Annotated in this window: 76 protein-coding genes and 1 pseudogene (2 of these 77 cut by a window edge); 49 read left to right on the top strand and 28 right to left on the bottom strand. The window is 57.8% G+C overall.

Annotated elements, in window-relative coordinates:
- From BLL42_RS02195 to BLL42_RS02130, 14 genes are all read right to left on the bottom strand, one after another.
- Positions 1-295 carry the start of a YqaJ viral recombinase family protein gene (locus tag BLL42_RS02195; protein WP_071550590.1) on the bottom strand. It extends 1,337 nt beyond the left edge of the window, so the window shows 295 of its 1,632 coding nt (coding positions 1-295); it begins with the start codon at positions 293-295; its stop codon lies beyond the left edge, outside the window.
- Positions 292-1,182 carry a recombinase RecT gene (gene recT, locus BLL42_RS02190; RefSeq protein ID WP_071550589.1) on the bottom strand — a complete coding sequence of 297 codons (891 nt, stop codon included), beginning with the start codon at positions 1,180-1,182 and terminating at the stop codon, positions 292-294. The genes BLL42_RS02195 and recT overlap by 4 nt, the downstream gene beginning before the upstream one ends.
- A 165-nt stretch (positions 1,183-1,347) precedes the next feature.
- A complete protein-coding gene (locus BLL42_RS30170; RefSeq protein ID WP_167368523.1) occupies positions 1,348-1,524 on the bottom strand; it encodes a hypothetical protein in 177 nt (58 codons plus the stop codon).
- Positions 1,521-1,970, bottom strand: a complete 450-nt coding sequence (locus BLL42_RS02185; protein ID WP_071550588.1) for a hypothetical protein — start codon at positions 1,968-1,970, stop codon at positions 1,521-1,523. Before BLL42_RS02185 ends, BLL42_RS30170 begins: the two co-directional genes overlap by 4 nt.
- A 3-nt stretch (positions 1,971-1,973) precedes the next feature.
- Positions 1,974-2,222 (bottom strand): hypothetical protein, encoded by a 249-nt coding sequence (locus tag BLL42_RS02180; RefSeq protein ID WP_071550587.1) that lies wholly within the window; start codon positions 2,220-2,222, stop codon positions 1,974-1,976.
- A 472-nt stretch (positions 2,223-2,694) separates the two neighbouring features.
- On the bottom strand, positions 2,695-3,090 hold the full coding sequence (locus tag BLL42_RS02170; protein WP_071550585.1) for a hypothetical protein: 396 nt from the start codon (positions 3,088-3,090) through the stop codon (positions 2,695-2,697).
- 69 nt (positions 3,091-3,159) lie between these two features.
- The gene (locus BLL42_RS02165) at positions 3,160-3,543 is read right to left on the bottom strand and encodes a response regulator transcription factor (protein WP_071555677.1); all 384 of its coding nucleotides are present in this window, start codon (positions 3,541-3,543) and stop codon (positions 3,160-3,162) included.
- A gap of 555 nt (positions 3,544-4,098) precedes the next feature.
- A complete protein-coding gene (locus BLL42_RS02160; protein WP_071550584.1) occupies positions 4,099-4,350 on the bottom strand; it encodes a DUF1654 domain-containing protein in 252 nt (83 codons plus the stop codon).
- A 168-nt stretch (positions 4,351-4,518) separates the two neighbouring features.
- Positions 4,519-4,734, bottom strand: coding sequence for a hypothetical protein (locus BLL42_RS02155; RefSeq protein WP_071550583.1), 216 nt, complete (start codon positions 4,732-4,734; stop codon positions 4,519-4,521).
- Between the two features lie 343 nt (positions 4,735-5,077).
- Complete coding sequence (locus tag BLL42_RS02150) at positions 5,078-5,281, bottom strand: hypothetical protein (RefSeq protein ID WP_071550582.1); 204 nt, start codon at positions 5,279-5,281, stop codon at positions 5,078-5,080.
- Between the two features lie 89 nt (positions 5,282-5,370).
- Complete coding sequence (locus tag BLL42_RS02145) at positions 5,371-5,598, bottom strand: hypothetical protein (RefSeq protein ID WP_071550581.1); 228 nt, start codon at positions 5,596-5,598, stop codon at positions 5,371-5,373.
- A 33-nt stretch (positions 5,599-5,631) separates the two neighbouring features.
- Positions 5,632-5,889: a hypothetical protein gene (locus BLL42_RS02140; RefSeq protein ID WP_071550580.1), complete on the bottom strand. Its 258-nt coding sequence runs from the start codon at positions 5,887-5,889 to the stop codon at positions 5,632-5,634.
- Positions 5,890-5,984: 95 nt separating this feature from the next.
- Positions 5,985-6,485, bottom strand: a complete 501-nt coding sequence (locus tag BLL42_RS02135; protein ID WP_071550579.1) for a hypothetical protein — start codon at positions 6,483-6,485, stop codon at positions 5,985-5,987.
- A 104-nt stretch (positions 6,486-6,589) separates the two neighbouring features.
- Positions 6,590-7,312 carry a LexA family transcriptional regulator gene (locus BLL42_RS02130; RefSeq protein WP_071550578.1) on the bottom strand — a complete coding sequence of 241 codons (723 nt, stop codon included), beginning with the start codon at positions 7,310-7,312 and terminating at the stop codon, positions 6,590-6,592.
- Positions 7,313-7,419: 107 nt separating this feature from the next.
- On the opposite strand from BLL42_RS02130, the gene BLL42_RS02125 reads away from it, so the two are divergent.
- The 12 genes from BLL42_RS02125 (at position 7,420) to BLL42_RS02070 (ending at position 14,763) form a co-directional block, all read left to right on the top strand.
- Entirely contained in the window at positions 7,420-7,620 is a 201-nt protein-coding gene (locus BLL42_RS02125) for a Cro/CI family transcriptional regulator (RefSeq protein ID WP_071550577.1), read from the top strand.
- 161 nt (positions 7,621-7,781) lie between these two features.
- Positions 7,782-8,642 carry a Rha family transcriptional regulator gene (locus BLL42_RS02120; protein WP_081427276.1) on the top strand — a complete coding sequence of 287 codons (861 nt, stop codon included), beginning with the start codon at positions 7,782-7,784 and terminating at the stop codon, positions 8,640-8,642.
- Between the two features lies 1 nt (position 8,643).
- On the top strand, positions 8,644-9,627 hold the full coding sequence (locus tag BLL42_RS02115) for a phage replication protein (protein ID WP_071550576.1): 984 nt from the start codon (positions 8,644-8,646) through the stop codon (positions 9,625-9,627).
- Complete coding sequence (locus tag BLL42_RS02110) at positions 9,614-10,408, top strand: hypothetical protein (RefSeq protein ID WP_071550575.1); 795 nt, start codon at positions 9,614-9,616, stop codon at positions 10,406-10,408. Before BLL42_RS02115 ends, BLL42_RS02110 begins: the two co-directional genes overlap by 14 nt.
- Complete coding sequence (locus BLL42_RS02105; protein WP_236721957.1) at positions 10,408-10,914, top strand: hypothetical protein; 507 nt, start codon at positions 10,408-10,410, stop codon at positions 10,912-10,914. The genes BLL42_RS02110 and BLL42_RS02105 overlap by 1 nt, the downstream gene beginning before the upstream one ends.
- A 10-nt stretch (positions 10,915-10,924) precedes the next feature.
- Positions 10,925-11,512 carry a DUF1367 family protein gene (locus BLL42_RS02100; protein WP_071550574.1) on the top strand — a complete coding sequence of 196 codons (588 nt, stop codon included), beginning with the start codon at positions 10,925-10,927 and terminating at the stop codon, positions 11,510-11,512.
- On the top strand, positions 11,509-12,090 hold the full coding sequence (locus BLL42_RS02095; RefSeq protein ID WP_071550573.1) for a recombination protein NinG: 582 nt from the start codon (positions 11,509-11,511) through the stop codon (positions 12,088-12,090). Before BLL42_RS02100 ends, BLL42_RS02095 begins: the two co-directional genes overlap by 4 nt.
- Positions 12,087-12,782, top strand: a complete 696-nt coding sequence (locus tag BLL42_RS02090) for a hypothetical protein (RefSeq protein ID WP_071550572.1) — start codon at positions 12,087-12,089, stop codon at positions 12,780-12,782. Before BLL42_RS02095 ends, BLL42_RS02090 begins: the two co-directional genes overlap by 4 nt.
- Positions 12,783-12,974: 192 nt before the next feature.
- Positions 12,975-13,163, top strand: coding sequence for a Com family DNA-binding transcriptional regulator (locus BLL42_RS02085; protein WP_071550571.1), 189 nt, complete (start codon positions 12,975-12,977; stop codon positions 13,161-13,163).
- A gap of 9 nt (positions 13,164-13,172) precedes the next feature.
- Positions 13,173-14,048, top strand: a complete 876-nt coding sequence (locus tag BLL42_RS02080; RefSeq protein ID WP_071550570.1) for a putidacin L1 family lectin-like bacteriocin — start codon at positions 13,173-13,175, stop codon at positions 14,046-14,048.
- Positions 14,049-14,188: 140 nt separating this feature from the next.
- Positions 14,189-14,500 carry a peptidase M48, Ste24p gene (locus BLL42_RS02075; protein WP_071550569.1) on the top strand — a complete coding sequence of 104 codons (312 nt, stop codon included), beginning with the start codon at positions 14,189-14,191 and terminating at the stop codon, positions 14,498-14,500.
- A gap of 2 nt (positions 14,501-14,502) precedes the next feature.
- Positions 14,503-14,763: a hypothetical protein gene (locus BLL42_RS02070; RefSeq protein WP_071550568.1), complete on the top strand. Its 261-nt coding sequence runs from the start codon at positions 14,503-14,505 to the stop codon at positions 14,761-14,763.
- Positions 14,764-15,034: 271 nt separating this feature from the next.
- On the opposite strand, the gene BLL42_RS02065 is transcribed toward BLL42_RS02070, so the two are convergent.
- Entirely contained in the window at positions 15,035-15,475 is a 441-nt protein-coding gene (locus BLL42_RS02065) for a hypothetical protein (protein ID WP_071550567.1), read from the bottom strand.
- Between the two features lie 86 nt (positions 15,476-15,561).
- Here BLL42_RS02065 and BLL42_RS02060 point away from each other — a divergent pair, with 86 nt between their 5' ends.
- The 6 genes and pseudogenes from BLL42_RS02060 to BLL42_RS02035 form a co-directional block, all read left to right on the top strand.
- Complete coding sequence (locus BLL42_RS02060) at positions 15,562-16,086, top strand: hypothetical protein (RefSeq protein ID WP_071550566.1); 525 nt, start codon at positions 15,562-15,564, stop codon at positions 16,084-16,086.
- Position 16,087: 1 nt separating this feature from the next.
- The gene (locus tag BLL42_RS02055) at positions 16,088-17,575 is read left to right on the top strand and encodes a terminase large subunit (RefSeq protein WP_071550565.1); all 1,488 of its coding nucleotides are present in this window, start codon (positions 16,088-16,090) and stop codon (positions 17,573-17,575) included.
- Positions 17,572-18,987: a DUF4055 domain-containing protein gene (locus tag BLL42_RS02050; RefSeq protein ID WP_071550564.1), complete on the top strand. Its 1,416-nt coding sequence runs from the start codon at positions 17,572-17,574 to the stop codon at positions 18,985-18,987. The genes BLL42_RS02055 and BLL42_RS02050 overlap by 4 nt, the downstream gene beginning before the upstream one ends.
- On the top strand, positions 18,962-20,047 hold the full coding sequence (locus tag BLL42_RS02045) for a minor capsid protein (protein ID WP_071550563.1): 1,086 nt from the start codon (positions 18,962-18,964) through the stop codon (positions 20,045-20,047). Before BLL42_RS02050 ends, BLL42_RS02045 begins: the two co-directional genes overlap by 26 nt.
- Positions 20,048-20,079: 32 nt before the next feature.
- The gene (locus BLL42_RS02040) at positions 20,080-20,544 is read left to right on the top strand and encodes a DUF6998 domain-containing protein (protein ID WP_071550562.1); all 465 of its coding nucleotides are present in this window, start codon (positions 20,080-20,082) and stop codon (positions 20,542-20,544) included.
- 79 nt (positions 20,545-20,623) lie between these two features.
- Positions 20,624-21,283, top strand: a pseudogene (locus tag BLL42_RS02035) (hypothetical protein); the annotation flags it as partial.
- 184 nt (positions 21,284-21,467) lie between these two features.
- Here BLL42_RS02035 and BLL42_RS02030 read toward each other — a convergent pair.
- The 12 genes from BLL42_RS02030 to BLL42_RS01975 are packed head-to-tail and all read right to left on the bottom strand — an operon-like array spanning position 21,468 to position 29,035.
- Entirely contained in the window at positions 21,468-21,821 is a 354-nt protein-coding gene (locus BLL42_RS02030) for a Mor transcription activator family protein (RefSeq protein ID WP_071550561.1), read from the bottom strand.
- A complete protein-coding gene (locus BLL42_RS02025) occupies positions 21,818-22,258 on the bottom strand; it encodes a gp16 family protein (RefSeq protein WP_071550560.1) in 441 nt (146 codons plus the stop codon). The genes BLL42_RS02030 and BLL42_RS02025 overlap by 4 nt, the downstream gene beginning before the upstream one ends.
- Positions 22,259-22,292: 34 nt before the next feature.
- Positions 22,293-22,511 (bottom strand): hypothetical protein, encoded by a 219-nt coding sequence (locus BLL42_RS02020; RefSeq protein WP_071550559.1) that lies wholly within the window; start codon positions 22,509-22,511, stop codon positions 22,293-22,295.
- Position 22,512: 1 nt separating this feature from the next.
- Positions 22,513-23,202: a DUF2786 domain-containing protein gene (locus tag BLL42_RS02015; RefSeq protein ID WP_071550558.1), complete on the bottom strand. Its 690-nt coding sequence runs from the start codon at positions 23,200-23,202 to the stop codon at positions 22,513-22,515.
- A 1-nt stretch (position 23,203) separates the two neighbouring features.
- The gene (locus BLL42_RS02010) at positions 23,204-23,821 is read right to left on the bottom strand and encodes a DUF3164 family protein (RefSeq protein WP_071550557.1); all 618 of its coding nucleotides are present in this window, start codon (positions 23,819-23,821) and stop codon (positions 23,204-23,206) included.
- Positions 23,814-24,293, bottom strand: coding sequence for a hypothetical protein (locus BLL42_RS02005; RefSeq protein WP_071550556.1), 480 nt, complete (start codon positions 24,291-24,293; stop codon positions 23,814-23,816). Before BLL42_RS02005 ends, BLL42_RS02010 begins: the two co-directional genes overlap by 8 nt.
- Entirely contained in the window at positions 24,290-24,607 is a 318-nt protein-coding gene (locus BLL42_RS02000) for a hypothetical protein (RefSeq protein ID WP_071550555.1), read from the bottom strand. Before BLL42_RS02000 ends, BLL42_RS02005 begins: the two co-directional genes overlap by 4 nt.
- A 1-nt stretch (position 24,608) precedes the next feature.
- Positions 24,609-25,790 (bottom strand): ExeA family protein, encoded by a 1,182-nt coding sequence (locus BLL42_RS01995; RefSeq protein WP_071550554.1) that lies wholly within the window; start codon positions 25,788-25,790, stop codon positions 24,609-24,611.
- Positions 25,790-27,562 carry a DDE-type integrase/transposase/recombinase gene (locus BLL42_RS01990; protein WP_071550553.1) on the bottom strand — a complete coding sequence of 591 codons (1,773 nt, stop codon included), beginning with the start codon at positions 27,560-27,562 and terminating at the stop codon, positions 25,790-25,792. Before BLL42_RS01990 ends, BLL42_RS01995 begins: the two co-directional genes overlap by 1 nt.
- Before the next feature lie 2 nt (positions 27,563-27,564).
- Positions 27,565-28,452, bottom strand: coding sequence for a DUF3102 domain-containing protein (locus tag BLL42_RS01985; protein WP_071550552.1), 888 nt, complete (start codon positions 28,450-28,452; stop codon positions 27,565-27,567).
- A gap of 13 nt (positions 28,453-28,465) precedes the next feature.
- Complete coding sequence (locus BLL42_RS01980) at positions 28,466-28,768, bottom strand: helix-turn-helix domain-containing protein (protein WP_071550551.1); 303 nt, start codon at positions 28,766-28,768, stop codon at positions 28,466-28,468.
- A 12-nt stretch (positions 28,769-28,780) separates the two neighbouring features.
- Entirely contained in the window at positions 28,781-29,035 is a 255-nt protein-coding gene (locus tag BLL42_RS01975) for a DNA-binding protein (RefSeq protein WP_071550550.1), read from the bottom strand.
- 143 nt (positions 29,036-29,178) lie between these two features.
- Here BLL42_RS01975 and BLL42_RS01970 point away from each other — a divergent pair, with 143 nt between their 5' ends.
- The 31 genes from BLL42_RS01970 (at position 29,179) to BLL42_RS01820 (ending at position 50,767) form a co-directional block, all read left to right on the top strand.
- Positions 29,179-29,544 (top strand): hypothetical protein, encoded by a 366-nt coding sequence (locus tag BLL42_RS01970; protein WP_071550549.1) that lies wholly within the window; start codon positions 29,179-29,181, stop codon positions 29,542-29,544.
- A gap of 2 nt (positions 29,545-29,546) precedes the next feature.
- Positions 29,547-30,146 (top strand): hypothetical protein, encoded by a 600-nt coding sequence (locus BLL42_RS01965; protein ID WP_071550548.1) that lies wholly within the window; start codon positions 29,547-29,549, stop codon positions 30,144-30,146.
- 112 nt (positions 30,147-30,258) lie between these two features.
- A complete protein-coding gene (locus BLL42_RS01960; RefSeq protein WP_071550547.1) occupies positions 30,259-30,675 on the top strand; it encodes a hypothetical protein in 417 nt (138 codons plus the stop codon).
- 13 nt (positions 30,676-30,688) lie between these two features.
- Entirely contained in the window at positions 30,689-30,871 is a 183-nt protein-coding gene (locus tag BLL42_RS01955) for a hypothetical protein (RefSeq protein ID WP_071550546.1), read from the top strand.
- A gap of 105 nt (positions 30,872-30,976) precedes the next feature.
- Positions 30,977-31,471: a structural protein gene (locus BLL42_RS01950; protein ID WP_071550545.1), complete on the top strand. Its 495-nt coding sequence runs from the start codon at positions 30,977-30,979 to the stop codon at positions 31,469-31,471.
- Positions 31,468-31,689 (top strand): DUF7940 domain-containing protein, encoded by a 222-nt coding sequence (locus BLL42_RS01945; protein ID WP_071550544.1) that lies wholly within the window; start codon positions 31,468-31,470, stop codon positions 31,687-31,689. The genes BLL42_RS01950 and BLL42_RS01945 overlap by 4 nt, the downstream gene beginning before the upstream one ends.
- A 195-nt stretch (positions 31,690-31,884) precedes the next feature.
- Positions 31,885-32,499 carry a lysis protein gene (locus BLL42_RS01940; RefSeq protein WP_071550543.1) on the top strand — a complete coding sequence of 205 codons (615 nt, stop codon included), beginning with the start codon at positions 31,885-31,887 and terminating at the stop codon, positions 32,497-32,499.
- 6 nt (positions 32,500-32,505) lie between these two features.
- On the top strand, positions 32,506-32,727 hold the full coding sequence (locus tag BLL42_RS01935; protein WP_071550542.1) for a TraR/DksA C4-type zinc finger protein: 222 nt from the start codon (positions 32,506-32,508) through the stop codon (positions 32,725-32,727).
- On the top strand, positions 32,724-33,029 hold the full coding sequence (locus tag BLL42_RS01930; protein WP_060765883.1) for a DUF2730 family protein: 306 nt from the start codon (positions 32,724-32,726) through the stop codon (positions 33,027-33,029). Before BLL42_RS01935 ends, BLL42_RS01930 begins: the two co-directional genes overlap by 4 nt.
- Positions 33,026-33,322 carry a VpaChn25_0724 family phage protein gene (locus BLL42_RS01925; protein ID WP_071550541.1) on the top strand — a complete coding sequence of 99 codons (297 nt, stop codon included), beginning with the start codon at positions 33,026-33,028 and terminating at the stop codon, positions 33,320-33,322. The genes BLL42_RS01930 and BLL42_RS01925 overlap by 4 nt, the downstream gene beginning before the upstream one ends.
- 2 nt (positions 33,323-33,324) lie before the next feature.
- On the top strand, positions 33,325-33,876 hold the full coding sequence (locus tag BLL42_RS01920; RefSeq protein WP_071550540.1) for a phage protein Gp27 family protein: 552 nt from the start codon (positions 33,325-33,327) through the stop codon (positions 33,874-33,876).
- The gene (locus BLL42_RS01915; protein ID WP_071550539.1) at positions 33,873-35,477 is read left to right on the top strand and encodes a hypothetical protein; all 1,605 of its coding nucleotides are present in this window, start codon (positions 33,873-33,875) and stop codon (positions 35,475-35,477) included. Before BLL42_RS01920 ends, BLL42_RS01915 begins: the two co-directional genes overlap by 4 nt.
- On the top strand, positions 35,474-36,970 hold the full coding sequence (locus BLL42_RS01910) for a phage portal protein family protein (protein ID WP_071550538.1): 1,497 nt from the start codon (positions 35,474-35,476) through the stop codon (positions 36,968-36,970). The genes BLL42_RS01915 and BLL42_RS01910 overlap by 4 nt, the downstream gene beginning before the upstream one ends.
- Position 36,971: 1 nt before the next feature.
- Entirely contained in the window at positions 36,972-37,802 is an 831-nt protein-coding gene (locus BLL42_RS01905) for a phage head morphogenesis protein (RefSeq protein ID WP_071550537.1), read from the top strand.
- A 13-nt stretch (positions 37,803-37,815) separates the two neighbouring features.
- Positions 37,816-38,292 carry a phage virion morphogenesis protein gene (locus BLL42_RS01900; RefSeq protein ID WP_071550536.1) on the top strand — a complete coding sequence of 159 codons (477 nt, stop codon included), beginning with the start codon at positions 37,816-37,818 and terminating at the stop codon, positions 38,290-38,292.
- A gap of 233 nt (positions 38,293-38,525) precedes the next feature.
- A complete protein-coding gene (locus BLL42_RS01895) occupies positions 38,526-39,632 on the top strand; it encodes a peptidase (protein ID WP_071550535.1) in 1,107 nt (368 codons plus the stop codon).
- Positions 39,633-39,644: 12 nt separating this feature from the next.
- Positions 39,645-40,568 (top strand): major capsid protein, encoded by a 924-nt coding sequence (locus BLL42_RS01890; protein ID WP_071550534.1) that lies wholly within the window; start codon positions 39,645-39,647, stop codon positions 40,566-40,568.
- Between the two features lie 8 nt (positions 40,569-40,576).
- A complete protein-coding gene (locus BLL42_RS01885; RefSeq protein ID WP_071550533.1) occupies positions 40,577-40,921 on the top strand; it encodes a hypothetical protein in 345 nt (114 codons plus the stop codon).
- Positions 40,918-41,250, top strand: coding sequence for a DUF2190 family protein (locus tag BLL42_RS01880; protein ID WP_161492337.1), 333 nt, complete (start codon positions 40,918-40,920; stop codon positions 41,248-41,250). The genes BLL42_RS01885 and BLL42_RS01880 overlap by 4 nt, the downstream gene beginning before the upstream one ends.
- A gap of 7 nt (positions 41,251-41,257) precedes the next feature.
- Positions 41,258-41,692, top strand: coding sequence for a gp436 family protein (locus BLL42_RS01875; protein ID WP_071550532.1), 435 nt, complete (start codon positions 41,258-41,260; stop codon positions 41,690-41,692).
- Positions 41,689-42,177, top strand: a complete 489-nt coding sequence (locus BLL42_RS01870; RefSeq protein WP_071550531.1) for a Gp37 family protein — start codon at positions 41,689-41,691, stop codon at positions 42,175-42,177. The genes BLL42_RS01875 and BLL42_RS01870 overlap by 4 nt, the downstream gene beginning before the upstream one ends.
- Positions 42,174-42,449: a hypothetical protein gene (locus tag BLL42_RS01865; protein ID WP_081427275.1), complete on the top strand. Its 276-nt coding sequence runs from the start codon at positions 42,174-42,176 to the stop codon at positions 42,447-42,449. Before BLL42_RS01870 ends, BLL42_RS01865 begins: the two co-directional genes overlap by 4 nt.
- Positions 42,439-43,863 carry a phage tail sheath subtilisin-like domain-containing protein gene (locus tag BLL42_RS01860; RefSeq protein WP_071550530.1) on the top strand — a complete coding sequence of 475 codons (1,425 nt, stop codon included), beginning with the start codon at positions 42,439-42,441 and terminating at the stop codon, positions 43,861-43,863. Before BLL42_RS01865 ends, BLL42_RS01860 begins: the two co-directional genes overlap by 11 nt.
- Positions 43,864-44,388, top strand: coding sequence for a phage major tail tube protein (locus tag BLL42_RS01855; RefSeq protein ID WP_071550529.1), 525 nt, complete (start codon positions 43,864-43,866; stop codon positions 44,386-44,388).
- A 30-nt stretch (positions 44,389-44,418) separates the two neighbouring features.
- Positions 44,419-44,655, top strand: a complete 237-nt coding sequence (locus tag BLL42_RS01850; RefSeq protein WP_071550528.1) for a hypothetical protein — start codon at positions 44,419-44,421, stop codon at positions 44,653-44,655.
- A 176-nt stretch (positions 44,656-44,831) separates the two neighbouring features.
- The gene (locus BLL42_RS01845; RefSeq protein WP_071550527.1) at positions 44,832-45,161 is read left to right on the top strand and encodes a phage tail assembly protein; all 330 of its coding nucleotides are present in this window, start codon (positions 44,832-44,834) and stop codon (positions 45,159-45,161) included.
- 161 nt (positions 45,162-45,322) lie between these two features.
- Positions 45,323-48,031 (top strand): phage tail tape measure protein, encoded by a 2,709-nt coding sequence (locus BLL42_RS01840; RefSeq protein ID WP_071550526.1) that lies wholly within the window; start codon positions 45,323-45,325, stop codon positions 48,029-48,031.
- Positions 48,031-48,909, top strand: coding sequence for a phage tail protein (locus BLL42_RS01835; RefSeq protein WP_071550525.1), 879 nt, complete (start codon positions 48,031-48,033; stop codon positions 48,907-48,909). The genes BLL42_RS01840 and BLL42_RS01835 overlap by 1 nt, the downstream gene beginning before the upstream one ends.
- Complete coding sequence (locus BLL42_RS01830; RefSeq protein WP_129586924.1) at positions 48,909-49,115, top strand: tail protein X; 207 nt, start codon at positions 48,909-48,911, stop codon at positions 49,113-49,115. Before BLL42_RS01835 ends, BLL42_RS01830 begins: the two co-directional genes overlap by 1 nt.
- Positions 49,103-50,215 (top strand): phage late control D family protein, encoded by a 1,113-nt coding sequence (locus BLL42_RS01825; protein WP_071550523.1) that lies wholly within the window; start codon positions 49,103-49,105, stop codon positions 50,213-50,215. The genes BLL42_RS01830 and BLL42_RS01825 overlap by 13 nt, the downstream gene beginning before the upstream one ends.
- Before the next feature lie 18 nt (positions 50,216-50,233).
- Positions 50,234-50,767, top strand: coding sequence for a phage baseplate assembly protein V (locus tag BLL42_RS01820; RefSeq protein WP_071550522.1), 534 nt, complete (start codon positions 50,234-50,236; stop codon positions 50,765-50,767).
- 329 nt (positions 50,768-51,096) lie between these two features.
- On the opposite strand, the gene BLL42_RS01815 is transcribed toward BLL42_RS01820, so the two are convergent.
- Positions 51,097-51,547, bottom strand: the 3' portion of a protein-coding gene (locus BLL42_RS01815) for a DUF6338 family protein (protein WP_071550521.1). Its footprint extends 167 nt past the window's final position; only the last 451 of its 618 coding nucleotides appear in the window; its start codon lies beyond the right edge, outside the window; its stop codon occupies positions 51,097-51,099.

Here is a 51,547-nt window from a genome sequence, read left to right as displayed (position 1 = left end):
CGAGCGAGGCGAGCAGGTCGCCCTCGGTACCGACAACAGGGAACAGGTCTTCGCCGATTCGTGCTTCCAGAATCGGCCGTGCCAGGGCTTCAGCTTCGTGACCTTTATCGAACAGGTATTTCTGCACCCACCACGATACGTCGCGGTCGAGACCGGTCTTCTTGGTGTGGAGCAGTTCGGTACGCTTCATCTGCTTCGAAGCGCCCATCATGGCTGGCGCCTCGGAGGCGGTGAAGTAGTTGGCGCGGAGCGCGTGCCAGGCTTCGGAGCCCTGAGCGACGTTATGGATTTTCATTCTTGCTCTCCTTCAATCGGTGCGAGGGCGTTGATCTTTTCGATCTGCTCTTCACTCAAGGTGAATTTGCTGCTGACGGTTGCGATCAGGTGGCCAGGGGATGACTTGCCAGCGTCGACCGCGATCTGCCATTTCGGCAGGTTCTCGGTGAGCTTTTCTTCGGGGTAGGGCGGAAGCTCAGTCGTGCCCCGGGCCTTCGTTGGCGAAACGTCGCGGATGATCGGCGCGGCTTCCTCGAGTTCGTCAGGGCTGTACACGCCAAGGATCACGTCGGGGCAATAGAGGCGGGACCAGCGCTTGGTGGCGAGGTAGGCCAACTGTTGGCGGGGATCATCGGCCCAGAGCGTGCTGTTGCGTGTGCGGGCCTGTGCCAGCAGCAACTCCAGCACGCGGGGCTCATCCTCACCGCGGAACGTGGCCCAGACCTTCACGCCCAAGCCTTCCTCGTCCTCCAGCTTCCAACCTGGTTGGCGATACTGTTTGCCGTCGCTGTTGGTCTTGATTTCGAACTGGCCGATCACCTTTTCCCATGCGCCGTACCACTCGTAGTGCAGGCGATCGAGCACGGGCGCGCAGGTGGTGATCACCGCATTGACCAACTGGGCCTCGTAGCCGAGGACGCCGTTCACCAGGTGCGTTTTCTGGGCGACTGCAAAGGGGTTCATCTTCCATTGCATGGACTGCATCACCACGGCGAGACAGTCAGCCGAGTTGCCGTTGAAGTGCTTGGGCACTGTGGCGCGGCCGGTGGCCATGACATCGGCCAGACGCATCATCTTGTCGAGGCTGTCGCCGTCGAGCACCAGGGCGCTGGTGCTGGTCGCGGCATGAGGAAGAACGTGCAGAGTTTGTTCGTGCGCCACCGGCGCCACGCTTTGAGCAGACATGAGTGTCTCCCGCGCCATCCTTGCGGGGCGCTGTGAAATTGGATTCGAGTTACTTCGGTGTGATCAGATCGGCCAGGGCTATCAGTGTCAGCCAGCCGGACCAGCCATGAAGAGAGGTTGCGGTGCCGTGCCAGATGAAGTGGCGAAGGACACGCTGGCGGGTCGTCATGCAGACTCAACCAGCGACAGAAGGCGCTCGCCCAGCTTGATCTTGGCGGCGACTTGCTCGCGAGTGACGCCGGCGATCTGAGCGACCTCAGTCAGTGGCAGGCCTTCACGTCGAAGCTTCGCGCAGCGCTTGGCCAGGTGCTGGCCGCGTAGATGTGCGCCATGGCCGCTCATGCTGCATCCTCCCTCAATTGTTCGGCGCGATCGGCAGCACGGTCGGCGGCAAGCTCATCTGCGCGTGCCCGGCCATACTCGTTGGCCCATGGCCGGATCAGCGCCTCGGCAATATCGTGCAATGCCGTGGGGTGCTGTTTGTTCTTCGGCTGGCCCAGCGCTTCAATCGCCAGGTCGTACGCCTTGCGATGAATCCGGCGACCGTCGGCGACGATCTCGCACAGTAGGTGCTCAATCGGATACTCACGGTTGTCGGTGAGCAGTGGGGCGATGTGCTCCTGGGCGCCGAGATGTTCGGCCAGCGCTTCCCACAACGATTGCGGAGTGACCAAGGCAACCAACTTGCCGTTCGCCCGCGGTGCAGTGACGTTCTCACCGCAGATAAGCTTGTTGATTGCATCGTGTAGCCAGTCAGGCCCTTCCGGTGTTTCGAGGAAATTCAGCATGACCTACTCCTTTTGTTCAAGCTGGCGCGCCAGAGCGCACGCTTCATTGTGATTGCGGCGAAAGCCCCGGACCTTGCCGGTGCGACTGTCCACCACATGGAAGAAAGCTTTACCCGCCATCCTCACTACGAAGCGCGGCGGTGCGCCAGGCACCGGTTGGCCGATCAACTCGTAGAAGTCGGCGATCGCGATATGTGAGCGTTGACGCAGTGCCTTGCGAACATCGTTTGCGAGCTGAATGGCTGGATGCATGGCAATCTCCGCTTGGTGTATTGGTTCAAAAAACACTCGGCTGCACTCATCCGTTCCGCTGGTTGCCGTTGGGCGCGGAGGGGAGTGCATGCGGGTGGTATCGGAGGGGGGAGGGCTGTATCGCTGCTATATTTCAGCGAGTTCTTCGGTGAAATCGAGGTCAAAATGAGCTGGGATGAGCGCAGGTACAAAGCGACCTGCGGCGATTGTGGGCATGAAGGTGTACAGGTCTGGCGTTCAGATGATTGGGGTAGAACAGAGGAGCTCTGGGAAGGCTTTAACATCGTCCCTGCAAACGACTACGAGTTTTATCGTAAACGCTCCGAAGCAATGATCCCCGTGTGCAAATGCGGAAGCCGGAATGTGATCACCAGCAACATACCGCTGACTTGAGGTAGGTGGCCGGCGCTGGGCCGGCGTGTTCTCCTCCGCATCGGGCAGTTATCGTCAGGTTGACGTGGCGCTGGTTGATTCAGGCGGCCTGCTTGGTGAAGGTTCGAACCGTCACAACCTTCTCTTCCTCGACGCAATCCAGTTCGTAGGCCTCACTCATCCAGTCGATTGCCTCCGGTTCGGCGTGCTTGCCTCCGCCGTAGTAATAAGTCCAGCCAACCCATGACCCATCTGGTAGCCGTGCAGCTACCGACTTGGCTTCGTAGTGGCGGCCGCCATCGCACGGGATACTTGTCTCGACGTCGCCGCAGCGGGTCTCATTGCGGCTGTCCCAGTGTTCGCCGGCTTCTACCAGTGCGGCATAACCTGTGTCCGCATCGGTGCCGGTCATCGCGGCGTAGTTCGGGGCTTCCTTTTTTTGCCAGCGCGCATCGAGCGCCAGGATCAGGAATTTCACTTTCTGCTCAGGTGTCATTGATCTACCCTCGGTTGATTTCCCGTCTGGCCCTGTCGCCAAGGCCAGCCAGTGAAATCTGTGTTTTGGTCATACGGCCAAGACAGGGCACTCGGCCCTCCGCACCATCCGGACTTGAGCTGTACGACGATCAGGCACTCGGCGATCACGACGCATCGATTCGTCATCAAGCATTGAATGGATGGCGACCAACGCCGCCAGGACAAAACACATCGGCGTGATGATCTGCCGCTTCATAGCCTCGGCCACCAAAGCGGTGCGCCGTGTGACGCCCAGCTTGAACATCGCATTGGTGAGGCGCTTTTTGACGGTGCCGGCTTCAATGCCTGCCTCTCTGGCGATCTCTTTCGAGGTGAATCCTTGGGCAATCCAGAGAAGGAACTGAAGCTCTCGCGGCGCAAGGCCGCGACCGAGGTGGCCCTTCCATGCGCCGTTGATGATTGTTGCTTCCATCGTCGTGACTCCCGGTTGGTTTCCCGCTGCCACCGTCTCCAGTGGCAGTAGTGAAAATTTCCGCAGCAACCCGCTACTGGCGTCGGTCACTGGCTTGAATCGAATGTCGTTGCTCACCGTTGCGTCGGCACGCCGGGCGCCGCAGTGAATATTTCGGTATTGCCGTCTCGCTACGCATATCTGGGTCATTCGCCAGTTCGGTATCCCTCGTCCGCCGCAGGTTCTCCCTGCGTTTCTTTCCTGCACCCCAGTCACTCCCGAGGCGGTAGGTCGGATCGGATCGCCGGTCTCCAGTAGAGGCGTAGCGGCCAATCGTTAGGTTTTGTTGAGAGCCTTTGCATCGACCCTCCCTGTCCTTGCCGGACAGGAGGCCCCGCTGTTATTTCCGCAGCGGGATCGTGTTTTGAGTTTTTAAAGAGCGGCGCGGCTTTCGCTGCTGGGCCGGTGATGCGTTGGCTTGGGATATAAATTACTAGCGATAATATTAATCGTCAAGACCGCAGGTAATAAAAAATACACCAGATAATAAAAAGCCCGCTCAAAGGCGGGCTCTCTTTAGGCTTCGCAGTACTCTCGCCAGCCAATTCTGACGGAGCCGCTCTCCAGACGGTCTATGCGAACGCCACTGATCTCTTCGATTTCCAGAAGGACCTGCTGCCACGCTTCAGCGCTTTCGTCTTCCTGCTTAGAAACGGTAACCACCTGAACCTTCTGAACATTGGGGGTGGCGATCAGGCGTTGAATGCGCCGACCAACAAGCTCGTAACAATTTCTGGCTTGTGGCGTGGCTAGTGCTATTTGTGGCATTTGGTGCTCCTTGCTTTACTGTATGCATGTACAGTATTTATTTTGTCATATTTCGACAGATTGGAGTGCGAATTCGGCTGGTGTATGAGTGAGAGTTACGCGGCGACTGTTGAGCAAGCGTAAAAAAGCCCGCGCTTGGCGGGCTACGGGCGAGTCTCTTGGATCTGCCTATTGCTGCTGGGTGACCTTCAGCCTGGCCAGTCCTTGCTTGATGTGCCCAGCATTCTCGCCAATGGCGTGCAGTGCTCCTCGGACGTTCTCGCCGACCTCTGCCGATCCGCGCTGCTCAACCCATAAAGTGAGCTCCATGAGGGCTGCCTCCAGGGCGAGCTGGTTCTCGTACATTCTTTCGAGGATGTCGGGGAGGGCGTATTGATCAGACATGAGGTCGACTCCGTTCGAGGAATCGAAAGCGTAGCAGCTGGGGGAGGGCGGACAACAAAAAAGCCCGCAGGTGGCAGGCTCTCTGTCGAAGGGGCGCTGATCCGTCAGCTGATCTCAGTGTAGGTCAGGATGGTGGCGGTCAAAGAGGATGGTGACAAAATTTTGTATGAAAAGCCCGCGCATGGCGGGCTCTCTTCTGTAGACGGGGCCAAATCCTTTTGGCTGACCGCATTGTGCTTGGTGGATGTGACGAAGGTATGACGGGGCGGAGCGAAAAAGCCCGGCGCTGGAGCCGGGCTTCTCTACTCATATACACCCAGCCTTCAGCTGGGATGTGTACGTTTCAATGAAGAACCCTGCGGCTCTCCCCAATCCTGATCCGATCGAGCGCCCGGTTTAATGCATCCAGAGCATCGAGGAGGGCTTTCGCCTCAGCTTCTCGGCCATCACCCCAAAGGCGTTCTGCCATTTTGTTCAGGGCCTGGATAGAGCGCTCAATTTCAGCAGCAGTCACTGCTGATTTACTTTTCGACTGTTTGTTGGGCATTCAGTAACCCTTCTGCAGGGCATTGCTCTGTTTTTCAATTGTTAGCGCGAATACATCGCCCATCAGAATACGCGCCCCAAGATCGCGATCTATTCCGGCTTGGCCCTTACAATTCTTCCCGCCTTTACCTCATCAGCATACGCAGTCAGCCGATCAGCTTGCTCATGCAGCTTTTCGATCGTCTCCATTGCCTCCAGAAGCTCTGTATCCCCGCGTTGCTTTGCCAGCCTGAACATTTCCAGAGCGGCCTCCTCGAGGGCGAACGCGGCGGCTTTCAAGTCGCGGCGCAGCTCTTGGTTGGGTTTGTTGAGTGCCATGGTGACCTCCTGCAAATCTCGTCGTGCCAGATTTCAACCGCCGGAAAACCATTTTTTGAGTACTGAAAAAAGGGTAGTGCGGACAGGCTTGCGATCGCTCGTCAGGGCATCAAGTGCACACGTGGCTTTCAGGGTTCGCTCCCTTAGAACGCTAAGCCGAGTATGCAGGTCTTTCTTCAGGCGTTTTTGTTCGCTGGCTGGAGATAGCTCTATAAGCTTACCGGCCATGAAAAAATTCAGTTCCATTTGCTGATCTAGCGCTTCGGTGATTTCCCTGATCGCGTCGTTCATGCCTGATTCCAAATCAATTCAAGTGAGCCCACGCCAGATCACTACAGCTTCTGCAGCGCTCTGACTACAACACTGATGATACGACTGTTTTCGGACTACCTCGTAACCGAACGCCAGGCCAACATCCCGTCCAATGCATGATTCGACTTCAAGTAACCGAGGACGTTTTGCGCTTCGCCTTTGTCTTCAAAGGGACCAACGATTGCAACCGGGCTCTCATCGAGGATCGTCGGGAGATCAATTTCAGCCAGCTTAGCGGCGAGGTGATCAAACTCTTCATCTGTTATGCAGGTGAAGCGAGCAATCCAGCCACTCCGATCTTTCACGTCGATGGGTAAAACATCCTCACCGCATTGTTTGCAGTTTGCAGAGGCTGCCTGGATGGCTTCGCTACAGTTGGGGCAGGCACGCAGGTCTTCATGTGCAAGGGCGTCGACGCCTGTCTTGGGGAGCGCTCGCATAGCCAGGACCGCGATCAAGCCGATCCCTGGGAAGAAGATCCCAATAGCAAGCCATCTTGGCACCGAGCGGCCACGAGAGCTGGCCGCTAGTGCTGTCAGAACAGCAAGCGTGATCCATAGGAATGTAATACTCATTTGCGCGTCCTTGCTAAATTTCAGGCTTCAGAACAACCGATCAAGTTCGATGACTCAGCGCACGAACATCCCCAATCAGGACAAATGGCCGAAGAACAGGCTATCTACAGCTTCTGCAGCGCCCTGACCACTACGCCGACGATCCGGCAGTTTTCCGCACACATCTCAATAGGGTAGGCCGGGTTCAGCGGCTTCAAGAAGCGCCGTCCGCCGTCGTCTACAAGCTTTTTGAATGTGGCCTGGTCACTGTCAGCCAGTTTCGCGACCACGAGCTTCCCTGACTGTGCATCGGCTTCGGTGTCGACCAAGATCAACGTTCCCTCAGTTATGCTCATCCCAACTGGTGATGTCATCGAATCACCTTTGACTTCAAGCCAGAAGGCGGGACCTTTTGAGTTGTAGTCCGATAGCTCGTATCGGTCTGAGAACCCAGGTGGGAAGGGCTCGACAGCTTCGGCCCAGGCGCCGGCGGCAACCCAGCTGATCACCGGGTAGCGGAATGATTCGATGGGTTGGCGAGTTGCTTCGACATTGGACGGCTCAGAGCTTGAAAGCATGTCGATATCTTTGGCCAGGCGCTCGCTAAAGGCCGAAACAGGGACTTTCAAATAGCGCGCAAAGACAGAGGCCGCCTCAATATTTAAGGCATTTCGCCCGGTCAAGTAATGACTCGCGGCACTCTGGCTATTGGCCTTGAGACCCTCGATAGCGATTTTTTCCTGGCTCAGTCCAAGCTCTTTTTTCTTCGCCTTATAGAGCGTGTTCAAAGCCGCGCATTCTCGCTGCTCGACGTCGCTCAAGGGGCGTTTCTTCAGAGGTTTATTCATTGGGCAACTGTATTACGTCAGGTAATATCAATCCAAGACCGCCGATATTGACTTAATAAAGACCGCAGGTAATACTTTGATTTATGCATCGTGAAGGAGGACCCCGCATGCAGCGCACACCCCTAAAAGATTTTGTGACGAAGGTTGGTCAGCTAAAAGCAGCGACAGCTCTTCGAATGAGTCAGGGCGGCATCAGTAAAGCATTGAAGGCGGACCGAGAGGTTTATGTAACTGAGCTCGATGACGGCAGCTTTGAAGCGGAAGAGGTGAAGCCCTTTCCCGCTCAAACCCAACGCCTCGCCGGCTAACCAAAATCCCTGTCCGTCGATCCATTGAAGCCAGTATCGGCCCTGTCGGTCTGCACAGATAGAAACCCGAAGTCGCTGTTGATCCATCCAGTACTCAAATCCCAGACAGAAAAAAGCCGACGGAGAGGTCGGCTGATTCGCAAAACTAGAGAGGGCCGATTATGCAGAGCCAACCCATTTCAAGCAATACCCCGACCAATGTCGCGACACGTTTTCAGTATTCGCAAAGCGTGTCGCGTACAGCCTTCATCGGCATCGTATCGGTGATTGATGGCGAAGCTGTCACCACCACACTCGCAATCGCGAAGGGTTGCAAGGTCGACCACGCCAGCGTCATCAAGCTGGTCCGGACTTATCAGGCCGATCTGGAGGAGTTTGGACTTCTGGATTTCAAATCTGAAAGTACAGGAGGGCGTCCCACCGAGTTTGCGTTGCTCAACGAGCAGCAGTCCACGTTGATCATGACGTACATGCGCAACGGCCCCGTCGTTCGCGAATTCAAGAAGACTCTCGTCAAAGCATTCTGGAGCCTTGTTCGCGGGCAGGGCTTTTCAGTTCCTCAGACCCGAGCTGACGCATTGCGCCTTGCTGCCGACCTGGAAGAGCAGAATGCAGCGCTGGCCATCCAAAACCACCAGCAGGCCGAGAAGATCGCCAGCCTTGAGTCGATCTTTCAGGTCGGTATGACCCCTACGCAATTCTGCAAGCGCCTGAACGGCGTGAACTGCCAGCAGATCAACAACGCGTTACTGGCACGCAACTGGATCTACAACGCCGAGCGTGATTCGAAGCGTTCCGTGAAGTACCGGGTTGGATGCCAGGCGCGCGACAGGTACCTCACCGAGCGCGTCACCACCATCGAGCAGGAAGGCAAAGAGCCATTCCTAAAGTACACCCCAGTGCTGCTGAAGGATGGCGCCAAGCGCCTGCACGAGCTGTACATGAAGCAAAAGCTGCCGATGAAGGCCGCCTGGAATGGTGAGTTCTGCCATATCAAGGTCACGCTGGAGGCGGCTGCCTGACATGCAGTACACGATAACCGTCAATCAGCCGAAGGCGCTGGAGTGGGGCTTGAACGCACAGCAAGCCCTGCTGTTTGCCTTTGTCTATGAGTGCCCGAGCTGGGCTAATCCAATCAAGACGGATACCGGGATTTACTTCGCCCTGAGTAAGAGCAAGATCGTTGATGAACTACCACTGCTCACCGATAAGCCGGACACCGCGTATCGCCTTCTGAAAGCACTGAAAGACTCGGGCCTGATCGAGCTTTCCAGCACGTCCAGCATCACCCTGATTCGTCTGACCGAGAAAGCAAAAGAGTGGAACCGCAAATTGGATGGGTCGGAAAAATATCCGACCTCCGATGCACTCGATGGTCGGAAAAAAATCCGATCTACCTCGGATAAATCTCCGAGCAAGGTCGGAAAAAAATCCGAGCCAGGGTCGGAAAAATCTCCGACAAATCAGGGTACCAATAATCAGGGTACCAATCAGGAAACCAGTAATCAGGATTTGCAGGACAGCGGCTCGGACAAGCCGACCCGGTCCGGTGGGTTGGTGTTGGTGGTTGATCGCGCCGAAGCGCCACGGGTTGAAATCCCGGCCGACATGCCAGGGCCGAAAGACCAGACCTGCAAAACCTTCAAGGCCTGGGCCAACTACGCCATGGCCTACCGCAAGCGCTACAGCACCTGGCCGGTGTGGAACGCCAAGATCGGTGGTCAGCTCGGCCAGTTGGTCGACCGTCTCGGTGCGGACGTTGCTCACCACGTCGCGGCCCACTACCTAAAAACCGGCGATGCCGCCGTTCTGCGCAAGTGCCATAGCCTCAACGAGCTGCTCGCCAACGCCGAGAGTTATCACACCCAGTGGGTCACTGGTCAGCGCATCAATGGGACCACCGCCCGCCAAATGGAACGCACCGAGGCCAACCTGTCCGCCGCCGAGCAAGCGGCTCAATTGGTCTTGGCCAAACGCCAGGCAGGAGAGCGCAATGAGTACCTTTGAGATGAACGACGCCCAGGTCGCCGGCCTGGCCGCTGCCATTTGCGCTACAGCAGAGGCGATGGGCCAGGAAATGAGCCCTGGCACCGCGGCGATGATGGCTGAAGACCTGGCTGTCTACCCGGTCGCCATCGTCCGTGATGCGCTCAAGTCCTGCCGGAACGAGGTGAAGGGCAAGTTGGCGATGGCTGACATCCTGTCGCGCGTCCAACTCAAGGATGGTCGACCAGGCAAGGACGAAGCGTGGTCGATCGCTCTGACCGGCAACGACGAATCAGAAACAGTCGTCATGACCTCCGAGATCCAGCAAGCCATGGTCGCCGCTCGGCCGGTACTCAATCTGGGCGACAAGGTCGGTGCCCGCATGGCGTTCATGAATGCCTACGAACGTTTGGTGTCCAGCGCCCGAGCCGAAGCCGTGCCGGCCATCTGGAGCGTTTCCCTTGGCTTCGACCCAGCTCGGCGAGTGATGGCGGTTGAGCAGGCAGTTCAGATGAAGCGCCTGTCGCTTGAATACGCCAATGATCAGCTGTTGCGCCTCAATCTTGAACCAATCACTGAGGATGGCCAGGCCATTGCCGGGCTGCTCACCGGTTCTACCGCGGAACCGTCGCCACACCTGCGCGAAAAGTTGGCCGAAGTGCGCCAGATCGTCGATGCGGCGAAGGCGCGCCAACAACGGGAGCGACTCAAAAAGGCTCAGGCAGATCGGGTCGACACGTATCTGCGCAAGCGGAAGGTCCGAATGGCCATCGCTGCCGCGCAACGCAAGGAGAGTTTCTGATGGCTATGAATGAATCCCGGCAAGCCCAAATCCTAGCCGGCCAGTCTTCGATCGCCCAAAAGGTCTTTGGCTACGTGCCAATCCAAGCGAGCTGGAGCGCTCGCGACATCCACAGCGCGGTCCTGGCTGCCAACGCAACTGGCGCATCGACTTATGCCATCCGCCGCGCCTTGGGCGAACTCAAAGACGCTGGGCTTATCCGTGAGCCGGTAGGTGGAAAATTTCAGCGTGATGCAGCAACCCCAAAACCCAAGAAGGAGCAAGTCATGACCCAGGCGGCCAAGCAGACCGTAGTAGCAATCAACAAGTCAGAGTCTGGCGCCCTCGACGTCCTGGCTGCGCTGTCCGGTGAGGTAATCAGTCTTTCTGATGAGGTCAGCCAGCGCATGAAGAAATTGGCCGCACGCATCGAAGAGGTAGCGCTTTCGGTCGAGGCTGAGCGTGAAGGCAATGCTGAAGCGGTCGGAAAGCTCAAGCAGTTGCAATCCCTTCTGAAAAGTCTTTAAGGGGCGCGTTATGGCTGAGCTCGCATTGATCCGTACCGCCCAGGGCCTTGTGCCGGCCACCGAAGCGGACCGTGAAACCGTCCAGAAGTGGAAGGCTGGCCAGGTCATCCACGGCAAGTTCACCCGCATGCGCAACGGCAAGTTCCACGGCAAGTTCTTCTCGATGCTCGATTTGGCGTGGGAGTACTGGGAGCCGGTCGGCGGCCTGATCCCGCGACAGGAGATGCGCGGCATTCATGGGTTGGCCAAGTTCTTCGAGGCGCAGAGCGGAAAGCCGGGGCAGCTTTCGAATGCGGTCGCCGCGTACATCACCGGGTTGGAGCAGGCTCGCGCGGAACGCTTCCCGGCAGTCGACAAGAGCCGCGAAGCCTTCCGTGAGTGGGTGACGATCGAGGCCGGCCATTACCACCTGGTGCACACGCCCGAAGGGATTCGTAAAGAGGCCAAGTCGATCAGTTGGGCAAACATGGATGACACCGCTTTCGAACCACTTTATCGCGACGTCTTCAACGCCTGCTGGCGGTTGGTACTGTCTGCGATTTTTGAATCCGAACAAGAGGCCCTGGCGGCCGCCGACCAGATTGGGAGCTTTGCATGAGAGTCGCCCTCAAGGAGCTCCGCAAGAAGAAGTGCTGCAACGCTGCGTGCCGGGCCGAGTTCGTTCCAGCTCGCTCCATGCAGGTGGTGTGCAGCCCCCTGTGCGGTCTGGCGGTTGCCAAGGCCAAGCGCGAGAAGGATCGGAAGTCCATCGATCAGTGCGAGCGCCGGGAGATCCGTGTAGCAAAAGAGCGCATCAAGCCAAAGGCGGACCACGTGCGCGAGGCTCAGCAGGCGTTCAACGAGTTCATCCGCCTACGCGACAAGGACCTGCCGTGTGTGAGCTGCGGCCGGCACCACGAAGGCCAGTATCACGCCGGGCACTACCGCACTGTGGGTGCGAACCCCGAGCTGCGCTTCGAGCCGCTCAACGTGTGGAAGCAGTGCGCACCGTGCAATAACCACAAGTCCGGCGACATCGTGAATTACCGCATCGAGTTGGTGAAGCGCATCGGCGCTGAGCGTGTTGAATGGCTGGAAGGACCGCATGAGCCGAAGCGTTATACCATTGAAAACCTGAAGGCCATGAAGGCGGATTACCGGGAAAAAATCAAAGAATTGAAGAGGGCAGCAGCATGATCTATCCAAGCGTATTGAACGCAGTTGTTTCGGCCCTCGCTGCCGAAGCCATCGACAACACCAGCAAGCAGGCTTGGCAGAAGCTGTACAACTCGGAAGACGAAGAGGAGGGCGGCGATCTGGCGACGCTGGTTCGCTCGTGGGGTGCTGACACAATCGACCGAACGCAAGTCGATTGCTGGGTGTCGGCTAGGTTGCACCACGGCCTAGAGCCGAAACACTGGGATGCCCTGGTAGCCAAGTACAGCACCCACAGGGCACGTAAGGTGCAATCGCTGGGAGCACTGCAAGCACACGTCGGTACGCCAGCGCCAAAGCTGTTCCTGTACAAGGCGCTGACTGCCTGGGCGATTCCTCAACTGAAGGGCGCGCGGCCCAAGGTCGTTAATTCGGTGTCGGTTGAGATACCGCTGGATGCTCCGGAATGGCGTCGCGACTCGATGGTTAAGGCGGCCCTGACTGCGGGCCAGGCCAAAGTTAAGAGGGATGAGTCGCGGTCGTCGGGGATGATCGTGCTCAAAGACAGCTTTTACGACATGAATACCTGGGACAATGATGGCACGCCGGAGTCGACTCGCCGCCGCTGGAGGCAGTCGATTCAGAAGGCGGCAGATGGTTTGGTGAACGAGGCATTGGCCCATGCAGAGGACATTTTGGGGATGGAAGGCCTGCTGATTGAAAAGGCCGCGTAATTGCCTGTTGACATCAGTGAGCGGATGAGCGAAATTAATCCCATCCTGTCATTCCTGCGTGTGTAGGAGTGAAGCAAAAAGCCCGGCCACTGAGTCGGGTTTTTTATGCCTGCCAGAAATGCAAAAAGCCCCGACAAGTTCGGGGCTTTTTTGTAGCCACTCAAGAAATCAATTTGCAAAAGGAATTTGCAGATGTTGAAAGAATGCAGATGCGGTAATTGCAAACGACTTCTCGCCCGCGTGGGCGAGTTTACCGAGCTCCAGATCAAATGTTCCCGATGCGGGACGTTGAATCATGTGAAGGCCACGAGCCTCGAGCAATCGCCTGTGAGCGACATGAGTGCAGCCAAGGCTGCGCAAACAAATCATTCGACTCTATAGGTGAACAATATGTCTTACACCATGATTCCTTTTACTGCTAATGGCGGCGCTATTCTGCCTCCGCGAAACGTCATGAGCGTTGGTCAGTTTCTGCAATCCCCAAATAAGCGGTTCCGGCTGATTTTTCAGGATGACAATAATTGTGTCTTGTACGATGGCGGCGCAGCAGTTTGGGTCGCAGATGCAAGCAGTGCTTACGCGGGGCAGCTTATTTACAAATGGAAAGCTGTAGAAGGTCCCTCGGTGTCTATGAACTACCAAATGGTTGTTCAAGATTTTAAAAACCAACGCATCTGGCAAACGCAAAATACGGATGTACTCGGCGGTGATAAGTACCAAGCCGACGCTGCGGTACGTACTCATCTGCAACTGCAAGATGATGGCAATCTGGTCATCATCCAGGCAAACCCGATTTTTACGAGTAATTCGGCCATCCCAAGTGCCCCTGAGCAGCCTGCGATCCTCATTCCGCCAGGCACTGATTTTGTAGTAGATCAGCGCTATGTAGTTGGCGGCACAACCATGGTTTTCCAGTCGGATGGCAATTTCGTTGTGTCGAATGGTCCACTGGGTGTGCTTTGGGCTACCTGGACCCAAAACAAAGGCGCGACACGCGCTGTAATGCAGGGTGATGGCAACTTCGTTATCTACGATGCCAGCATGAAGCCCCTCTGGAACTCAGGTACTGCTGGTCATCCGGAGGCATATCTGCGTCTCCAGGCAAACGGTAGTTTCTCTGTAATCTCCGATAGGGTTTGCTGGGCTCGATTTGGCTTCACGCCATCGATTCGGGGGCGAAAAGTCTACTACCCAAATAATGCTGATCCCGTGCACACAGGCACAGCACCATATCCAACCTATGGTCACATTGGTTGGGAGTTCTAAACGCTAAATGTGTCATTAAAGACAGCACATGCTCTCTGCTCACCAGCGGGGAGCTTTTTTGCTGTAGACGGCGGGAAAGACCGCAACCCTATTTCAAGGTCTCGGCATCTGCCGGGGCTTTTTCGTATCTGGAGTATCAAATGGCTGAACCAGCATCTACAGCTGCAGCTGCGCTTGTTGCGAAGTACGGCGTAGCTGTGGCTGGTTTCGCAGGCGCCTGCGTATCGCTGACCCTATTGCAGGGGCTGACACGCAAGCAAGCATTCTGGGCGGTGGCCACCGGCTTCCTGTCTGCAATTTTCACCACGCCCCTGGCTGTTCACCAGTTCGGGCTTCCGCCAGATAGCGACACACAAAACGGTGTTGCCTTTCTGATTGGGCTGCTGGCGATGAACATCATCCCTGGCCTCAAGGCGCTGGCAGGAAAGTTCGGCGCAACCGGGAGTGCCTGATCATGAATCCTATCTTGGGAGTCGTAGACGCATTCCTGTGCGTACTGGTGGTGATTGCTGCGATCGACTATCTGCGCCGCGTACGCCCGATCGAGCAACCGATGCTCAGCGTCTCGTTTTACCTGGTGGCCATCGGCGCCTTTGGTGATTTCGCCGCGGCGATCCAGGGGCACTACGTGAGCCCGTTCACCGTGATGATCCATGCCGGAGTGGTGGCTTACGCCTGGGCTCGACGTGGGCATGTGTTTGAGGTGGCGGGGTAGGTCGCGACACGTTTCGCGAATCAGCAAATTGTGTCGCGACACTGGAGTCAGCATGACCAACGTAACCCGCCTGCACCACGCGTTGCCATTAGCAAGAACATCAACAAGGCGCTGATCGATCTGGATAGCGCCATCGACGCTGCCAGGGCTGACACATAGTTGGGCTGGCAGTGCTAATCAGGCAGATGACAAGGCTTATGAGGCCTCAATACAGCCTTGCCGTAGTTGATTGAGATTTAAGCGCTATTGCGGCTGAGGCGGTATCGAGATCTCAGAATGGCCGCCGGTTCTTCACGATATGAATCAACTGCTGTAGGGCCTCCGAGTACTTTGTTGCCTTGACTCCTTCGGTAGGTGAACCGCCCATTGAGCTCGGTCCATGAGTGAAGTTGTTTAGCGTAGTGTTAATTTCTCCCTCCGCTCCGCCGGCACCGGGGGTGTACCAAAGATCGACGTTGCCATTAATTCGCACCACTGTTTCAAATAGAAGGGCAATTAGGTCTCCAGGGTTTTCGTGGCTGAATCCATCATCATCCGTCAAAGTTAGCTGCTCAATCGCCGGTAACGTAGCGCGATAGCGGGTCTGGGCAACGGATCGAACCACACCAAGCATTTTCGCAATGTCAGCTTGGCTCCCTGATTGAAGGTTGTAAAACCGAAGAAGTTGATCGTCTTTGAGCAGTTCTAAAGCGTGGTCTAGTACTTTTTTCATTATGTGAATCTCTGGATTGGATCCATACCAATACCGGCACCGAGCCACTATTTCAATCCCGCCTTTAGGCTTACCTGGGACAAAATATGACAACCAAGCAGCCCGACTGGGAGGCGATCGAACGGGCCTACCGGGCTGGATTGCTGTCCCTGCGCGCAATCGCTGATAAGTACGATACAAACGAAGGCACGATACGCAGCAGAGCCAAGAAGCATGGTTGGTTGCGAGACTTGACTGATCAGGTGCGAGCAGCCACCAACGGCAAGCTTTCACGCACAGCTTCACGCACTGACGTCACGCAGCGCGCAGTGCGTGAAGATGAGCAAATTATTGATGAGGCATCCGACGAAGCTGCTTCAGTAGTGCTGGCTCACCGGGCCGATCTTGCTCAGTGGCGTGGCATTGCGAACAAGCTTTGCGATGCGTTCTCCGGTATGGACGTGGATAAGGACAACATCGGCGACTTCGCCCGATCCCTGAACGCTGGTGTTGACGCACAGCTCAAGGTCATCAAGGGGGAGCGCCAGGCTTACAACCTCGACACGGAGACAGGTGACAAGACAGTCAGCGACCTGGCCGCAATGATGGACGAACTATCGAAGGATGCCTGACATGAAGCCCGAGCACTTAAAGCTGCTCCGGGATAAGCGTTGGCGGATCAACAATCTCTACTTCATCACCGACAAGCAGGGCAAGAAAGTCCGCTTCCGGATGACGGACGAGCAGATTGAATACTTCGATGGGATGCATACCCGGAACATCATCCTGAAGGCTCGGCAGCTTGGCTTCACCACTGAGTGCTGCATCATTCAGCTCGACGCGGCGCTGTTCGAGTCGGCCAAGTGCGCACTGATCGCTCATACCCTGAACGACGCCAAGCGCCTGTTCCGCGAGAAGGTGAAGTACGCCTACGACAACCTGCCGGCCGAGATCCGCGCCGCCAATCCCGCTAGCAACGATTCAGCCGGCGAGCTGGTATTCAGCAAGGGCGGCTCGGTCTACGTGTCCACGTCCTTCCGAGGCGGCACGCTGCGTTACCTGCATGTGTCGGAGTTCGGGAAGATCTGCGCCAAGTTCCCGCACAAGGCCCGAGAGATCGTCACCGGTGCCTTTGAGGCTGTGGCCACTGACTGTTTCGTCACGATTGAATCGACGGCGGAAGGCCGGGCCGGCTACTTTTTCGATTACTCGCAGAGTGCTGAACGCCAGCAACTGGCTGGTGTGCCCTTGGGCCTGCTGGACTGGAAGTTCTTCTTTTTCAGCTGGTGGAAGAACAAGGCCTACTGGCTTGACCCGACAGACGTGGTCATCCCGCAGCGCCTGACCGACTACTTCAACGAGCTGCACGCCAAGCACGGGATCGTCACGAACGACGGTCAGCGCGCCTGGTACGCGGCCAAGGAGAAGACACTCGGCGACGACATGAAGCGGGAATACCCGTCGATCCCTGTCGAAGCCTTCCAGCAGTCGGTCGAGGGTGCCTATTACGCACAGCAACTAACCAAGCTTTACGCCCAACAGCGTATTGGCGCGATACCGAACAACAGCCATCTGCCGGTGATGACCTTCTGGGACATCGGCGTAAGCGACTCCACGGCCATCTGGTTCGTGCGACAGGTCGGCACCGAATACCACGTCATCGACTACTACGAGAACTCGGGCGAAGGCCTGCGGCATTACATGAAGGTGCTCAAGGACAAGGGTTACACCTATTCCGAGCACTGGGGGCCGCACGACATCGACAACCGCGAGTTCGGTAGCGATGCCAAGACCCGTCGTGAGCTCGCCCAAGAGGGCTACGAGATCGACGGGCAGAAGTACCAAATGACGTTTCAGGTGGTCCCGAAGATCGGCATCAACGACGGCATCGAGCAGGTCCGGGAAATCCTCCCACTCTGCGTATTCGATGAGTCGAAGTGCGAAGAGGGCATCAACTGCATCGAGAACTACCGCAAGGAATGGGACGACAAGCGCGGCTGCTGGAAAGATCGGCCGCTGCATGACTGGACCTCTCACGGTTCCGACGGTTTCCGGTACTTCGCTGTAGCGAAGAGCGCCAGGAAGCCGGCCACTTCTATCAAAATGGGATACGCCCGATGAGCAACGACGCCTCCTTCAAGAGGGCGGACTACACGGAAGTGCTGGACCGCTGGGCGACTGTGCGTGATGTCTGCGCCGGTCAGCACCGAGTTGTGTCGCGACTTCCCTGCATCAACTCACACGACAAGTCGCCAGAGAATGCCGACCGCAACAAGGCATACCGCGAGCGTGCGGTGTTCAAGAACGCCACCGGCCACACTCGCAATGGATTGCTCGGCCTGGCATTCCACAAAGACCCAACACTCACTGTGCCGAAGAAGCTGGAGTACTTGCAGGACAACGCCAACGGCTCCGGCGTGAGTATCTATCAGCAGTCGCAGGGCGTGCTCGAAAAGGTACTTGAGGCAGGGCGTCACGGCTTGTACGTCGATTATCACCAGGACGACGGCGCCGGTGGCCACTCAGTGATCCTGACTTACTGCGCCGAGGACATCATCAACTGGCGCACCGGCATGGTGAATGGTCACTACGTTCTGACTCTGGTCGTGCTCCGTGAGACCCCAGAAGTCGAAGACGGATTCGGTTTCAAGACGATTGAGCAGTACCGCGAACTGGCATTGGAAACTGAAGGTTTCGTCTGCCGAGTTTGGCGCCGATCCGGACCGGAGAATGGCGGCCCGCTTGCCGTTGTGGAGGAGCATTTCCCGACTGGCGTGAAAGGTCGTTTGAAAGAAATCCCGTTCACCTTCGTCGGTGCGCAGAACAACGACCCGAGCATCGATGAATCGCCGCTCTACGATATCGCCATGATCAACCTCGGTCATTACCGAAACAGCGCGGACTATGAAGACAGCGTGTTCTGGTGTGGCCAGGCTCAGCCCTGGATTTCCGGCTTGACTGAGTCATGGGTGAAGTTGTTGGAGGAAAAGGGTGTTTACGTCGGTTCCCGGGCGCCAATGCTGCTTCCGGTCAACGGGGCTTTCGGCTACGCACAGCCGTTGCCGAACACGCTCGTCAAAGAGGCGATGGCCGACAAGAACCAGATGATGATCGAGCTGGGCGCCCGTATGGTTGTGGCTTCATTGTCGTCCAAGACGGCGACCGAGGCCCGCGGCGATCAATCGGCATCGACTTCGGTGCTGGCCGGCTGTGTAGCGAACATCAGCGAGGCATACACCAGGGCAATCATGTGGTGCGGCCAATACATGGGCGTTACTGACAAGGTCGCCTATCAGGTCAATCAGGAGTTCGTTGAGCTGACGGCTGATCCGCAGATGATCACGGCCTTGGTTGGCCTGTGGCAGAACGGCGGCTTCGCGAAAGCAGACCTGCGTGCGTATCTGCGCAAACTGGGGCTGATTGCTCCGGAACGCACAGACCTGCAGATCGACGGCGAGCTGTCGGAGCAGACTGACGGCCTCGGCCTGGATGACGTGGGGGTGAATAGTGGCGGTCAACCAGGCAATCCTTGATGCCACGATCCGGCATGCTGTCTTTCTCGAGCAACTGAAGGCGGGCGAGGTCGGTAAGTTCGCTCCGTTCCTCAAGGAGATTGACCGCTCGATTCGAGATCGACTTACCCAGTCGGACCTGACCGAGTACAACGTCAAGCGGCTGGAGGCGCTGCTGAAAGAGGTCGACAGCCTGTTGCTGGGCATCTTTGATCGCTACAGCGTGCAACTGAATCTCGATCTGATCGACATTGCCAACTACGAAGCTGAGTTCGAGGCGACGAGCCTGGCCAGGTCTGCGCCGGTTGGTGTGTCGCTGGACGTTGCGGCGCCGACGGCGGCAGCCATCAGGGCGGCGGTGCTGACGAACCCGCTCAGCGTGCGCGGCACTGGCGGCGGAAAGCTGCTGAAATCGTTCATCAAGGGCTGGACCACTGCCGAACGGGAACGCGTCACCAGCACTATTCGGCAGGGGTTCTTCGAAGGGCAGACGAACTTCCAGGTCATCCGCAATATTCGCGGCACCAAGGCGGCGGGGTACAAAGACGGCGTTCTGGCAACGACCAATCGCAATGCAAGCACGGTCGTCCATACCGCGATTCAGCATGTGTCGTCACAGGCGCGCATGGAAGTGGCCAAGGCCAACACGGACATCGTGGTCGAAATTGAAATGGTCGCCACACTGGATAGCAAGACCAGCCAGCAATGTCGCTCGATGGATAAGCGACGGTTCCCGGTTGATTCCGGGCCCAGGCCACCGTTCCACCCGAACTGCCGCACCACGTTCATTTTGCTGACCAAGCTCAGCGAGATGTTCGCGAAGGGCGCTACACGGGCTTCGGTGGGCGACGATGGGCCGCAGCAGGTCAGTGCCAGTCTCGACTATTACCACTGGCTCCAGCAGCAGCCGGCCTCCTTTCAGGATGCAGCTATAGGCCCGAAGCGGGCGAAGCTGTTTCGGGAGGGCGGTTTGAGCCTGGAGCGGTTCGCCGAACTGCAGCTTGATCGAAACTTCTCACCGCTGACCCTGGTGCAGATGAAAGCGCTGGAGCCACTGGCGTTCGAACTCGCAGGGATCTGAGCTAGGATGGTGGAAATTACTAAGGAGCCATCATGGATCAAGCAATCCAGGGAAAGATTGAAGAGGCATTGAAGGGGCTGTTCACGGCTGTCTCTATGCTCCAGGACGCTTATCCTGGCAAACCATTTACACCAGACGGTCGTCTAGTTGGTGATATTGGTGAGGTTGTTGCCAGCTTGGCCTATGAATTGACGCTGAACGAAGGGCTAACCAAGCACCATGATGCGGTGACGGATGATGGCCGTAACGTTCAGATTAAGACCACTTTTGGCACCAGTCTCACATTCCCGGTGCATCATGTTCCCGATTACTACCTTGGCATTCGTATGAATCGAGACGGTTCGTTCGAGGAGATTTACAACGGACCAGGTCACCTGATTCAGGCGCAGCTATCAGGGCGAAAGGCGACAAAGACAGGCTTGCATGGAGGATTGATGGCAATGCTGAAGCGCATCAACCAGCAAGTTCCAGACTCTGAGCGAATACCCAAACGCTAAGACTCAAACCGAACCCGGCCATGTGCCGGGTTTTTTTATGCCTGCAAAGCGGGAAAACCATACCCAAGGGGTGCATCAAGTGGCAGAAGAAAACGAAATCGACCTGGAAAACCCGGCAATCAAGGCCGCTATCGCGACTGCTGTTGAAGCCTCCGTTACCGGGCTGAAAACCAAGAACTCCGAGCTGATCGGCAAGCTCAAGGACACAAGCGGCAAGCTGACTCAGTTCGAAACCCAGTTCGAAGGCATCGACATTGATGCGGTGAAAGGGCTGCTGGCCAAAGCGGGTCAGGATGAAGAAACCAAGCTGCTGACCGAGGGAAAGATCGACGAAGTCTTTGGAAAGCGTACTGAGCGTCTGCGTGGTGAGTTCGAAAAGCAGCTGGCCGGCGAAAGAACTCGAGCTGAAAAGTCCGAAGCGTTCGCCAACAAGTTCCGAGACAAGGTACTCGGCGACTCGATTCGCGCTGCTGCAATCAAGGCGGGTGCGCTGCCTGAAGCGACGGACGATCTGATCCTTCGTGCCAGAGGGCAGTTCACGCTGAACGAAGAGGGCGATGCTGTCGCAGTTGATAAGGAAGGCCAAGCCATCCTCGGCAAAGACGGCAAAACACCTCTGACCCCGCTCGAATGGGCGGAATCTCTGCGCGAAAGCGCGCCTCACCTGTGGCCAAGGGCTCAGGGAACAAATGCCCCGGGCGGGGGTGGCGGCCAGGCTGCATTCAAGCGCTCCGAAATTGTTTAGGACTGAGATAAATACCAGAGGGGGTGTGAGGTAAACCCGAGATACTCCGGGACATGGTGGTCCATAGTGAGCGGAGTTCTGCAATAGAGTTGCAACCAGTGCAATTTGAAAAGACCCCGATCAATCGTCCTTGACCGGGGCTCAGCATACCTCTGACGAGGCGCCGTTGTCCTGCTCCTTACTCCTCATCTGGAACAAAGAGGTCGCGCTGATTACGAGCGATGATTGCCAGGCGCATACGTTTGACCACTCGATAAACCTGCTGAACGGAAACGCCATGTTTGGTCGCAACCTCGTGGTGGTTACGACCGGTAAAGTCATCGTAGATTTTCTGGTGCAGCCTGGACGCTTGAATGCAAACGCCTTTGGGAACATAGACCACCTGACCGCCCCACAGATGCGCAAACAGCGTGGTGATTTCCACGCTGGTCGCTTCGGCCAGATCGGCGCTGACCCCCAGGCTTTCCTGGATCACCTTCGCCATAGGTTCGATGGTTTCGCTTAAGAGGTCACTGCCTCGAATGGTGCTCATGATTGGATTCTCCCCATCCACTGTTTCAGGTTTTCAATCACTCGACTGGCCTGTGCGGTAGTGAGCCACTGCAGCGCAGAGACTTTGGTCATGCTCAATACGTACTTGGCCAAGGCCTCCTCGGATGGATCACGTACCGCGCCCAGGTCATGCAAGGACAGCCACAGCGACCGGATTTTTTTGGATTGTACGTCATCAGCCAGCGGTCTTTTTTGAGCATTGTTTGGACGTACTTTGAAGCCTAGCAGTTTGAGCTGCTCCAAAACCTTGAGCAGGTTAGCAAGGCTCAAATCCGCGGTAGAGGTTGCGCCGCCCAAACCCTTCATGCCAGACAGCATCAGGCGATAGGTGTCGTCATCCATGCCCAGCTCACGCCGAGCAACATGGATCAGCTTGATATAGCGCAGCCGGTTTGGGTTGGACGGCGCGTTGGTCACTGAGCACCTCCAGTGTGCGTAACGTCAAAGCTACTCATGCCCAATTCATACGCTCCATCAGGTCCACTGCAGCCTGCTCAGGATCTTCAAAGTCACCGTAGGAGAGCTTGCGAATGAAGTCCTCCAACTCACATTTTGCATCCAAAGCATGACCACGATGCCAAGCCGCGACACGAAGCCCCCCAACCGCCTGAGGAATGGTTTCACCCATGCCTTCCACCACCAGGGTGTCGTATTGATTTTCGGTGCTCATATCAAACCCCCATTGTCAGCAACGCACGCGGCTGATGACTCACCGCCTGGTGCAACTGAGCGGACTTGCCCGCTTCATAGCCAGCATCGGCAGCACGTTCGTCGCGTACTTTGAGCTTGCGGCGTTTAAGGTCCGCGCTCTCAAGGTCGGGGTAGTGCTTTTGCATGTAAGCCTCTACGGCCTCGGCAATGTTGTCTTCAACACCAGCAAAGGACTCGACTTTGCGGCTTACGGCATCAAGCCAGCCATTGGCGAAAGCGTCACCTCGGGCCACCTTGGTCGAGCGCTTGCAACGCTTCTGCGTGTCCAGGTACTCGCGGCGAGCCTTCTGCAGCTGGCGCACTAGCACCTGGTAGGCATACCCAGCCAACTCTGGAGCGGCTGAGCAACCGACAAAAATGAAACGTGCGGCACTGTATAGGCGATTGGAAATAATGATTCGCGTGCCAAACGCGTCGGCACATACCTGCGCAAGGCGGACACGCCAAACCGGGGGCATGCCTTCCGAACCAGCAAGGATTGGATGCTCGCTCGCCATGCTGGCCAGCACGTCACCGACTTCCAGATTGTACAATTCCATGAGCTTATGCGCCTGGCGTAGCGCGATTTCGGCTTCATGCGGATTGCTGGTTTTGGACTTGGCCATCTCCAGGCATTTTTTGATCTTTTCGAGCGTGCGGTTGTTGTCCATGTCACACCGCCGCCAGATCGAGAGGAATGGCTTTGTAGTTGTCCGACTCACCGATCCGCTCATACACCCGGACGTACACGGCGCTCCCGGAAATCAGGATCGAATCCTTCACCGCCTGCATGGCCATCTTCCACTGGTCGTCATTGATCTCCAGACGCAGTAGATCGAGAACGTCAGTGGTTTTGATCTGGCCGTTTCGATTCGGGCTGAACACCCGATCCACGATGGCCAACAGATGGTTGTCTGCACCTTTGCTCCAGGCCTTGATGCAGTCGTAAACCATGACCTTCGCCACTTCCATTTCCTCGGTGAAGGTCACGCGATCCGCGTACGAGCGCACGATCTTGAACTGCCCGTCATAGCTGGTGATGGTGACGTTGCCCTTTTTGCCGCCCATTTGAACGCCATAACGCTCCCCCGAGATGCTGACCAGATCGGCGATGTCACCCAGGGCCTTGGCTTTGAAACGCTTCAGTGCCGCGTGCAACGGGATGGCTTCAGCCGCCAGTTCACGGGCAACCTGGTCACGCAGTTTGTCCTGCTCACGGACCTGAGCTTCCGGTACCAGGTGACCTAGGGCATTGCGGACGAAGCCTGCTGGGATGATGGTGTCAGACATGGTGTTCTTCCTTTATAAGAGCCCGAAGCTGCTGCGCAGCCGATTGGCAGGTGTCATCAGTGCGCAGGCCCGCTACCTGCACCACTACACGTTCAAAACCGCCAGCCTTGTCGTAGACGGTGATCATCCAGCCGCTGATTCGGTTGTAACCAATCTCCAGCCACAGGAACGGCTTCACCAACAAAGCGGCTTCATAGGTCACCAGAAGATCGGCCAAACGGATGACATGCTCACTGGACTGGGCCTGAAGACAATGCAGCACCTGGTGCAGGTGCTGGATGGCTTCCGGCAGACGGCCTTCAGCAGTAGCAATCCGAACAGCCTGGAGCGACTCCGTGGCGCTGGACGAGTTCTGAACATGTTCCAGCAGCACCGCCACGTGCTCCATGGCCTCGCTCCAAAACATGGTCGGAGCTTCATGTTCAGCCGCATCACGCATGGCGGCGATTGCAGTAATTAGGGGCTGGTTCATTGATCCTGCTCCTTCACCAAGGTGAGCCATGCCACATCAACACCACGAATCGTCACGGTGTTACGGGTGACCCGGCCTTCGGTGCTGCAACGAATGCCGCGCAGTTCGTCACCAAACTCGCGATGCAGCTGACGAACACCGCTCGGCTCGATAAAAATCTTGTTGTCGAGAAACACTAGGTGCTTGATCTCGATACCGGCCTTACGCAAATCGCGGGTCAGGCTATTGAAGCTTGAGATCTTCGGCAGAAACTCCTCAGCGAAAATGCTGATGCATGGAACCGTTTGCACACCTCTCAGGTACAAAGACGCCATCTCACACCCCCTTCACAACGTCAGCGTTGATCAAAGGCACGCCAAGCTCAGCGGCCATGTTCAGCGCGGCATTCATCAAATTGCCAATGGCCAGCGGATACAGCATCGATACCGTTTCATCGCGACCGCCACGACGACTCGGCTGGGACAGGCGTGCGGCAATCGCCTGGATGCCACTGTCATCGATCACCTCGGACAATTTCTTGCCCGCACGGTTGAAGCGGAAGGTCAGAAAGTCTTCCAACAGCTTGCCGTCGATGGGTGTCAGGGTGACGCGCTCGCAGCGCTGCACCACCTCACGCACATCGGCGTTACGCTCGCTGAGTTTCACGTCGAGTTCCGGCTGCCCGATCATGATGATGCTGACCAGTTTGACGAAGCCGACCTCCAGTTCCAGAATGCGTTTGAGGTGTTTCAAGGTCGGAATCGGCAGGCTGTGCGCCTCTTCTATTAATAGGCAGTGCCGGTAGCCCGCTGCGTGCGACTCTTTCAGGGCTTTGTGCAGTTGGGCGAAACGCGCCTCGGGGCTGCTCTTGGGTTTAGCCAGAGGGGCAATCGCCGCCATCATGGCCTCAGCGATGTGGGTACTCTTCAGCGATTTGCCCTTGGTGTCGTTGTCTTCGGACGCCAAAACATAAGGCTCGATGACCACCACCTGGTCGTTGCTTTCCATGATGCGGTTGATCAGATCCCGGCGCAGAGTGCTTTTACCAGCGCCCGATTCACCCACCACCGCCAGGAACCCACCGTGGCGTGCGGTCTGGTACATGGTCTCGCGCACATAACGAATGTCCGGGCTGACCCACATGTCCTGGGCACTTTGCAGCTCTTCAAACGGATCGCGGAACAGACTGAACACCTTGCGGGTCGATGGCAGTAACGTTTGTTTTGGCAGTAACATAGGTTCGTCCTCCCCGGACGGCTCATTCACTTGGGCCGGATCTGCCGTGCTCGAACACGGCAGATCCACTTCTTCAAAGGCGTTAGCGATATCGGCATCGTTAGCGCCCGCTTCGGTCAGGAACACGCGAATGCGCCCCTGCAGTTCTTCGTTATCCAGACTGCGCGGCCATTGACCGTGGTTCAGCAACTGGGCAACAGCGGCGCTGCTGAGGTTCAACGACTCCGCCAAGGCCGACTGCGGTCGACCAACGCCTTGCAGTACGTACTTCAGTTTCAACATCAGTTACCTCCAACCGCTGCCACGAGGCTGAGCGGTGTGCGTACAACTTCGGCAGGTCGTTTCAACTCGGCTTCGATGGCGTCCAGTTGTTCTTGGGCGATACCGTCCGGGTAGTGCTGTTGCAGCCAGCTGAAGGTTTCAGCCGACCAGATGTCAGTCATACGCGGACGCAACAGCTTCGCGGCCTCGACATGAGTCAGCAGCGCGTGCTCTACGGTCGGAGCGTTGACGTTCAGCGATGTGCCACGACGTGGCAGGTAAGCCGGAAGCACCGTGTCGGTCACATGCTTGTGCGGGTCGATCTGACCACCAAATGGCACGGCCTTGGCCTTGCGAGCGGCGGCTGCATCTGCCTCGTTGGTGGTGCCGGTGGCCAGTTGCTCCAGCACTTTGCGCGAGACCTGAGCCGGTGTGTCGGCGTGACGTTTGTACTGTTCACCAATGGTTGCCGAGGTCTCGGCAAAGCCGAATTCATTCATCTCGATCCGCTCGACAACGTGGTACTGCTCGCGCCCGTCTTCGCCCATCAACACCACAATGGCGGCATCCTGGTCACGCCAGCAGTTGCGGGTGATCAACAGCTTCTCGCCGACCATCACACTCGGTACCGAACTGACATCGAACTGCGCTCCCCGGAATGACACCCGCAGCAGGTTGCTGACCTTGCGTTCTTCTGGCGTGCTGACGGCCAGCTCGCGGCAGACCTCAATAGTCGGTGCCAGGCGCAATTGATCGGGCGTGATCAACTGCCACACACCAAATCGGGTACGCCGGGTGCGGGTATGGACCGAGGTGGCGTTGTAGTAACGCATCCACTGGCCTGCCCACGCGTTGATCTGCTCCAGGCTTTCGGCTGCCTGAAACTTCAGGGCACTCTCAAACTCGCGTTCAACAATGTTGTGCGCCTGCTCGACCTGACCCTTGGCTCGCGCATTGCCGACCTGGTTGATGATCAAGTCGATGGACATGGCGCGACACAGGTTGCGGAAGATGCCGCTGGTCATGGCCGCACCGGGGTCAGTCATCAGCATCCACGGCACCCCATGAAACGGGTCTGACTCGTGACGTTTCTGCATCGCATTGATCAACACGGTGCACAGGTTCTCAGCGGACTCCGCACCCAACACATACTCTAGGTACAACGTGCCGCTGGTGTGATCAGTGATAACGTAGCGCCACAAGCGTTGGCGTTCGATCTTCTTCAAATTGGCGGGCTTGCCGTCGTAAAACTCGGCCTTGTTCATCACCCGTGCACCGTCATCGGCGAGGTAGAACTGTGTCGAGATCGAGGCATCGACCTGCCACACATGGTTCGGGTGCTTGCTGGCCAGCGAGACAGCCGGTGCATCGTGCAGCAGCTGTTCCGGGTGCAGCTTGTAACTGCGCAAGGCACGGCTGATCGCTCCATTGCTCAGCGGTTGAAACACGCCTGTGGCCTCATCGACACGACCGGCGAGGATCATGTTGTTGCTGCGTAGACGCTCGACAGCACGCTCGATGGTGGACAGCTGTTTATTGTTGGCGCGGATCGACTCCAGCATCACCGCTGAAATCAGCTGCGCCTCTTCCAGGGGCAAGGCACTGCACCCTGCATCGCTACGACGTTTGCGAGGCTTGGTCACTGAGACCTCCTTCAGCTTGCGCTGTAGGGTTTGGAGTGAGATGCCCAGTTCAGCAGCCCCCGCCTTGTAGATGGCGGTACGCTGACCATGCGGGGCACTGGCTGCCCGCTGGGCGATCTGAGCCAGGAGCTGGGTCTGAACCGGGTTCATGTTCAGGCCTCGTCCGCAGCCATCCAGACCGGCTTGCTATCGCCCTGGTGTGCAGGCAAGTGGAATTCACTGCGCACGGTGGCCAGGGTGATTTCCAGTTGGCGGATCAGGTCTGCCTTGAACGTACGATGATCCTGCCCCGTTTCGTTGGCGTGCTCTGCCATCTGAGTGAAACCTTCACGCAATGCCCCCATCACCTTCGATTCGATCTCGAAGCTCAGCGCCACCACTTCACTGCGCAGGTCTTTGATCACGTCATCAGGTGTGGCGGACTGGATGCGCTTACGGGCTTTCTCCAGTTCAACCTTGGCGTCATCAAGATCAGCGGTCTTTTTTGCCATGACTTTGCCCTGTGCGCTGAAATCGTCGCGGGCGTCACGCAGGGCAGCGCGTAGTTCGCGGCTGGTCATACGGTCGATGTCTTCGAGGACCAATCCGGCTACGGTCCCCCCATCAGCCAAAGCCGCCAGGTCTTCATCATCTTCGGCAATCAGTTCAAATAGTTTGGTTTTGCCCAAAAGCGCCAGCGCTGGCGCTTTTGCCTGAAGCTGGGGTGACAGGTACTTGAGCGCGGCTTGCATCATTCGCTGAGCAGTGCGCTCAGGCATGCCAAGCTGTTCCCGTACGATCTGTTCAAAATCCCCATGAGGCTCATTTTCCTTGAGGACGATCAATCGCTTACCGGCTTCCAACATCGCCTCAGCACTTTGCGCCATATAGAAGCGAGCTTCGTTCACGAGCCGCGTACGGTCATATGGAAGACCATCACCAAACTGGGCCATTACTTCAGCGTTGTGGCTGGCCATCAGGTTCTGATTGGCAGTCAGCATCTCGCCATTCAGAACGGGTAGTTCAACGGCATCTGGAGCTTCAACTTTGTTACGAGCCATGACGGTGTTCTCCTTAATTCATCGAGCCAGCGGCAATGCGCTGATTGATTTCCTGCATCCGGTGGGTCAAGCGCGCCATGTGTTCGGCGTGGGCTTGTGCGATCTGCAACAAGCCAATCGAGTGGGCAAATCGACCGTTATCCAGCTTCACCGCCATGCCTTCCTCGATCAGGGTCTGCATGGCGCGGGTGATGTTGCTGGGGCTGTTCTGGGTCAATTGGGCCAGTTCGGTGTTGCTGAGACCGGTAACGGTGTGGCCCTTTAAAGCCTTGAGCACACGTAATACACGGGCTGCGGCGGAAACGGTTTGAGTCATGAGGGGCTCCGGTTACGCGGCAACGGCGGATTGGGCGTTTGCAGGGTTGGCCTTCAATCCCAAGGCCACTGCTGCGTGGTGCGCCTCACCTCGTAGCCCCTTCAATCGCCCCCGTAACAGGTCAACTACGGTCATCCGGTCAAGGCCTTGGGCTTTCGCCCAGTGCGCCTTGCAAATGCCATGACTCACAAACCAGGCATTGGCGCTTTTGGGGGTTTGTGGGTACGGCAGTGGCGCCGAGTCGAGTGCAGTTGTGGTGCCGTTCATGGCGCCCCCCTGTGTGGTAGATTGTGACTATTAGTGGTGGTGCGTGGTCATTATGGTTCAGGATCTTGAACCATGCAAGGGGATTTTTGGTGCAAAGAATTGATCTTGGCGTAAGGCTTGTTGAGGAGCGAAAACGCCTACGAATGAATCAGACCGACTTCGGACGTCTTGGAGCAGTCTCTAAGGGGTCTCAGATTCTTTATGAAAAGGGCGATGGTTCTCCGACTGCTGACTATCTATCTGCCATTGCCCTATCCGGGGTTGATGTGCAGTACGTGTTAACCGGGGTACGGTCTTCCGTAGCACTCACATCTGAGGAGCGTTTATTGATCGAGCGCTTTCGAGAAAGTGAGCAAGAACTCAGAGATGCAGCGCTTCGAGTTCTGCTGGGGGGGCTTACCAGCGGAACCACTAGCCATACATTCAAAGAAGTCGGTCAATACATACAGGGGTCTGTGAATCAGACTGGACTTACGCTCAACGTCGGTGGCAGCAAGAGGAAAAAATAATTATGGGACAGGAATTCCAAGGAGGTGTGGGCCAAGTGGCCGAAGGCGATATCAATAACTACGGTATTAATATCAATCTTCCGGATAAGCCTGAGTTTCGAGGACTGGTGACAGCCCAACGCAAGGAGCTGCATGAACTGCGCGCTAAGTGTGAGGAGCTGGGGGACGACCCACGTGATGTATGGCGCCGGGTGCATGCACAGCTAGGGGTATGTTCCATCAGTGAAATTACTGCAGAGCAGTTTCATGAAGCACGAACCGTCATTAGTGGTCGTTTAGAGCAGCTGCAAGAAGAAGCCGACAAGCGTCGCTTGATGGGCAAAATCCTCCGAAGCACGGCAGAGAAAGACGCTCGCCAGGAGATGCTGAATTTCTGCGACCTAAGCTTCGGCCGCACGCAGCTTAGCCACCTCAAGCGTAATGAATTACAGCGAGTTCTAGAGTTTGTTCAGCAGGTTGAAATCAATCCACAACCTGCGGCAGAAATACCTCAGGTGCAAACAGCGGAACCTTTGCAACTTCGTGAATTTCTGCTCATGTATAAAACGAATGCAGCTGGGCTATTTTTGTTCGGCATCTTCGTTGGACGGTTCTGGTCTTAGTTCTTACAAGGAGTTGGCGCAGGACAAAAATAAAACGTAGAACCTGGACGAATACTGTGACACCTAAAAAGGCCTGCGCGGCTTCTTCAGACTGTTAAATAGGGAGATACATTTGAAAATCTTATTTTTTGTTCTGGCTTCACTTTTTTCCATGGCGGCAAACGCACAGAGCACCGCGGAAAAGCTCACCATTCTGAGCCTGGATAGAACGGTTAAAAGTAACTCTCCGGAGGTGGAGCGCACACAGGCAGCACTCACAAGAGGCCTAACCGTATGCAATGTCGAGAATGAGGAAAAACTCGCGAACGTTGCATGGTTCATTACCAAGAAAATTCGCGCCGAAGGTCGCTATGCGGAGGCTACGGATGTAATCGAAGGGGTCAATGCTGTACTTTTGGGAGCCAAGACCAAACAGGATTGCACTGAACTGCTGTCTTTGTATGCGGTGAATCGTATTCAAGGAAGTACGCACTCGGATGCTGTCGCGGGAGGTCGTGGACTTTACCGCTCAACCGGCGTAGTTAACTGAGTGCTTGCTAGGCGTGACTCAATCCAGGCTCAGTATTGAGGCCGAAGAACCACCGGTATTGCATGTACTCAACTGCATTTGCCACAACGAAACCATGCGAGCGATGGGCTACAAAAAAGAGCAATTGGTTAAGGTCGGTTGGTTCCAACGCCTGGTTTCCCAACTCTTCGACTTCCGCGAAAGCGCGATCCACTGATCTCTTAAACCCTGATTAAAAGTCCTCCGAACACACACCGCCGATGATGGCGGTGTGTGCTTTTTGGCGTCCTCAAAAGGGAGGCGCCTTTACTGGAGGCGTCCCATGCGACCCGAAAATCCTCGCGGTATCCGTAACTTCAACCCCGGCAACATCCGTCATGCCAAGGGCGTGCGCTGGCAAGGCATGGCCGCTGTTCAAACCGACAGTGCTTTCGTTCAGTTCAATGGCCCGCGCTGGGGCATTCGGGCCATTGCCCGTGTCCTGATTACCTACCAGGACAAACGTCGTGCCGCTGATGGCAGCCGGATCGACAGTGTGCGCGAGATCATCGAACGCTGGGCGCCAGCCTCTGAAAACGACACCAAGGCTTACGTACTTACCGTCGCCCGCGCCCTTGGTGTCGATCCTGACTTTGAAGGTCTGGACGTCTACCAGTACGACACCATGCGCGCCCTGGTGCTGGCGATCATCCGTCACGAAAACGGTCCAGGCCCACTGCCAGGCGGTCTCTGGTACGGCGAGCCGGTCATCGTTGATGGGCTGGCCCTGGCCGGGATCGAGCGCGGTGTCCAGCACGGTGCGGGAGTCCCCGCATGAAACTGATCTGCACCTGGCGGTGCTGCTACAAGCTCTACAGCGTCCAGCTTGGCGTACTGCTGGCCTTACTCGGCGTCGCTCAACTGGAGCTGCTGCCGATGTGGCAGGCGCAGCTGTCGGACCGAGCGTACGCCACGCTCAACAGCGTGTTGGCACTGCTGCTGACTGTTGTGCGCCTGATCAAACAGGGGCCACCGGATCAGGGGGCCTCCTCATGAGGCTGAACCTGTTCGGAAGAACCTTCGCTGCGCTGATGGCGGGTCTGGCTGGGGCCTGTCGCTGGGTCTCTCCCAGTACAGCAGCCGGAACCTGGATCAACTCCAGCGTCATACCTCCTTATCGCTATGGCAAGACCGGCATCGCGGCGGCCAAGCGCCGAGCGCGCAAATCACGCAACCGTCTGAGGCATCAGCATGGGCGCACTTGATCAGCTCGTCTGGCCACTGCCTGCGCGCCTGGCTGCTGTCGGGTTTGCCTGTGCGCTCAGCGCGGCTGCAGCGGGCTCCATCGCCTACGGCTTTGGCTTTCGCTATGCCGCGTCACTGGGTGACACCGGACTGGCCAATCTCAAGACCGAGCACGCAGAACAAGCGCGAGTCGCCGAGAGCGCCAACCGCCTGCAGCTGCTGCAACAAGTCACCCGTGCCAATGAAACCGAAGCCTTGTTGCTCGATGTCATGTCCCAGCACGCCGAAGAAAAACGCCAGCTCCAGGAGCGCATTTCCCATGTCACGACCCAATACCGTCCGGCACCGGGTGCTGCTGCTCAGCCTATCCCTCGCTGCGTGTTCACTGCTGGTTGGTTGCGCGACTACAACGCCGCCCTCGGTGTGCCCGCCCCAAGACCAGGCGCCGCTGCCACCGCTGCTGAACAAGCGGCCTGGCCCACCCCCGGCACTGACGCCGAGCTACTGGAAAGCGGCGTCACGCCTGCCGACATTCTTGCCCACGCCCAGGATTACGGGTTGTGGGCTCGCACCAACCTCGTCCAGCTCAACGGGTTACTGGATCTCCAGAAAAAGGACTGACGCTCTATGGATGTAGCTGAACACGCTACGGATGAAGACGACACCGAAGAGGCAATCCGGCGCGCCTGTAGCAGCGAACTGCAGCGGCGCTCAGGCCGTTCGGCCTATCGCTGCGAGGAATGCGGTGACGCCATTCCCGAAGATCGCCGCCAGGCTGAGCCTGGTGCCGAACATTGTTTTGATTGCTTAGACGCCTTGGAACACTTGGCTACGCGGGGTTTTCGATGAACCTGAACGAACTCAACTTCGGCTTCCAAACCGTGCAGTGGCTGATCTTGACGGTACTTGGCATCTACACCTGGATGACCAAACGCCAGGCGGCTAGCGGCCAGGAACTTCTGGAACTGCGCACCCGCATCGTCGCCCTGGAAGAACACGTCCGTCATCTTCCAGACCAGACCGCCGTCACCGATCTGCTGGGTGACATGAAAGCCGTGCGGGCCGAACTGTCGGGGGTCAAGGAAGCGCTGGGCCCTTTGGCCCGTTCGCTGGACCGGATCAATGATTACCTGCTGAGAGAGAAGACATGAAGACGCCCTACGCTGAATACCTGCGCCAGGACATCCGCCTGGTGATTCTGCGCCTGCTGGCCGAGATGACGGCCTACCGGGCCAACAGCTCGGTGCTGACCATGGCCCTGGACAATTACGGCCATACCCTGAGCCGTGACCAGGTCAAGACCGAACTGCACTGGCTGCTGGAGCAAGGCGCATTGACCTTGGATGACGTGGGGCCGGTGCTGGTGGCCACCCTGACTGAACGCGGTCAGGACATTGCTGCTGGACGCGCACGAGTTCCCGGCATCAAGCGGCCAGGAGCTTAACCATGGCGGGCAAGTCATCCATCAACCGTTTGCCGCCGATGGTCAAGGCGTACATCCAGAAGCTGTTGCGCGAAGACCGCATGACGCTGGATGACATGCTGGCCGATATCCAGTCACGCTTCCCCAACGAAAAGTCCCCCAGTCGCAGTGCGTTGGGGCGTTTCAAGGTGGGCTATGACCTGTTGACCGAGAAGGCCCGTCAGCATCGCGAGCAGGCGGAAGCCTTTGTCGGTGCCTTTGGTGAAGATGCCTCGGACAAGACCGGCGCGTTGTTGGTGGAAGCTATCTCGACCCTGGCTTACCAGGCCGCAATGGGCGCCCATGAAAAGGATGACGTGACCACCAAGGAAGTGGCGGATCTCGCACGCGCCGCCAAGAACACCATGCAGGCCCGCACCTTGAGCATGAAGGAGCGTCAGGCTGCCGAGCAGGCAGGTCGTGATCGTCTGCTGCAGGAGCAAGCTGCCGAACTGGATAGCGCGGTCAAGGCCAAGGGCATGACCGAAGAACAGGCCATGTTCTGGCGTAAGCAGTTCCTGGGCGTGAAGCAATGAAGCCGTCAGCCAGCACGCTGCGTGTCGTCGAGTGGGACGAACTGCCGCCGAGCGTTCGGGAGATTCCCGAGGGGTACAACCCGCTGATTGAAGGGATTCTGATGGCCCATCAGTCGCAATGGCTGGGCATCGACGCGCAGATCAAGCTCTGTGAAAAAGGCCGCCGTACTGGCATTACCTTCGCCGAGGCGCTGGACTCGGTCATCACCGCCGCATCGCAAAAAGTCGCGGGTGGCATGGACTGCTTTTACATCGGCGACACCAAGGAAAAAGGCCTGGAGTTTATTGGTTATTGCGCCAAGTTCAGCCGGGTGATGGCCGAGGCTCAAGCATCGGGCGTCAGTGAAATCGAAGAGTTCCTATTTGAAGACCAGGACGACTCGGGCAACACCCGCCAGATCAACGCTTACCGTATTCGTTACGCATCAGGCTTCAAGATCGTCGCACTGTCCAGCAATCCAGCCGGCGTGCGCGGCTTGCAGGGCAAGGTCATCATCGACGAGGCGGCGTTTCACCGTGACGTATCCGCCGTACTCGACGCCGCCACGGCGCTGCTGATCTGGGGCGGTCGCATCGTCATCATCAGCACCCACAACGGTAAGGCCAATCCGTTCAACCAGATGGTCAATGACATCCGGGACAAGCGCTACGGCGACAGCGCTGAAGTCTATCGGGCCACCTTTGACGACGCAGTGGCCAACGGTTTGTTTGAGCGGGTGTGCTTCATGGCCGGCAAGCTCGCTACCGCCGAAGACAAAGAAGCTTGGTACAAAAAGATCCGTAATGCCTATGGCCCGCGCAAGGCGCAGATGCGCGAAGAACTGGATGCGATCCCTCGGGATGGCAACGGTGTGTGCATCCCTGGTGTGTGGATCGAGGACGCCATGCGGCCAGGTCGGACGGTACTGCGCCTGGCGCTGGATGATGACTTCGCCCTACAGCCCGTTGCGCGTCGTGAAGCCTATGTCGATGACTGGATCGAACGTTATCTTGCGCCACTGTTGCTGGCATTGACGCCAGAGTTGCGGCACTACCTGGGCATGGACTACGCCCGCCACCGAGACTTTTCGATCATCTGTCCGATGTCGGTCGACCAGGCACGCAACCGTGACGTGCCGTTTGTGGTGGAGATGCACAAGGTGCCCACCCGTCAACAACAGCAAATTTTGTTCTACATCCTGCGTCGTTTGCCGCGCTTTGTGGGTGCTGCGTTGGATGCCACTGGCAACGGCGAGACCTTGGCCGAAGACACCGCTGATGAGTTTGGTCGTGACCGCATTCAGCAGGTCAAGCTTAGTCGTGCCTGGTATGGCGCCTGGATGCCGAAGTTCATTCAGCTCTTTGAGGACGGCACGATCACGCTGCCCAAGGATGACTCCTTGCACCAGGACGTGCGTTCCATTGAAACGGTGGACGGCATTCCGATGGTCATGAAAGCCCGCTCGCAAGACCTCAAAGATCCGGAGCTACATCGTCACGGTGACTTCGCGGGGGCCGGCATGCTGGCCAACTTCGCGACCCTGGAAATGGTTTCAGGTCCGGTCTCTGTTAAATCCCGTCGCCCGCGTCAGGGCACCCGCATGACTCAGGGGTATGCATGAGCAAGAAAGGTGTGTGGGTCTCACCCACGGAATTCGTCAACTTTGCCGAGCCCAAGCGCGACAAGGGGCTGACCGACCATATTGCCAGCCGAGCGCGTAGCTTCGACGCTCAGTCGCTGGGGATGTACCTGCCCAACCCTGACCCAATCCTCAAGGCCCAGGGAAAAGACATTACGGTCTATCGCGACCTGCGCAGTTCCGCCCTGGTCGGCGGCAACATTCGTCGCCGCAAGTCCTCGGTGCTTGCTCTGGAGCGTGACCTGAAGCGCGGCAACGCCCCAGTGCGGGTTGAGCGCTTTGTGCGTGACTGGCTGACCGACCTCGATCTCGACCGGATTATCCGTGAGATGCTCGATGCTCCGTTGTTTGGCTTTCAGCCCATCGAACTGATGTGGCAACCGCTGGGCATGCACATCGTTCCCACGGATCTCTTGGGCAAGCCTGCCGAGTGGTTCCTCTACGACCAGGAGAATCAGCTGCGTTTCCGCGCCCGTGATGCCGGTATGAGCGGTGAGCTGTGTAGCCCGAAGCGTTTTGTCGTGGCCCGTCAGGACGCAACCTATAACAACCCGTATGGCTTTGCCGACCTGTCGATGTGCTTTTGGCCGGTGATCTTCATGAAGGGTGGGCTGAAGTTCTGGGTGCAGTTCACCGAGAAGTACGGCTCGCCCTGGGTGATCGGCAAACACCCGCGTGGTGCCAGTACCGGCGAGACCGACCTGTTGCTCGACAGCTTGGAAGCCATGGTCCAGGACGCGGTGGGGGCGATTCCGAATGACTCCAGCGTCGAGATCATCGAAGCCACGGGTAAGACCGGGAGTGCCGAGGTCTATCGCGAACTGCTGGTGTATTGCCGTAGCGAGATCAACGTCGGCCTGCTAGGGCAAAACCAAACCACCGAAGCCAGCAGCAACAAAGCCAGCGCGACCGCCGGACTGGAGGTAGTCAGGGAAATTCGCGATGGCGATAAGGGTATTGTCACCGCGACGATGAACGCGATCATTCGACGGATCGTCGATCTGAACTTTGGCGAGCATGTCGCCGCCCCGGTGTACGAGCTGTGGGAACAGGAAGAAATCGACAAGACCCAGGCCGACCGCGACAAGTCGCTAACCGAATCAGGGGTAAAGTTCGCGCCGCAGTACTGGAAGCGTACTTACAATCTGCAGGACGGTGACCTGATCGAAACTGCAGCGCCGGTTGAATCAACAGAGTTTGCCGAGCCCAGCCTGAAACCTATCCTGGATCAGTTGGCACTCGATCAGGCCATTGAAAGCCTGCCCGCCGAGTTGCTTCAGGAACAAAGCGAACAGGTCGTGGCCCCTTTGATCGACGCACTGCTGCAGGCTCGCACCGACACCGAGGTACTCGGTCTGTTGGCCGAAGCTTACCCGTCAATGGATGCACAGGCGCTAGAGCGCAAGCTGACAAACCTGCTGTTCATCACCAACACCTGGGGCCGTCTGAGTGCCGCAGCGGATCGGGAGGACTGACATGGCCACCGTCAAAACCCCGAACCCTGCGGACCTCAAAGCGATCTTCGGCCTGGAGCCTGAGGCCGCGATTACCTACCTCAAGAGCAAGGGTTACGCGATCACCTGGAACTGGCAGGAGATGCGTGACCAGGCACACGATCAGTCTTTCACGGTGGCCAAGGCCATGCGCCTGGACCTGCTGTCGGATATTCGCGGCGCAGTAGAAACCGCGTTGCAGGAGGGCCAAACACTCAAGCAGTTCATCAAGGAGCTGCAGCCGACGCTGGAATCCCAGGGCTGGTGGGGTCAACAGGTGATTGTCGATAGCCAGGGTGTCGGCGAACTGGTCCAGCTGGGCAGTCCACGTCGACTCAAGACCATCTACCAGACCAACCTGCAGAGCGCCTACATGGCCGGTCGCAAGGCCAGCATGGAAGAGACCAGCGACACCCATCCGTATTGGCGTTACGTGGCGATCCTGGACGGCAAGACCCGTCCCAGCCATCGGGCACTGAGTGGCTGTGTGTATCGACACGATGATCCGGTCTGGTCGGCGATCTACCCACCGAACGGCTTCAACTGCCGATGCCGGGTGACCGCGCTCTCCGAGTCGGCGGTCAAGCGCCGTGGCCTGACCATCGTTTCCAGCCAGGGACAAGTGTCCAACGAAACGGTTGAAACCGGCATCGACAAGCGTACCGGCGAAGTTAGAACCGCCCAGGTCACCTTGGTGCGCACCACCGATGCGGCGGGCAAGCCAATTACATTCCGCACCGATCCTGGATTCAACCATGCGCCCGGTACCGGGCTGGCGGACATGCTCAAACGCAAACAGGCCTCAGCGGCCTGACAGGAGTGTTGCAATGATCACCGTTGAACTGGACAGCCCACGCTTGCAGCAACTGCTGAACACTATTGAGTGGGCCGTGGGTGACCTGACGCCATTGATGCGCGGCATTGCTGCCGAGATGGCCAGCCAGACCGAGGAGAACTTTGAGGAGGAAGGTCGCCCCGACTGGGCCGAGCTGTCCGATGTCACCACCGAGCGACGTGCGAAGAACGGTAACTGGCCAGGTCAAATGCTGCAGGTCAGCTCTGCCGGATTGGCCGCCTCGATCACCAGCCACTCAGATGACAGCTCCGCCTTGGTCGGCAGCAACAAACCTTATGCAGCCATGATGCACTTCGGTGGCAAGCAGTCAGAGTTCCCACACCTGTGGGGTGATATCCCGGCGCGTGAGTACCTGCCGATGGATGCCGAGGGCGTGCTGCAACCCGAAGCAGAGGAAGCCATCCTGGAGCTGGCCCTGAATCACTTGGAAAAAGCCGCTCGCCTGTAAGGCCCTCAGAGGCCCTGTGGTTGCCGAGCGGCTCCGGTTCATCCTCTGGCAACCCTGATCATCGCTGTAAACGTTTTATAAACCCCTCCCGCCGTATTCCAAACCCGCTACGCGGGTGCCACTTGCACCGTTTGCGGTGTTCGTCCCCATCAACACTCTTTAAACCCGATTAAAAGTCCTGGGCCGCTCAGCGGTTCAGGCTGTGCGTATCACTTCCAGTCAGCGCACAGCCCATGAAACCACTGCACATTTTCAAGCCGGGAACGCACACCGCCATGAACGGTGCCAGCTACACCATCAGCGCGTCCGATCTGGCCGCAACGGTGCAAGCCTACAACCCCGATTTGCACGAAGCTCCTTTGGTCATTGGCCACCCCAAACACGACGGCCCGGCAGCCGGCTGGGTCAAGACCTTGTCGGCCGCGCCGTTGGGGCTGATGGCCGAACCGCAACAGGTCGATATGTCCTTTGCCGAGCAGGTGAGCAAGGGCAGCTACAAGAAAATCTCTGCCTCCTTTTATCACCCCGATGCCGCGAACAACCCGGTGCCAGGCGTGTACTACCTGCGCCATGTTGGCTTCCTCGGTGCCCAGCCACCTGCGGTGAAGGGCTTGCGCCCCATCGAGCTGGCGGATGGCGAGGAAGGTGTCATCGAGTTTGGCGACTTCGGCGACAGCATTTCCGCGAGTGTCTTTCGCCGTCTGCGTGAGTGGCTGATCGCCCAGTTCGGCCAGGAAACGGCTGATCAGGTTGTGCCGGGTTACGACGTCGACAACCTGGCCGAAGAAGCCCGCCGCGAAGGCAGCCGTCCGGCCTTTAGCGAGCCCACCAAAACCCCACCCAAAACCACCGAGGAACAGCCTGTGACTGAGGCCGAGAAAGCCGCCCTGGAAGCGGAGAACCAGCGTCTCTCAACCCTGGTTGAGCAACACCAAACCAATGAGCGCAACGCCGCTGCCAAAACACGCCACGCCGCCAACCTGGCGTTTGCCGAAGGCCTGGTCGGCGCCGGTCGTTTGCTGCCCAAACATGCTGATGCCCTGATCGCCGTCCTGGACTTCGCCGAAGCCGGTGACGCGCCGCTGGAGTTTGGCGAAGGCGACCAGCGTGCACCGGTTGTCGATGGTCTGAAGGCGATCTTCAACGACCTGCCAAAGCAAATCGACTTCGCCGAACAGGCGAGCAAGGACCGTAAAGGTGACGGTAACTCGCCGATGGACATGGAGTTCGCCGAAAAGAATACCGACCCCGACCGTCTCGGTCTGCACAACCGTGCGACCGCCTTGGCCGCCGAGAAAAACATTCCCTACGAGTCGGCAGTTCGCCAGCTCGTCAAGTAACCAGGAGTCATCATGGCTGATCGTTTGAAGATACTGCGGGTCGTCGATCCCGTCCTCACCAACCTGGCGCGAGGCTATCGTAATGCCCAGTTCATTGGTGAGGCGCTGTTCCCCATCGCGCTGATGGACAAAGAGGCTGGGGTGATCCCGTTGTTCGGCAAGGAAGCGTTTGAGGTTTACGACACCGAGCGCGCCATTCGCGCCCAGTCGAACCTCATGACCCCGGACGACCTGGACGGTCTGGACGTGGTCCTGCGCGAGCATGACATCGCCTATCCGGTGGATTACCGCGAGCAGAACGAATCCATGTTCGACGCCGAAGCCCGTGCTTCACGTCGTGTGGTGAACGTGATCGACCTGCGTCGTGAGGTCACCTGCGCCAGGCTGGCGCAAAGTCCTGGCACTTTTCCTATGGGCAGCAAGGTCACGCTATCCGGCTCCAGTCAGTGGAGCAACGGCGGCGGTGACCCTATCGCGGTGGTCGAAGCCGGCAAGGAAACTGTGCGGGCCAAAATCGGTATTCGCCCCAACACCATGACCATGGGCGCCTCGGTGTACCAGTCACTGAAGTTCCACCCCAAGCTTCAGGCCGCCTTGGGCTCGCAAGAGCGCAAGTTGATCACCCTTGAGCACCTGAAGGCGTTGTTCGGCATCGAGACCATCCTCATCGGTGAAGCCCTGGCCGGTGCGACCAACACCTCCGACATCTGGGGCGACAACATGACCCTGGCCTACGTGGCCAAGCCAATGGCCGGTTCAAACGCCGACTACGAAGAGCCGAGCTTTGGTTACACCCTGCGTCGCAAGGGCATGCCCGAGATCGACACCTACGACACTGCTGGCGGCAAGGTGCGCTTCGTGCGTAACACCGACATCTATAAGCCGGTGGTGGTCGGTGCGGATGCCGGTTACCTGATCTCCGACACCAACGGCTGAGGTGCGTCATGGCGGCTACTAAAAACACCAAAGACAAGGACGCTGCGTCTGCGTCTGCGTCGACCGATGACCAGGAACTGGTTAAGGGCTCGCTGCAGGACGGCAGTGCGTCGGCGCCCCAATCACCGCAAGTACTCGTGCCGAATGCAACGCTAGCCGCGCCCCCGTTTGAGCCTTTGGATGAGGTTATCCAGGACGAACAGCTGCCGCGCTACTACGTGACGGACGTGTCGTCGGTGTTGCATGACGGCCAGTGGTACCACATGGGCGATGACATCTCTCTGAGCGACACCGAAGCAGGCCCCTTGCTGCAACGTCGCATCATCGAACCGATTCAGGAGTTCAACCAGTGAAGACACAACAACCTGTTTTAACCGTCTCGATGGTCGCGGTGGTTGACCTGCCGCGCTACCGCTTCGCGGGCTTTACCGGTGGTCTTTGCGCCGCTGGCCTCAAGGCTTTTGGCGTCGTTGAGGCCGACACCGAAGCGGACAACGTCGCTCCGATCAACGTCCTAGGGATTTGCCTGGTCACCAGCGGTGCAGCCGTTGCCGCAGGTGACCCCGTGGAGTCTGACGCTGAAGGTCGGGCCGTGACGCTAGCGTCCGGACTGGACAACGGTATCGCGCTGGATGCAGCGACAGCTGCCGGTGATGTCATTCGTATCGTCCGGGGAATCTGAGGTCGCTATGCGCTACTGCACTCGCGCCGATATCGGCAACGCCATGCCCCTGCGGACCTTGATCCAGCTCTCCAACGATGACCCAGCGGCCCAGCAGCCGAATGAAGTCGTGATTGAGGACGGCGTGCGCCAGGCGGAAGAATTGGTCGACGGCTACCTGCGGGGTCGTTACGACCTGCCGCTCAATCCGGTGCCGACCGTGTTGCGCGATGCTGTGGTGTACCTGGCGCGGCACTGGTTGTACCAGCGCCGTCCCGAGGGCGCATTGCCGGACTCGGTGAAGGATAACCGCAAGGACACCATCAAGCTCCTGGAGAGCATCCGCGACGGCGTGGTCACCCTGGGGATGCCCGGTGGTGAAGCGGCGCCCGAACCTGGCGAGATCCGTGTTCGTGCCCGTCGTCAGCAATTTGGTCCCAATCTGTGGGAACGCTACCGGTGAACCAACCCCACGAACAGACCCCGACCGAGAAGCTGCTGGGCGCGCTTCTGGAGCGTTTGCAGGAACAGTTCAACACCGAGCTGACCGTTGAGCTGTTCCCGGAAAGCCCGATGCAGTACCGCTTGAACCACCCGTGTGGAGCGATCTTGTTGGCCTATGGCAGGTCGACCTTTGGTGGTTCCGAAGGGACCGACGCGGTGTTCCAGGCCCGCAACATCGTGATCCGCCTGACCCTGGTGTTTCGCCAGCTCAACGGCAAGGACGGTGTCGTCAGCTACCTAGACCGTATCCGAACTTGCTTGACCGGCTGGTACGCCCCGCATTGCGACATGGCCTGTCGCCCCGTGTCCGAGCAGTTCATTGGTCACCGGGACGGTGTTTGGCAGTACGCCCAGGACTTTTCCACTCGCGCCACTCAGCTGCAATCCATGGTGCCCGAACAGGGCGCACCGCTGAGTCTTCTCACCTTTGAGGAATTCCCGTGAACCTGACTCGATACATCTATCAAGGCCCTCAAAGCGCAGCGTGCTTGCGTGTTGAAGGCTCCGCCGAACTGCTGGACGTCCAGCTGCTGACCGGTAAACCCGTCGAGCTGCCAGCCGACCATGAATACACCTTGGTGTTGTTGGCACTCAAACACCTGGTGCTGGCACCGGCTGAGACAGAGCCCAAGTCAACGCCGAAACCAAAATCCGCCGCTCCGGTTGACTCCCCACTGGTCACTGAGCACACAGGAGCAAAGCCCAATGCCCGCTAACTACTTGCACGGTATTGAAACCATTGAAGTCGAACGCGGCCCTCGGGCCATTCGAGTGGTCAAGTCGGCAGTAATCGCCCTGGTCGGAACTGCACCGATGGGGCCGGTCAACAGCCTGACTCTTTCGCTGAATGAGATCGACGGCGCCCAGTTCGGCCCTGACATGCCAGGGTTCGGTATTCCCGAAGCCCTGGATGGCATCTATGACTTCGGCGCCGGAACAGTGCTGGTGATCAACGTGCTCGATCCGGCCATCCACCGCACCAGCATCAGCGCCGAGGCGAAGGCATTCGGCGACAACGACCTGCTGCAGCTGGAGCATGGTGCCCTGCAATCGCTGGTGCTCAAGCCCGAAACCGGTGATACCACCTACGTGTTGAACACCGACTATACGGTGGACCTGATTACCGGTCGGGTGAAGCGGCTGACTGCCGGTGCCATTCCCGTGACGGGGGCGGTTAAAGCCGACTACGCCTACGCCGATCCGAGCAAGGTCACGCCTGCCGACATCATTGGTACCGTGAATGCGGCGGGTCTGCGTACCGGTCTGAAGGCCTTCCAGGACAGTTACAACCTGCTGGGCTTTTTCCCGAAGATCTTCATTGCGCCAGGCTTCAGCACGCTGAATTCCGTGAGCGTCGAACTGATCGCCTCGGCGATTCAAGTGGGCGCGGTGGCCTACATCGACGCACCGATTGGCAGCACCGTGCAGCAGGTCATCGCCGGTCGTGGGCCAGCGGGCACCCTCAACTTCAACACCAGCAGCGACCGGGTGCGCCTGTGCTATCCCCACGTCAAAGTGTATGACGCTGCAACCAATGGCGAGCGCCTGCAACCTCTGTCGATCCGCGCTGCCGGTCTGCGGGCCAAGGTGGATAACGACAAGGGCTACTGGTGGAGCAGCTCGAACCAGGAACTCTTGGGTGTGATCGGCCTGGAGCGTCCGTTGACGGCTCGGATCGACGACCCTAACAGCGAGGTCAACCTGCTCAACGAGAACGGCATCACCACCGTGTTCAACTCGTTTGGTACCGGCTTGCGCCTATGGGGCAACCGTACAGCGGCCTGGCCCACCGTGACCCACATGCGCAACTTCGAAAACGTACGGCGCACCAAAGACATTGTCGATGAGTCGATCCGCTACAGCTCCCTGCAGTTCACCGATCAGCCGGTCACCACGTCACTGATCGACAGCATCAGCGAAAGCGTCAACCAGTTCTTGCGCAAATTGATTGGTGACCAGGCGCTATTGGGTGGCGAGTGCTGGTATGACCCGGCCCGCAACCCTCAAACCGAACTGGAGCAGGGACACGTGCTGTTCAACTACAAACTGACCGTGCCGCTGCCGTTCGAACGCGGCACCTTCGAGACCGAAATCACCGGGGAATACCTGGTCAACTTGGGAGCCGCATAAATGGCAGGCTTTAGCGCACACCGCATCACCAACGCAGCGGTCTACCTGGGCGGTGCCAGCTTCTTCGGTCGCTGCGAAGAGATCGACCTTGGTTCGATCAAGACCGTGATGAGCGACTTCCAGGGACTGGGCATGGTCGGGTTGATCGAGCTGCCGGACGGCATCGACAAGCTCGAAGGCAAGATCACCTGGAACAGCCTCTACATCGACTCGGCCAAGAAGATGGCCACGCCGTTCAAAACCGTACAGCTTCAATGCCGCTCCAACGTCCAGGTCTTTAACAGTGCAGGCCTGGTGGACGAGATCCCGTTGGTCACGCTGATGACCGTCATGTTCAAGGAATACGCCCTGGGCAGTTTCAAGCCTCGTGATCCGAGCAAGTTTGAAACGCCGTTTTCCGCAACCTACGTTCGCCAGATCCTCAATGGTGAAGAGGTGGTACTGCTCGACTACCTGGCCAACATCTTCAAGGTCGGTGGTCAGGACCAGTTGGCCAAGTACCGGCAGAACATCGGTCAGGCGTAGGTTATTCAGATCCCGGTATTGGAGGTGTTTATGGAACGACCCCTGGTGGAACAGCAGGAGGTGTGGAAAGGTTCGGAGGAGCTGGTCAAAATTTTCGACATGCAGATTCGTCGCGATATGGATTATGTCCGCGCCAAGGCGTACTGGAGTCGATCTTTACAGGACCTGCCGCTTGCAGCGCTGACCGAGGCATTAGCCCGATTGTCTTCGGGTCGTTACCAGATGGCACCCAGTTGCCGGTGTCACGGCTGCAACCATCGTCATTGACGAGTTATCGGATCAGCTCCAACGGACTGGAGTCGCCAGGACGGCAAACCCAAAGCCCCCGCCATCGTGCGGGGGCGTTTCTTTAAATCCGATTAAAAGTCTGCACCACGGCCAGGTGCGATGCTCAGGGCTCTTGAATAGCAACCGATCAGATCGATCAACCTGGAGCAATAAAGATGGCCGACAAACTGACCCTCACCCTCAAGTTCCCCTTCAAAACCGCCGCAGGCGTGCAGCTGAATTCGGTGTCGATCAAGCGCCTGAAACGCAAGGACATCAGCTCTGCTCAATCGGCCACCAAGGATGAAGGTGTGATGGAAGACATGCTGATTGCCAAGATGTTTGGCATCACCCTGGAAGACCTGGGCGAGTTCGACATTGCTGACTCGAAGTCAGCCACTGAGGTGTTGCGGGAAATGTCCTCTGGAGGAGACCTTGCTGCAGTCCTGGGACGAAGCGCTGCTGCTGGTGCTGAAGTTGCAGCCCTCGGAAATAGCCCAGCTTGACATGGTGGACTACTGGCGCTGGGTCGAGTCGTGTGAGCGCGAGATCAATCGTCGGATCGAGCAGCTAAACAAGCAGTAACCTTCGCCACATTCCCCGCGCAATGTTGTGTCGCCCGCATCAGGGCGACACACCTTCCATCCTATAAATAGCTGGGCACGCCATGGCCAATGAAGTTCTCGTCGGGTTAAAGATCGGCGCCGCCGTTTCCGGCACCTTGAGTGCGGCCTTCGGCTCTGCCAAATCAACCGTTCAGCAACTCGGTCGAGCGACCGATGGACTCACAGCCAAGCAAAAACTCATCGGCACCGAACTGGCGGCGTCCCTGGCGCGGGGCGGTACTGGGGTGGAACGCCTACGTCGCCAGTACGACCAGGTCGGTCGCGCCATTGATCAGCTCAAGGTCAAGCAGGAGCGTCTCAACACCAGCCTGGCCCGTGGCGCACAATTGAAAAACGAACGGGGCGAACTGCGCGGGCAGGCACTCGAAACACTGGGCACAGCGGCGGTGGTCGGAGCCCCCGTTGTGCAGTCGTTTCGTCAAGCCATCGACTTTCAGGACCAGACGCGTGACATCTCCATTACCGGTGGTTTTGACGCGGAAGAAGAACAACGCCTCAGCAATGTGATGCGCGAATCAGCGTTGCGCTGGAATCAGACACAAACCGAAGTGGCTAACGGCACCGGGGTATTGATTGCCGGTGGCATCTCCAGCGCGAAGGAACTCGCGGCCTATGCCCCGGTGATGGCCAAAGCCGCAACGGCCACGCGGGCCAGCATGGAACATCTCGGCTCGGTGGCCATCGCGCTGAATGACAACCTGGGCATTGGTGCGGCGGGCCTTGAACGCTCTATGAACATCCTGGCCTATGCCGGTAAACGGGGTCAGTTTGAACTGGCGGACATGGCCAAGTGGTTGCCGCAATTAACACCTCAATTCGCCGCCCTGGGTATTACCGGCGAACGCGCCGTGGCCGAGATTGGCGCCTCACTACAGATCGCCCGTAAAGGCGCGGGCAGCAACGATGAGGCGGCCAACAACTTCAAAAACTTCCTGTCGAAGATCACCGCACCCGACACGTTAAAAGCGTTTGCGGATGCCGGTATCGACCTGCAAGACACGATGAGGGGCATGATCAGTAAAGGCCTGACACCGATGCAGGCCATGATGGCAACCATCACCAAGTACACCAGCACTAAAGGTCCGGCTGCCGCCGCTGGCTTCCAGCGCGTCATGGCCATGAAAGATGACCAGGAGCGGCAGATCGCGCTGGATCGTTTGAATGAAGCCTACAAACTGGGCGAGTTGTTTCGCGACCAGCAAGTACTGTCCTTTGTGCGTCCGGCCTTGGCCAACCAGGCCGAACAAGCCAGCATCCAAAAAGGCGGGATCGAGGCCGCTGATCTGGGAGGTCTGGATCAGGATTGGGCGATGCGCATGGGCAGCCCCAAGGAGCAGTTGAAGGCGCTGTCGGTGGGTCTTACGGATGTCGGCATTGGGCTGGGCGGTATCCTGCTTCCGGCGTTGCTCGACATCACCAACGCGACCATTCCGCTGATTCGCTCATTTTCGGCCTGGACAGAAGAAAACGCGGGGCTGGTCAGCGGCGTAATCAAGACCGTCGCCGGGGTCGTTGCCCTCAAGCTGGGTTTCATCGCCTTGAAGTACGGCGCCAATCTTGGGGCATCAGCGCTCAACGGTGTGGGCACCACCATGGCAGTGCTGTCGGGCAAGACCACCTTGCTTAACAGTGCTCTGATCTCCACTCGACTCGCGCCCTTTATTTCGGGTGTCATAGGACTCACGGCAGTGCTTCCCGGCTTATCGGGAGCCATGGCTTTTTTTAATGCGGTGTTGGTTGCGAATCCTATTGGGCTAATCATTGGTGCGGTTGCCGTAGGAATTGCAATAGTCGCTGCTGCGGGTTTAGCCATCTACAGAAACTGGGAACCACTCAAGGCCTGGATGATTGGCTTTTTTACTGGTTTAAAGGATGGACTCAAACCGATAGGAGATGCGTTCTCAGCAGCCTTTGCTCCGGTGGCGCCATTGCTGGCCAAACTGGGAACATTCATCAAACCGGTGATCACCTGGTTCCGTGAATTGTTCAGTCCAGTTCAGGTGACGGGCGATGAACTGGGCAAGGCCACCTGGTCAGGAATCGAGTTCGGTCGGGCTGTCGGCGCCGTGCTGTCCGGCTTACTGGCCCCTGTGCGGTGGCTTCTGGAAGGTATCGGCGAGATACCGAAAGCGTTTGACGGCGGTCTGGCCGGTGTTGCCGCGTTGATCGTCAACTTCTCGCCCCTGGGCCTGTTCTACAAAGCCTTTGCCGGGGTGATGAGTTACTTCGGTGTTGAACTGCCCGGCAAGTTCACCGAGTTCGGCAGCATGATCATTGATGGCCTGGTCAACGGCATCAAGAACAAAGCCTCTGCCGCCACGGATGCGGTGTTAGAACTGGGCTCGTCCATCAAAAGCTGGTTTACCGGGGATCTGCAGATCCATTCCCCCAGCCGGGTTTTCATGGGCTACGGTGCCAATGTCAGTGAAGGCGCAGCCTTGGGGATCACCGGTCAGTCCGACTTGGTACGCAAAGCGGCCCTGGACATGGCGTCCCAATCCAGGGTCAACATGGCCCCACCGAACCCCGCCGATGTCTCGATGGCCAGCATGATGGGGGGTGGCGGTATGGGCGGAAAAATCGAAGTGAGCTTCTCGCCTCAAATCAATGTGCCAGGTGGTCCTGGTGTGATGGAGCAAGTCAATCAGGGGTTGCAGGCGAGCTATGTCGAGTTCTTGCGGATGATGGAGCGCTTTGAACACGAGCGACAGCGCCGCAGTTACGGCTCAACGGGTGGAGGCCGCACCTGATGTTTGCCATCCTGGGCACTATCGAATTCACCGTGGCCGGTGGCATTAGCGGCATGGAGCAAACCGGTTCCGCGGACTGGGCCGAACATGCACGTATCCAGGGCAAGCCGTTACTGGAGTGGATTGGCGAAGGACTGGACGAGATCAACCTGACCATTGAACTGCACCCGCTGTTAGGTGATCCAGCGGCACGCTTGCGCTCACTGCGCCAGGCCAAAAGCCAACACGAACCCTTGGCCTTTGTCATGGGCAGCGGTGAATACCTGGGCCCTTATGTCATCACTCACATCAGCAACGCCATTCGCCGCGCTACTGCTGTCGGCCAAGTCGTCGCATCGACCGTGCAAGTCAGCCTGCGCGAGTACACCGGGGCCTTTACCCGCAAGGTCATTCGACCTGGTCTGCTCAATCCGGCGTTGAGTGGTACAGCGAATGGTCTTGGTTCACCTGGACTCATCTCGCGGCTGACCCCATCGCCCAGCACCACTCAGTTGGTGATCGGTCACGCAAAATCAGCCAGCAACGTCTTGAGTGCTGGGAAAAACCTGTACGAGACAGTCAAAAGTGGCAACGCCTCGACGATCCTCGGACAAGTTCCCCAGTTGCTGGGGGTGACGGCGCGGGCTATCGAACCATTGCAAGGGTTGACGTCAGCTGCAGGGTTGCTCAACGACGGCGCCGATCTGTCCCGACTCGGTGAGGACGTCCTGGGCAGCGTGATGGGTGCACGCTCCAGTCTGAATCCGGTTGACCTGGGGAATATCGTCGACCGTTTCTCAGCTTCCCATCAATACCTGGGGCAGGCCATCACCACCATGGATAGCGCCAGTAAACGCCTGTCGGGCCTTGCGGCTGACGTACTAACCCGGAGGGCCTGATGTTCATTCCCCACGTAACAACCGAAGGCGAACGCTGGGACCAATTGGCCTGGCGCTACTACGGTGACGCTCATCGGTATTTGCCGATCGTTCAGGCCAACCTGCACGTGCCGCTGACTGCCGCTTTACCAGCCGGATTAACCTTGGCCATTCCGATGTTGGAGCCGGTGGTCACCGCCGAGGATCTTCCCCCATGGATGCGCTGATCCCCAAGCAAGTGCCCGAAGCGCGCTTCGTGCTGACCTATCAACAGAGCAACATCACCCACAACATCAGCCTGCATCTGCTCTCGTTGACGTACATCGACTATCTGTCCGGGCAGGCCGATAGTCTGGAGGTCGAGTTGGAGGACACCGAGGGTAAATGGCGGGATGCCTGGTATCCAGGGCATGGCGATGCACTAACCTTGGCCATCGGCTGGGAGGGTGCGCCACTTCGAACGCTGGGCCGCTTTGAGATCGATGAGGTCGAGCTGCGTTGCCCACCTTCAACCGTGACCATCCATGCTTTGGCTGCCGGTATCAACACGGCTTTGCGCACTACCGAACATCGCGCCTATGAAAACCTCACTCTCGACGCCGTGGCCAAGCAGATCGCAACCCGCCTGGGGCTGGAGTTGATCGGCAGCATCGAACCCATCAAGCTTGACCGCCTGACCCAGCAGGACTCCGACCTGACCTTCCTGAGCAACCTGGCGGACGAATACGACTACGCATTCAAGGTGACCGGCAACAAGCTGGTGTTCCACGCCATCAGCGAACTGGCGAAAGGCAAGCCGGTCGCCAGGCAGCTATTGCAGGATCAAGCCAACGTGCACCTACGCGACAAGATCAAGGACGTGCCGAAGGCCGTCGAGGTCAAGCACAAAGACCCGGTCAAGAAGCAGCTGGTCAGCTACCGAATCATCAATGGTGAGACGGTCGCGGTACCGAGCAGCGCCAGCAAGACCACCACCAGTGCCGACACCAAGAAGAGTCGCAAACGCGCCGCCTCCGCCGAAGTGGCTAAAGCCAAAGCCAAGGCCGAGCTGGCCAAGGCTAACCGTGAGCGCACTACGGGCAGTTGGACCGCCATGGGCCGTCCCAACCTGGTGAGCGGCAATGTGGTGACCTTGGTCGCCGCAGGCAAGCTGGGTGGCAACTACATGATCCTTTCGTCGCAACACCGCATGACCCGCAGTGGCGGCTACACCGTCGACCAGGAAGTCTGCCGGGTGTCGGCGCCGTCGATTGGTTTCACCCTGGATAACTCCAAGCCCGACCTGGCGCTGTCGACCTACGGTATCGAACACGAAGTGGTGGCTTAATAATGAAGGGCAAAATGAATGGGCGTTGAACTGGAATACGGCGAAGTCAGTGCCGTTGATTACAAAACCTGCCGCATCCGTGTGCGGCTGGATGATCGTGATGGGGTGCAGAGTTACTGGTTGAATGTGCCCCAGCGCAACACTCAGGGTATCCAGTGCCGCCCGATCATGCCGGAACTGAATGAACAGGTCGCGGTGCTGCTCGATGCCGATGGTGTCGGTGGCGTGTACCTGGGCGGAATCTATTCAACCGTAGAACCGCCACCGGTAATAGATGAAGGGACTGACTATGTACGCTTCAAAGATGGCACCGTGATCACGTATGACCAAGTGGCCAGCGTGATGTCCCTGGATTGCGTCGGGGCGACCCTGCTCAAGTGCGCCAAGAACCTGACCGTCGAATCTGGTGACCTGGTGGTGGTGAAGGCGCCTTCAGCGACCTTGGACATCCCACAGGTCACCTTGAATGGTGACCTACAGGTGAATGGCAATATCAATGCTACCGGGACGATCATGGATACGGGAGGTAACTCAAACCATCACGATCATTAAACATGCCCTTGGGTGGAACCTTTGCGTTATGGCTTTTTGGGGGGAGGTGCAACGGGCTTGGTTACGCTTTGGGGATTGGGACGCTGGGTCATCGGCTGGTAACCATCCTGACCTAGGCCCGGTGTAAGCACTGGCTTGTTCGTTTCACTTTTCTTGTCCGTCATGGTCATTCTTCCTATATGAGTAAACTCTGAGTCACTACTTACGGATTCTTGGGCGGCGGCGCTGGTGCCCTTTCGCTGGTTGGCGGCGGTGCATAGCCATCTTTTGTAGGATGGGAGTCGCCCTTACTTGGTTGGTAACCGTACTTCTCGGAAGGGTCATTTCTTTTATTCGTCATTGTCACTCTCCTGTGGGGCTCTAAGGTGAAACAGCTCAAGTGTAGCGATTTCTTTAGCGAGGATGATGATGCCCGCAGAATCCGTTCTCGACCTTTCGAATCCGCCGTTGTCATTCAGCACCCAAGTCTCCTGGAGGTAAATTTGCTCCGGTGCCGGGCTGCTTGAGGCAAAGGACTTCGAGTCATAGAGCCCTGCAACCAGACGTCCATCATTCAGCGTAACAATCACCCAGTAGGGGGTTCTCTGGCTGAAGACGAAATCCCACGGCTTTCCAGTTGGGTGTGCAATTGAACGCTGAAGAAGCTGCGTTTTTCTGAGCCATAAGAATGCCCAAGCCCAGCCGATTGGCGCCAAAAGCAGCACTACAACGTAGAAAAGAACATAGAGCGTTGGGTGGGTGGACCTTAGGTCGATATGTTCAATGGCGTAAATTGGGCCC

It is taken from the genome of Pseudomonas frederiksbergensis, assembly GCF_001874645.1.
In the GTDB taxonomy this organism is placed as follows: Bacteria; Pseudomonadota; Gammaproteobacteria; order Pseudomonadales; family Pseudomonadaceae; genus Aquipseudomonas; species Aquipseudomonas frederiksbergensis_B.
The sequence above is the reverse complement of the archived record's forward strand: the minus strand, read 5'-3'. Positions and strand labels throughout refer to the sequence as shown.

What these genes read in the sequence shown, in the direction of transcription:
- BLL42_RS02165 (WP_071555677.1), bottom strand. Translation starts at nt 3,543, where the DNA reads ATGGAAGCAACAATCATCAACGGCGCATGGAAGGGCCACCTCGGTCGC.
- BLL42_RS02070 (WP_071550568.1), top strand. Translation starts at nt 14,503, where the DNA reads ATGAATCCTATCTTGGGAGTCGTAGACGCATTCCTGTGCGTACTGGTG.
- BLL42_RS01995 (WP_071550554.1), bottom strand. Translation starts at nt 25,790, where the DNA reads ATGTTGAAACTGAAGTACGTACTGCAAGGCGTTGGTCGACCGCAGTCG.
- recT (WP_071550589.1), bottom strand. Translation starts at nt 1,182, where the DNA reads ATGTCTGCTCAAAGCGTGGCGCCGGTGGCGCACGAACAAACTCTGCAC.
- BLL42_RS02040 (WP_071550562.1), top strand. Translation starts at nt 20,080, where the DNA reads ATGGATCAAGCAATCCAGGGAAAGATTGAAGAGGCATTGAAGGGGCTG.
- BLL42_RS01925 (WP_071550541.1), top strand. Translation starts at nt 33,026, where the DNA reads ATGAAGACGCCCTACGCTGAATACCTGCGCCAGGACATCCGCCTGGTG.
- BLL42_RS01910 (WP_071550538.1), top strand. Translation starts at nt 35,474, where the DNA reads ATGAGCAAGAAAGGTGTGTGGGTCTCACCCACGGAATTCGTCAACTTT.
- BLL42_RS01950 (WP_071550545.1), top strand. Translation starts at nt 30,977, where the DNA reads ATGCGACCCGAAAATCCTCGCGGTATCCGTAACTTCAACCCCGGCAAC.
- BLL42_RS02095 (WP_071550573.1), top strand. Translation starts at nt 11,509, where the DNA reads ATGAGAGTCGCCCTCAAGGAGCTCCGCAAGAAGAAGTGCTGCAACGCT.
- BLL42_RS01890 (WP_071550534.1), top strand. Translation starts at nt 39,645, where the DNA reads ATGGCTGATCGTTTGAAGATACTGCGGGTCGTCGATCCCGTCCTCACC.
- BLL42_RS02135 (WP_071550579.1), bottom strand. Translation starts at nt 6,485, where the DNA reads ATGAGTATTACATTCCTATGGATCACGCTTGCTGTTCTGACAGCACTA.
- BLL42_RS02050 (WP_071550564.1), top strand. Translation starts at nt 17,572, where the DNA reads ATGAGCAACGACGCCTCCTTCAAGAGGGCGGACTACACGGAAGTGCTG.
- BLL42_RS01930 (WP_060765883.1), top strand. Translation starts at nt 32,724, where the DNA reads ATGAACCTGAACGAACTCAACTTCGGCTTCCAAACCGTGCAGTGGCTG.
- BLL42_RS01860 (WP_071550530.1), top strand. Translation starts at nt 42,439, where the DNA reads ATGCCCGCTAACTACTTGCACGGTATTGAAACCATTGAAGTCGAACGC.
- BLL42_RS02085 (WP_071550571.1), top strand. Translation starts at nt 12,975, where the DNA reads ATGTTGAAAGAATGCAGATGCGGTAATTGCAAACGACTTCTCGCCCGC.
- BLL42_RS01835 (WP_071550525.1), top strand. Translation starts at nt 48,031, where the DNA reads ATGTTTGCCATCCTGGGCACTATCGAATTCACCGTGGCCGGTGGCATT.
- BLL42_RS02180 (WP_071550587.1), bottom strand. Translation starts at nt 2,222, where the DNA reads ATGCATCCAGCCATTCAGCTCGCAAACGATGTTCGCAAGGCACTGCGT.
- BLL42_RS01845 (WP_071550527.1), top strand. Translation starts at nt 44,832, where the DNA reads ATGGCCGACAAACTGACCCTCACCCTCAAGTTCCCCTTCAAAACCGCC.
- BLL42_RS02100 (WP_071550574.1), top strand. Translation starts at nt 10,925, where the DNA reads ATGGCTGAGCTCGCATTGATCCGTACCGCCCAGGGCCTTGTGCCGGCC.
- BLL42_RS01940 (WP_071550543.1), top strand. Translation starts at nt 31,885, where the DNA reads ATGGGCGCACTTGATCAGCTCGTCTGGCCACTGCCTGCGCGCCTGGCT.
- BLL42_RS01935 (WP_071550542.1), top strand. Translation starts at nt 32,506, where the DNA reads ATGGATGTAGCTGAACACGCTACGGATGAAGACGACACCGAAGAGGCA.
- BLL42_RS01990 (WP_071550553.1), bottom strand. Translation starts at nt 27,562, where the DNA reads ATGAACCCGGTTCAGACCCAGCTCCTGGCTCAGATCGCCCAGCGGGCA.
- BLL42_RS02005 (WP_071550556.1), bottom strand. Translation starts at nt 24,293, where the DNA reads ATGAACCAGCCCCTAATTACTGCAATCGCCGCCATGCGTGATGCGGCT.
- BLL42_RS02125 (WP_071550577.1), top strand. Translation starts at nt 7,420, where the DNA reads ATGCAGCGCACACCCCTAAAAGATTTTGTGACGAAGGTTGGTCAGCTA.
- BLL42_RS02115 (WP_071550576.1), top strand. Translation starts at nt 8,644, where the DNA reads ATGCAGTACACGATAACCGTCAATCAGCCGAAGGCGCTGGAGTGGGGC.
- BLL42_RS01820 (WP_071550522.1), top strand. Translation starts at nt 50,234, where the DNA reads ATGGGCGTTGAACTGGAATACGGCGAAGTCAGTGCCGTTGATTACAAA.
- BLL42_RS01900 (WP_071550536.1), top strand. Translation starts at nt 37,816, where the DNA reads ATGATCACCGTTGAACTGGACAGCCCACGCTTGCAGCAACTGCTGAAC.
- BLL42_RS02185 (WP_071550588.1), bottom strand. Translation starts at nt 1,970, where the DNA reads ATGCTGAATTTCCTCGAAACACCGGAAGGGCCTGACTGGCTACACGAT.
- BLL42_RS01875 (WP_071550532.1), top strand. Translation starts at nt 41,258, where the DNA reads ATGCGCTACTGCACTCGCGCCGATATCGGCAACGCCATGCCCCTGCGG.
- BLL42_RS01945 (WP_071550544.1), top strand. Translation starts at nt 31,468, where the DNA reads ATGAAACTGATCTGCACCTGGCGGTGCTGCTACAAGCTCTACAGCGTC.
- BLL42_RS30170 (WP_167368523.1), bottom strand. Translation starts at nt 1,524, where the DNA reads ATGAGCGGCCATGGCGCACATCTACGCGGCCAGCACCTGGCCAAGCGC.
- BLL42_RS02160 (WP_071550584.1), bottom strand. Translation starts at nt 4,350, where the DNA reads ATGCCACAAATAGCACTAGCCACGCCACAAGCCAGAAATTGTTACGAG.
- BLL42_RS02065 (WP_071550567.1), bottom strand. Translation starts at nt 15,475, where the DNA reads ATGAAAAAAGTACTAGACCACGCTTTAGAACTGCTCAAAGACGATCAA.
- BLL42_RS01980 (WP_071550551.1), bottom strand. Translation starts at nt 28,768, where the DNA reads ATGACTCAAACCGTTTCCGCCGCAGCCCGTGTATTACGTGTGCTCAAG.
- BLL42_RS01830 (WP_129586924.1), top strand. Translation starts at nt 48,909, where the DNA reads ATGTTCATTCCCCACGTAACAACCGAAGGCGAACGCTGGGACCAATTG.
- BLL42_RS02060 (WP_071550566.1), top strand. Translation starts at nt 15,562, where the DNA reads ATGACAACCAAGCAGCCCGACTGGGAGGCGATCGAACGGGCCTACCGG.
- BLL42_RS01965 (WP_071550548.1), top strand. Translation starts at nt 29,547, where the DNA reads ATGGGACAGGAATTCCAAGGAGGTGTGGGCCAAGTGGCCGAAGGCGAT.
- BLL42_RS02170 (WP_071550585.1), bottom strand. Translation starts at nt 3,090, where the DNA reads ATGACACCTGAGCAGAAAGTGAAATTCCTGATCCTGGCGCTCGATGCG.
- BLL42_RS02155 (WP_071550583.1), bottom strand. Translation starts at nt 4,734, where the DNA reads ATGTCTGATCAATACGCCCTCCCCGACATCCTCGAAAGAATGTACGAG.
- BLL42_RS02130 (WP_071550578.1), bottom strand. Translation starts at nt 7,312, where the DNA reads ATGAATAAACCTCTGAAGAAACGCCCCTTGAGCGACGTCGAGCAGCGA.
- BLL42_RS01985 (WP_071550552.1), bottom strand. Translation starts at nt 28,452, where the DNA reads ATGGCTCGTAACAAAGTTGAAGCTCCAGATGCCGTTGAACTACCCGTT.
- BLL42_RS01895 (WP_071550535.1), top strand. Translation starts at nt 38,526, where the DNA reads ATGAAACCACTGCACATTTTCAAGCCGGGAACGCACACCGCCATGAAC.
- BLL42_RS02030 (WP_071550561.1), bottom strand. Translation starts at nt 21,821, where the DNA reads ATGAGCACCATTCGAGGCAGTGACCTCTTAAGCGAAACCATCGAACCT.
- BLL42_RS02080 (WP_071550570.1), top strand. Translation starts at nt 13,173, where the DNA reads ATGTCTTACACCATGATTCCTTTTACTGCTAATGGCGGCGCTATTCTG.
- BLL42_RS01825 (WP_071550523.1), top strand. Translation starts at nt 49,103, where the DNA reads ATGGATGCGCTGATCCCCAAGCAAGTGCCCGAAGCGCGCTTCGTGCTG.
- BLL42_RS01855 (WP_071550529.1), top strand. Translation starts at nt 43,864, where the DNA reads ATGGCAGGCTTTAGCGCACACCGCATCACCAACGCAGCGGTCTACCTG.
- BLL42_RS01885 (WP_071550533.1), top strand. Translation starts at nt 40,577, where the DNA reads ATGGCGGCTACTAAAAACACCAAAGACAAGGACGCTGCGTCTGCGTCT.
- BLL42_RS02145 (WP_071550581.1), bottom strand. Translation starts at nt 5,598, where the DNA reads ATGGCACTCAACAAACCCAACCAAGAGCTGCGCCGCGACTTGAAAGCC.
- BLL42_RS01975 (WP_071550550.1), bottom strand. Translation starts at nt 29,035, where the DNA reads ATGAACGGCACCACAACTGCACTCGACTCGGCGCCACTGCCGTACCCA.
- BLL42_RS01970 (WP_071550549.1), top strand. Translation starts at nt 29,179, where the DNA reads ATGAATCAGACCGACTTCGGACGTCTTGGAGCAGTCTCTAAGGGGTCT.
- BLL42_RS02105 (WP_236721957.1), top strand. Translation starts at nt 10,408, where the DNA reads ATGGCTATGAATGAATCCCGGCAAGCCCAAATCCTAGCCGGCCAGTCT.
- BLL42_RS02140 (WP_071550580.1), bottom strand. Translation starts at nt 5,889, where the DNA reads ATGAACGACGCGATCAGGGAAATCACCGAAGCGCTAGATCAGCAAATG.
- BLL42_RS02020 (WP_071550559.1), bottom strand. Translation starts at nt 22,511, where the DNA reads ATGAGCACCGAAAATCAATACGACACCCTGGTGGTGGAAGGCATGGGT.
- BLL42_RS02055 (WP_071550565.1), top strand. Translation starts at nt 16,088, where the DNA reads ATGAAGCCCGAGCACTTAAAGCTGCTCCGGGATAAGCGTTGGCGGATC.
- BLL42_RS02015 (WP_071550558.1), bottom strand. Translation starts at nt 23,202, where the DNA reads ATGGACAACAACCGCACGCTCGAAAAGATCAAAAAATGCCTGGAGATG.
- BLL42_RS02120 (WP_081427276.1), top strand. Translation starts at nt 7,782, where the DNA reads ATGCAGAGCCAACCCATTTCAAGCAATACCCCGACCAATGTCGCGACA.
- BLL42_RS02110 (WP_071550575.1), top strand. Translation starts at nt 9,614, where the DNA reads ATGAGTACCTTTGAGATGAACGACGCCCAGGTCGCCGGCCTGGCCGCT.
- BLL42_RS01920 (WP_071550540.1), top strand. Translation starts at nt 33,325, where the DNA reads ATGGCGGGCAAGTCATCCATCAACCGTTTGCCGCCGATGGTCAAGGCG.
- BLL42_RS02010 (WP_071550557.1), bottom strand. Translation starts at nt 23,821, where the DNA reads ATGTCTGACACCATCATCCCAGCAGGCTTCGTCCGCAATGCCCTAGGT.
- BLL42_RS01850 (WP_071550528.1), top strand. Translation starts at nt 44,419, where the DNA reads ATGGAACGACCCCTGGTGGAACAGCAGGAGGTGTGGAAAGGTTCGGAG.
- BLL42_RS02090 (WP_071550572.1), top strand. Translation starts at nt 12,087, where the DNA reads ATGATCTATCCAAGCGTATTGAACGCAGTTGTTTCGGCCCTCGCTGCC.
- BLL42_RS01915 (WP_071550539.1), top strand. Translation starts at nt 33,873, where the DNA reads ATGAAGCCGTCAGCCAGCACGCTGCGTGTCGTCGAGTGGGACGAACTG.
- BLL42_RS02075 (WP_071550569.1), top strand. Translation starts at nt 14,189, where the DNA reads ATGGCTGAACCAGCATCTACAGCTGCAGCTGCGCTTGTTGCGAAGTAC.
- BLL42_RS01840 (WP_071550526.1), top strand. Translation starts at nt 45,323, where the DNA reads ATGGCCAATGAAGTTCTCGTCGGGTTAAAGATCGGCGCCGCCGTTTCC.
- BLL42_RS01905 (WP_071550537.1), top strand. Translation starts at nt 36,972, where the DNA reads ATGGCCACCGTCAAAACCCCGAACCCTGCGGACCTCAAAGCGATCTTC.
- BLL42_RS02150 (WP_071550582.1), bottom strand. Translation starts at nt 5,281, where the DNA reads ATGCCCAACAAACAGTCGAAAAGTAAATCAGCAGTGACTGCTGCTGAA.
- BLL42_RS02000 (WP_071550555.1), bottom strand. Translation starts at nt 24,607, where the DNA reads ATGGCGTCTTTGTACCTGAGAGGTGTGCAAACGGTTCCATGCATCAGC.